The sequence below is a fragment of the Flavobacterium sp. DSR3-2 genome, assembly GCF_049896525.1.
Taxonomy (GTDB): Bacteria; Bacteroidota; Bacteroidia; order Flavobacteriales; family Flavobacteriaceae; genus Flavobacterium.
The window spans coordinates 1-57,671 of sequence record NZ_JAFCUM010000010.1 but is presented as its reverse complement, the minus strand read 5'-3'; the positions used below and the strand labels follow the sequence as shown (position 1 = coordinate 57,671).

Genomic DNA, 57,671 nt, shown 5'->3' with positions numbered 1-57,671 from the left:
TTTTTTCGTGAAATCGATTCACCCATTTTACAGGACGCTGATCCAAATGACAAAAATAGGTATCAGAACCGTTCAACCGTATCACAACAAGGCATTTTTTAGGTGAAATAAATGACGTGATTCCGGTCCAGTCCGGTGTTTCTACCAAATCAATTTCTTTATCCTCATGTAAAGTATTAATAATGTTCTCCAGTTTTTTTCGGGTCAAATACCAAGACAATCCCTTAAATTTTACATTTCTGATTTGTTGGATACAAATACCATTGTCATAAAAAACACCTTCTTCTTTTTGAGCATACACTAAAACACGTACCGAACAGCCTTCCGCTAAAAGTCCCATCGCCAGATTTTTGATGCTCGTTCCTAAGCCTCCGGAACTTCCCGTTTTCGGATGTGGATATTCAGGCGTTAAAAAAGCTATTTTCATAAATTATTGCTTAAAAAAATCTTTAATAATTATACTGGTAAACAGTCTGGCTCCGGTATCATTCAGATGGCCGCAGGAAGAAAAATATTGATCTCCCTCCACCGCTTTTTCATAATTATGAATTTCAGGATAGAGTCGTTGCACTTTTTCAAAATAATTCAATCCTTTAGTATTGTTGCACATCGGAGTCATTACGGCAATCAAATTTATATTGTTCGCTTTACAAAGCTGTTTAATTTCTTCATAATATTTATTGTGTACCGGTTTTAGATTCGTCAGGTTATTTTTCATATTACCCTTTTTATTTCCTAAAGGATAATATCCTAAATGGGCTAAATAGGTGGTCGGTTCGTTAACTACTGTTTTGTAGAGTTCCCTAAATCCTATTTTAGAGTCAAATGATACATACCGATAAAAAGGCACATAATACAATTCTTTGTAATCCGTCTCCTGTGAAAAATGATTACGAATAATTTTAGAATCATGGAGAAAAGGAAGAAAATGAGACGAAACGCCGTCATCTCGTTTCTCATTGGACAAATTCAAATCCGTCTCCAGTATCACATTCTTTATAGTATAATTACGTTCCACCATCAATTTTAACAATAATGAAGCTTCAAATAAATGGCCTCCGCTCATCCCATAATTAAATGTTTTCAATCCTTTTTCGGCAAACATAGGAGCTACAAAATGATTATTGGCTCTGGACGACCCTAAAATAACCACATCATAATCACGCGCTGTTGAGTTGTAAACATAATCAATTTTCCCCCTATTCGAATACTGTAAATAAACAGTGGTGTACAAAAAATCCAATACCACCAACAGTAAAAGTAGTAACACGACGGTTTTGACTGTAAAAATTAAAAACTGCTTCATTGTTGTTTTATTCTGTATTATTATTCTAGTATTTTAATGTATGGTATTTGATACCTCGATTTGACAAACCAATCTTTTGTCACGTCGAGTGCAGTCGAGACGCTTTTATGTCTTAATCAATCTCGACTGCGCTCGATTTGACAATTAAACTACTCTCTTTGTCACGTCGAGCGTAGACGAAGGACTCGATTTGATAATTAAACTACTATCTTTGTCACGTCGAGCGCAGTCGAGACGCTTTTATGTCTTAATGAATCTCGACTGCGCTCGATTTGACAATTAAACTACTCACTATGTCACGTCGAGTGCAGTCGAGACGCTTTTATGTCTTAATGAATCTCGACTGCGCTCGATTTGACAATTAAACTATTCTCTTTGTCACGTTGAGCGCAGTCGAGACGCTTTTATGTCTTAATGAATCTCGACTGCGCTCGATTTGATAATTAAACTACTCACTATGTCACGTCGAGTGCAGTCGAGACGCTTTTATGTCTTAATGAATCTCGACTGCGCTCGATTTGACAATTAAACTACTCTCTTTGTCACGTCGAGCGCAGTCGAGACGCTTAGTAAAACTATTCTTCTATATCTTCAAAATCCGATTTGTATTTATGATGCGTTGCATTTCTACATTCTGATAAATCTTGTAATTTGTCAAAATTTTCATCAATTAGCGCTTGTTTTTTCATCCTACTCCATTTTTTTATTTTTTTTTCAAATTCGATAGCCTGATTAGGATCAGTAAAATCCTGATAAAAAACTAATAAAACCGGTCTTCTACTGTACGTATAGGCTTCTGGATATTTACCCATATTATGTTCCATAACTCTTCTCTCAATATCAGAAGTCAAACCTACGTATAGTGAATCGTCAATACAACGAAGAATATATACATAGTAGAATTTCATATACTGTTTTATTTTAAATTAAACGAATCTCGACTATAGCTTGTCCTGAGCGTAGACGAAGGACTCGATTTGACAACTCGACTATAGCTTGTCCTGAGTGTAGACGAAGGACTCGATCTGAAATCGTACTCATTCTTGTCACGTCGAAAGTTTATACTGAGCGAAGTCGAAGTACAGTCGAGACGCTTTATCACTTCGAAAGTTTATACTAAGCAGAAACAAATTACAATCAATTTCCTTATTTATATCAAAACTGAAAATAAATAAATTCTTTATAATCGGAATAGGTTCCCAATGCTACAATCACCGCAAGGCATAATGTTAATTTCAAATAACTGTATTTCCCAGAAATGGGTTCTATTTGCGTACGGCTGTTCCATTCCAGAATAATAAAAGCAAGTATCATTATAATGATTTCGTAATTGTAACGCTCGTTTTCTAAATACTGTGATTCAAAAATTCTATTGGTAAAAATACGACCAATATATTCAAAAGCTTCTGTTATCGATTTTACCCGGAAGAAAATCCAAGCAAAGCAGGTTAATGCAAACGTACTGACAATACTAAAGAAAACTTTAACGGAGTTCAAATCCCAATACAAGGATACTGTTTCCATATTAGACCGATTCCGTTTCAAAAGCAATAGCGGTAAAAAATACAAAGCGTTAATGAAACCCCAAGCAATAAAAGTCCAATTGGCGCCATGCCAAAAACCACTGACCAAAAAAATTATAAACGTATTGCGGATTTTCATCGCCGTACCACCACTGCTACCGCCCAAAGGAATGTATAAATAGTCTCGAAACCAAGACGAAAGCGAAATGTGCCAACGCCGCCAAAACTCGGAAATATCTCTGGAAAAATACGGATAATTAAAATTACGCAATAAATCGATGCCAAACAATTTAGACATACCCAATGCCATATCCGAATAACCTGAAAAATCACCATAAATCTGGAAGGCGAAATAAACGGATCCAAGAATCAGTGACAAAGAGTTCATCGATTCGTAATTATCAAAAATCGCATTGGCATAGGTCGCACAGGTATCCGCGATAACCACTTTTTTGACCAATCCCCAAACAAACTGAAAGATTCCTTCTTTCGCCTTTTGATAGTCAAAACTCCGTTTTACTTTCACTTGAGGCAATAAATGCGTCGCTCTTTCAATAGGCCCCGCCACGAGCAATGGAAAATAACTGACAAATAAAGAGTAATCTACAAAATTATATTCTGCCTTAATTCTTTTTAAATAAATATCAATTACATAAGATAATCCGTGAAACGTATAAAAGGAAATACCTACCGGCAGAATAACGTTTAGTAATAAGGGACTAGTTTGCAGCCCGAATCCATTTAATAATTGGGAGAAAGAATCTGCAAAAAAATTATAATATTTAAATACCCCCAAGAAACCCAGATTTATACTGATGCTCAACCAAAACCAAAATTTTCGTCCAAGTTCCGTCTTGGCTTTTTCTATCCGAATACCAGTATAATAATCTAAAAAAGTGGAGAAAACCAACAAGAACAAAAAACGCCAATCCCAACAGGAATAAAAATAGTAGCTCGCTATAATAAGTACTGCATTTTGAGTGCTTTTGGTTTTATTAAAAACAAACCAGTACAAAACAAATACAATAGGCAGGAAAATGGCAAAGGAAAACGAATTAAAAAACATACTATTTACAGCTATTATGGATGTAGAAAGAGGATAAATCTTTATCGATTGTGCTAGTTTTAGAACTCAGTACCGTATGGTAATCAGGCACATCTTCTGTTACAACTGCATTTGCACTTATTGTCACATGATTGCCGATTGTTACTTCACCGAAAATACAGGCACCGGGTCCAACAAATACATTATTCCCAATGTTCGGAACACCTTTATGATTTCCAGAATTACTAATTCCAAAAGTGATTCCTTGGGAAATATTGCAATTATCTCCTATTATGGTGTCGCCATGAATTACAACATTTCCAAAATGTCCAATATAAAAGCCTTCCCCAATCTGGGTTCTGTAGGAAATATCAAATCCATACTTAACTTTTAAGTTCCGCAACCAAAGAAAGAAAAAGTAAAATAAGGGTCTGTTTCTTTTTCTAAAATACTGAGTCAGCCTAAAAATGGTCAAGAATTTAAGCCCCGGGTTAGGCATAATTATAAAGGTCTTCAGGAGTACCCAAAAACTCACTTTCTCGATTCCACATCGCTTGTAATCCAATGCTATAATTTGTTTTACCATTTTTATTTTTTACAAATCTCGACTATACCGTCCCAAATGCGTTGAGAAGCATCTTCTGCGGGATGCTGATTAATTTTTTTAAACCAATCTTGAGCATTTGCAACTACTCTTTGGGCATCATCGCTCAACATTAATTCAATCTTTGCTGCAATTTCGTCCGGCGCATTTAGCCAAACTACTGCATCAGCGGGCATGGAACGAAAATGAACAAAATCATAAATTTTTTCCACAGACCAATTGTTGTTTTGTATTTCAGGATTGTAATTTATATAAGCACATGGTTTTGTATGAGCTGCATAATCAAAAACCATGGATGATCCCAAATTGACAACAAATTCGGTATGTGCAACAATATTCATTTGCAAAATAGAATCCTCTGGCGTGGGTAAAATTGTATTCCAACCTTCACCAACTTTATCCCATTTTGGAACGATAGCCGTAACTATATCTTTATTCTCTTGTAAAATCACATCGAATCGATCTGAAAAATCTACAGGGCATCTTCTAAAAATAATTCCCAACCGACGCCCTTTTTCATTTAAACCTTTAACCACTTCTATCAAATCTAATAAGTAATTAGGATCATAGGGTGATGTAGTCTGATCATCTCCTGAATAGCAAATATACTTTTTTTCAATGTCCAACCCATTTTGCTTAAAAAACAGCTCTTTGTTTATTACATGCTTTACTTGAAAATGATTTTCAAATTGTGGTGTTCCTGTTATTATGATTTGTTCATCTTTAATATAAGGGTAGTAGTATAAAAGCTCTTTTTTCATGTGATGACTCCAAACAAAATAGTAATCCGTTTCTACTACCATAGTTCCTTTTGGAAGGTTATCCCATGAGAAAATAAACGTTGCAGTAGGAATATTTAAATCCTGAGCTGCCAGTATTGGTGCTATCGCTAAACTGATTCTTTGATTGGTACAAAAAACGAAAGCTGGTTTATGTTTTTTCAAAGTTTCTTTACTCTTATTATAATATAGAGTTTTACGCTCTTCTTCTCTGATCCTATTTCTTATTTTTTTAATTCCACTTTCAGAAGAATGAGTAAAGGAAAGCAATTGAATAGCAATATTTTTTATAACATTATTAATAGTTTTGTATGAAAATGGAAAACGATAAGCATTATATACTTTATCGTTAGTCTTTTTTACATTCAAATTAAGCTCAGTCTGAATTTTTACATTTTTATAAATGTCAGTAAGCATATGCGTTTTAGCATTTTCAATTATTATTTCCTGAAATCCTAAATCCATTAATTGAAAAGGAGTATTATTCCAAAAAATGACATCAAAACCTTGCTTTTTTCCAATTTCATAAAAACTAGAATAAGCAAAATTGCGCAAACCAATTCCATCTGGAAGTAATATAAATATTTTGTTATTGAGCATTAAATCTTTCTTATTTATTTTTTAATCTCTAAATATCGTTTTTTGTAATGAATGTGTAAACAAATATGAATTTTAGTGATCATTAATGGTTTGCGTAATCTCAAACAAACTAATGCACTGCCAAATATGAAAACTAGATTGGATATTACCTCCAACATAACGCTCTAATTCTTTCTTTAATTCTTTTATATCAATCCATTTTGAATATTCTGAATTTTCGAGTGACGTAAAACATTCGGTTACCCAATCTTTCAAATCTTCTGCCAGCCACTCGCGCTGTGGCGTCTGCAACGGTCTCTTAGGTGCAAAAACTAAATCATTGTCCAAATATTCTGAGGCGATTTCTCGCAACATAAATTTGGTTATTCCGTTCTTTATTTTAAAATCCAAAGGTAACGAAAAAGCAAATTCAACCAAGCGATAATCTAAGAAAGGCTCCCGCAATTCAGTGGTAAACATCATAGAAATTCGGTCATTAAACCGCAAGGCTCTGGGAATTTTGGTATAAAACAAATCCCGGTATTGTTTATTTAAAATCCCATCAGCAAAAGGTTTGGGATAGTTTGGTTTTTCGGCTTTTGCTAAAAAAGTTTTCGAAAGTATATTTCTTTTGAATGGTGAATCCATAACTCCTTGAATGGTAGTATCATTTTCATGGGTGTAATAATCATAACCGGCCCACTGCTCGTCCATACCTTGACCATCGAGCAATACCAATACGTTGTCTTTTCGGGCTTTTTGAAAGATTTTGGCGTATGCTAAGGTGGGAACCCCACCAAAAGGCTCGTCTTGTTGAAATGCTATATTTTTAGAAAAATCAGGAACATCATAGGCTTGAAGCAGAACTTTAGTTAGTGGATTACCGGTTTTGGCTACCATTTGTTCTACCCAAGGCAATTCATCATAATCTATATTATCCGTATAAAAAGTATAAGCGTTGATTTTAGAATTATGCTCTTGCAGATTGACTAAAGCCAATAATACGGAACTATCCAATCCACCACTAATATTAAATCCAACGGGAACATCAGCCCTGAAACGCAAATCAATGCTGTCTTTTAAAAGAGCAACATAATGTTGTTTTGCTTGCTCAAAAGTCAAATTCTTAGGTTGTTTGGCTACTTCCTCTTCAAAAAAATACCATTTTTCCAGCACCAATTGCTGGTTTTGAAATTCTAAAAAATAACCGCCTGGCAATTGAAGTATATCTTCCCAAAAAGTTTGATCGGGGTTACCATAAGAACCATAAGCAAAATAAGAAGCCCATACTTTCTCATTTAAAATTCTTGAAATACCCGAAGCGTGAAGTGCTTTTATTTCGGATGAAAAATAAAAGGAGTTGTTTTTTATACTGTAAAAAAAGGGTTTGACTCCAAAGCGGTCTCTAGCTGCAAATAACTTTTTGTCTTGATTATCCCAAATAGCAAAGGAAAACATGCCGTTCAATTTTTGCAGACATTGTTTTCCATAAATTATAAATGCCGCCAATAAAACTTCAGTATCCGAATCCGTTTTGAAAGTATAGTGCCCATCCAATTCGGCTTTTAGCTCAATATAATTATAGATTTCACCATTAAAAACCAGAATATACCGACCAGAAGAATCCAAGAAAGGTTGATTGGCTTCTGAGGATAAATCAATAATAGCAAGACGATTATGTCCTAAAGCAGCAAAATCCCCATCACTATATTTTCCTGTGGCATCCGGACCCCTATGGTGCTGAATCAACAGCATGACATCCAACTGATGGGTATCAAAATCCCCAATTATTCCCGCAATACCACACATTATTTTTCTCTATTTTTAATCATTTGTTCCGCCTTTTCCCAATCGGCTACAGTGTCTATATTTAAATAAAATTCAGGAGGAGATTCGATGAATGAAATACTTTTTCCATACAAAGAATGCTGTTGCAAAAGTACTTCCGTTTTCATGATATAAATACTTCCATCTCTATGGTAGGTATCTGGCAGTTCTTGTCTTCTACTAATGATTTTTTCTTCACCAGTAACAATTTTTAAATTCTCTTCGGGATTAACCTCAAACGTCCAATGTGGATTATATTCGTGAGGTACTTTTTGTACCGAAACCAAAGAATCACAACCACTTGCAATAAATTTTTCGATTGCTTTATCTAAAAATTCAACCGTTCTAAAAGGGCTGGTTACCTGCAATAAACAAACGGCATCAAAGAAAATAGCGTGATTTCTGAACCATTCCAAAGCATGAATAATTACATCAATTGTTGGTGTTTGGTCTTGGGCGAATTCCTCTGGCCGCAAAAATGGTACTTGAATTCCCAAGCTTTTGGCAACTGTAATTATTTGGTTATCATCACTGGACAAAATCACAGTTGTTAAATACTGTGATTTCAAAGCAATTTCAGAAGTATATTGCAACAACGGTTTCCCGTTCAACAATTTAATGTTTTTCCCAGGAACACCTTTCGATCCGCCGCGAGCCGGTATGATGCCAAAAATTCGCATCTTAGTACATAATGGTTTTATGAAACTGCAAAGGCAATTGCAGTAACAGTTCGGCTATTTGCGTACCCGCATTTCCCTCTCCATAAATAGAGGAAGAGACTGATTTTCCTCTTTGTACAGAGTCTAAAATGGCATCTTCGATTTGATCCTGACAATAATCAACATCAATACTATTCCCACCTCTTTCTCTCCTGTTTTGACGAGAACCTATGTTAACAACAGGAACTCCTAAGAAAGCACATTCCCGAATCCCCGCGCTTGAATTTCCAATTAAACAATTACTGTGCTGAAGCAATTGCAAAAAATCTTTTCCTTCCATGTTCTTAAAAAAATGAACATTGGGTAGCTGGTGCTGCTCTCTAAAAGCACGAATTCCTGTTGAAGTTCCGTCCGCTCCGGCATCCACGTTGGGCCAAAACCAAAGGGTGGGTTTATTTAATTTATGAATCGCTTCAAGAGTAGCTTCAATATGTTTTCTGGAATCTTGATATTCTGTGGTTACCGGATGTTGCATAACGACTAAATAGCCTTCAGACAAATTGGGTTTTGCTCCTACTCCACCATATCTCTCATAGGGATCAAAAGGAAGTGTCTTACTCAGTAATACTTCGTCTGCCAAATCAATGGAAGGGCATCCGGTGTTAAAAACCATCTCAGGGTCTTCTCCCAATTTGATTACCCTTTCTTTAGCATTTTCAGAAGCTACAAAATGATAATCTGCCAATTTTGTGATGGCATGACGTACTTTTTCATCAATATTTCCCGTTACTTCTCCACCTTGAATGTGCGCTAAAGGAATATTCATATAAGAAGCCGCAATGGCAGTAGCCATAGTTTCAAATCGATCGGCAACGGTTACGACGATATCCGGTTTTAAATTATCAAAAACGGTAGATAATTCTAAAATTCCAATTCCAGTTGTTTTTGCTGCTGCGGTTAAATTCTCCCCTTCCAATACATTAAATACTTTTGCGGCAATGGTAAAACCATCTTTTTCAATATAATTCACAGCAGAACCATAGCGATCTAACAAGGCAGATGCGGCAACAACTATTTGTAATTCCAAATCAGGATGATTTTCAATCGCCGATAAAACCGTTTTTACGCGACTATAAGAAGGACGCGCCGTTATTACTACAACTATTTTTCTTTTTGGCATTTTAAATTTATTATTCTTGGGTTTAAAAGTAGGCAAAAAAGCGGACAGGTAAAAACGTTATTTTGACACCACATCAGTTACAGTGATTTTTAAAGCCAAAGAAAATTTTATATTTTTAAAACTAAGGGATTTACTTTAAAAATAATATCGAGAACCGTTGAGTAACCAATACTTCTCTATATAGACAAGCTGCGTACCTCCTTTCTTCTCGACTCTTAGGGACAGTAAGACCTTTGTGAAGTATCGAGAACCGTTCTCTAACCGAAACTTCTCGATACAATACTTCACGTCAGTTCGAGTGATTTTTTAAGCTATGAATAGTCTACTTTTTTAAAGCTAAGCATCCCAGCTTTAAAAATCGTATCGACAACCGTTGTGCTATCAAAACTTCTCGATACATTTTTTAGCCTACAAATTTCCCTGAAATATAACAATTTAGAATGGCTAAAAAACACTCGAAGTGACGAACCCACCTTTACTCATCGAATTTCTTTTTTGTTAAATTAACTAATGCATCAAAATCTTCATTTATTAACGCTTCCTTTTTTGCTCTAGACCATTTTTTGATTTGTTTCTCTTTCTCGATGGCAAAATTTATATCTGTAAACTCACAGTAAAAAACCAATGACAATGGTCTTCGTTTGAAAGTATAACAATCTGGATAAAAAACCACATTGTGCTTATATATTCTACTTTCTAAATTACTGGATACTCCAGTATAATAGGTATTATCAGAGCATTTTACTATATAAACAGAAGACTTTTTCATATTATTTCATTTTAGGCTTCTCAACATGACATGATACGTCAGTTCGAGTTGAATAAGGGTTTGCGGTAGGAAACCTTCATGAAGTATCGAGAACCGCTGAGTAACCAATACTTCTCTTCACACCGACTCCTTACTTCAGTTCGAGCGATTTTTTAAAGCTAAACAAAGATTTATTCTTTTAAAACTAAAGAATTTGCTTTAAAATCGTAACGAGAACCCTTATATAATTGAAACTTCTCGATAACACTTAACGTCAGTTCGAGTGATTTTAAAGGTGAACAAATATTGATTTTAAAAGTAAGGGATTTGCTTTAAAATAGTATCGAGAACCCTTATTTCAACAAATCCCCCTCAATTAAAAAATCCCATTGATTCAAATCTCTATTCAAAACCTTCCCGATTACTTCTTGAAATCGCATGGCGTCGACCCCAAACCCTTTTGGTTTTTTAGCCTCTAAGTCATCAAAAGTAATAACATGATTTTTAGGCAATTTTTTATTAACTGCCAATGATTTTTCGAAAATTTGTTTGATTTCCGAAAAATTACTGTTGTTATTTTTATCAATAGGATTGGACAAGGCGGTTGCTACATTTTTGACAGCTAAAACTAAATCTTTTGTTTCTCGGATGGTTAAAGAAGCTTTAGCGTCCGGACCAAAAAGCTGTCGGTCAAAAACAACATGAAATTCCAGAATACTGGCTCCCAAAGCCGTCGCTGCTATGCAGGTTTCCATTCGGGCAGAATGATCCGAAAACCCAACAGGCACTTTATATCTATCCTTTAATTCTTGAATGACATTCAAACCATAGTGTTCTGGCATTGTTGGATAGGCAGTCGTACATTGCAAAATAGAAAAATCAACCTTTCGTTCATTTAGGAAATCGACTGTTTGATCTAATTCAGCATACGAACTCATACCCGAAGATAAAATCACTGGTTTACCAGTTTGTGCAATTTTCTCTAAAATCAGGAAATTGGTAACCTCACCGGAGCCTATTTTATATTGTTTAACTCCTATTTCTTCCAACCAATCCACAGCTAAATTACTAAAAGTAGAACATATAAAGTCAAGTCCTAAAGTATCACAATGTAATTTTATCCCTTTCCACTGCGCTAAAGAAAAACTCATTCGTTTCCAATAGTTAAAACGAGTTTCATCCTCCAAAGAAAATTTCACACGAAAAGGCTCGTATTGACTACTTTCCGCTTCAGCGATGTGCATTTGAAACTTTACAGCATCAACTCCTGTTAGTGCTATTGCGTCGATGTAGGAATATAAAATTCCCAAACTACCTTCATGAGCCTGACCAATTTCAGCTATAATATAAGGCAATGATTTTTTTATTCCCATAATTTAAATGTAATGCTTTACACAAGAACACTTGCTTTTTTTGTAAGCAATAGTTTCGAGTCAATTAAAATTTTTCTAATACTAAGGCCAGTTGTAAGTAATAGGTGCGATTGGTTCTCTTTGGCTTTTCCCTTCCTCCCATAAAAATCTCTCCAATGCATATTGAGTAATTTCAATTGTAGCTTTAGCTATATTTTCTTCAGATATTTTTGTCATCACTTCTCGTCTTTTTTCGCAAAAATCAGAACGCCATATTCCACTTTCTAAATTAGTGACAACATTTATAAATTTGTCTGAAATATCATTTTCAATGTTTTGATAGGATGAAATTCCTCCATACTCTTTTACAACATTATCCATCACGGAATTTGGATACGTTATTGCTAAAATTGGTAATCCTTGTGATATAGCCTCGATTAACTTTCCTTTCAAAAGATCTTGATGGATAATTGAATCTATTACAAGCATACAATCAGCGTCGGCCGTTATTTTCAAAACAGTATCTCTATCTAATTTTGTATGAATTATTGCGTTTGGTATCTTTTTCTTAATCCAATTTAATGAAAAATTATCATACTGAGAAAGTATAAAAATAAATTCTACCCTATTGATTTCCTCTGACAATGAAAATTTTACTAACTCAATTCCAAAAGAATCAGTAAATGCGCTTTTATAAAATGTTCCGCTATAGACAAATTTTAGTTTCCCCTTAACAACTTTTTCACTATCATATATTTTATATTGATTACGCATAGCATGCGGAATAACAAAGCATCTATTCACCTCCAAATTGTATTTTTTAGCCATAAAAATAGCTAACCTCTTAGAGGGGAATGTCCAACACTGGGCTTTATCTACAGTTTCTAAAAATACTTTCTCATCATAAGAATAACCATTTTTTAAATTATTTTGAAATGGATCATTAATATTTATTATAAAAGGTATTCGTTTGCGATTCCAAGCGTTTATAACAGGCAAAATAGAAAAAGTCGGCAAAATTCTGGACCAAAAGACTGTATTCTCTAGATTACTATTACTTATTCTAAAAACATAATCCGTTTGTATTTTAACCCATAGTATTTGATACAATGAACTTTCTTTTGATAAAGCAAAAAGCTTTACACTAATTCTATTAAATATTCGATATAAAAACCCTAAGAAAGTATTTTTAGGCAATTTTGACCAATAATAAAGTGCTTTCAACACATTATTATCTAAAATAATTAAACGGTTATTATCTATTATCTTAATACTTTTGTCAGATGACAAAAGTCCTAAATTGTTATGTTTTTCACTTAAAACATCAAACCAATTTCTATTAACAATCCCTTCACTTGATCGAATATGTGGATAAACATCATGTGAACAAACAATAATAGATTGGTTATTTTTCGTTACATACATTAATTAAATTATATAAATTTAAATTTTATTTTGCTGATTTGCATAACTTTTCTTAATCATCAATTATCCACGCAAAACAATTTATGTTTTCTAAATAAATATTTTTTTTCCAGCATATGACTGAACAAAAACGCAAAAACCTTATTCAAGAAGATTTTGAATTACTACTATTTAGCTTTAAAATTGCTACTATCTTTAACATTAATGAAATTCATTAATACAAGAATTTTCATATTAATCATGATTTAATAAATAATCTGCAATTTGTCGAGATGCATCACCATTCCCATAAGGGTTATCCGAGTTTTCAAAACCAATGAAATTATCCAACATATCTTGAATGGTAGTTATAATTTTATTTTTATCAGTTCCCACCAACATCGAAAAACCTGCTATAAGTCCTTCCGGCCTTTCTGAAATGCTTCGTGTGACCAAAACCGGTTTTCCAAGTGAAGGTGCTTCTTCTTGAATGCCACCAGAATCAGAAACAATTAAAAATGATTGTTTCATTAACCAAACAAAAGCTGGATAAGAGACAGGAGCAATTAAATAAATATTTTTTTTATTTGACAACAATTCAAATACAACATCTTTTACATTCGGATTAAGATGAACGGGAAAAACTACCACTGCATCCTTTCTTGCAGAAATTGCCAAAAGAGCTTCGCAAAGATTTTGGAAGCCTTCCCCAAAGTTTTCCCTGCGATGTCCCGTCGCTAATATTATTTTTTTATCGAAGGGAATCGAATTTCTTAATTCATCAATTTCATTATTTTCATAATTCCCTTTTTCTATTTTATTTAGGGTCCACAACAAGGCATCTATACCTGTGTTACCTGTTTCAACAATACTATCGCTGGTAACTCTCTCTTTCAATAAATTTTGAGTGGCTTGTGGAGTCGGAGAAAAATGGATGTCTGCAATTCTACTGGTAATTTGTCGATTAATTTCCTCAGGAAATGGAGCGTGCTTGTCATAGGTTCTCAATCCCGCCTCTATGTGTCCAACTTTTATTCCTCTATGAAAAGCGGCCAAAGCCACTATAGAAGAAGTAGTGGTATCACCATGCACTAAAACTAAATCGGGCTCCACTTCAAAAAGTACACCATCAATTTTAGACAAAATCATCGCACTTAAGCCGTTCAGGGTTTGATTAGGCTGCATTAAATCTAGATCATAATCGGGTTTAATTTCAAAAAAATCCAGTACTTGATCCAGCATTTCGCGATGCTGTGCCGTAACACATACTTTCACAATAAAACATTTTTTTTTGAGTTCATGATAGAGAGGTGCCATTTTTATGGCTTCGGGGCGCGTTCCAAAAACAATTAGAATTTTCATTGCTTATACTTTACTAATGCTTTTTTAGTTTTATAATTGATAATGTTAAACAATATATAATATATAAAAGCTTACATTTAATTTTTTCAAATATCGACAATTGCATACTTTTATTTTATAGACACAAAAAGACAAAAATGACTTTTTTTTATTATTGGTTATAAAAACCACAAAAAATTAATTCTTAATAATTTTCAATCATTTCTTTAGGCAACTTTTTCCACCGTATAAACAACTTAACCAACCAATTTATAGAAATAAATTTGATGAAAAATCTGTTTTTTACAAAATAGCTGATACTACTTATCCTTTTACTTTTACTAAAATTAGAAATTGGATATTGATAAGCATTCTCTTGTAGTTGCTCTATTTTCATCCAATCTTCAAATGTATTACCCATATGATAAGCATAATTATCATAGGTAGTAACACGCCAATATCCTTTTTTAAGTGGTGCCCTATCTAAATACCCCTCACTATTACCTCCTAATTTATAACCGATATTTGTTGTAATTTCCTGAAACATATCTTTTTTATAGGTAGCTACAAAATGTCCAGCACCAATCAGAACTTTTAAATCAGCATTTATTTCCAATCCCAAACCATATTTTAAATAGTCCTGATTGTAACTTCTATCCCAGCCTATACCTTCATAAAAATGAATTAATGCTTCTTTATTTTTTATTGGTATAAATTTCAAATTTTTATTAAAAAAATTATCAAAAATAACAGTCCCGCAATTTACTTCATAAGTTTTAAATTGGGGAACAATACCAACGACTCCCGCTTTTGGTAATTGCTCGAATACTTTTGCTGTTTCATTTTGCCAATTAGGAAGAAACAATACATCCGCATCAGTAATTGTTACCAATTCAATATTATTTCCAGCTAAACCCTTTAGAATAGCATTAAGCTTCCCAATATTTTGGGTATGAATTACTTCATGTATACTATTTTGCGCTAATAACTTGTTCAAATAATCCCTCACAAAACTACCACTTCCATTATTTACGATTGTGATAAATGTTTTGTTATGAATAGTTGCAAATAATGAAGTTAAGCAAATTTGAAAAATGGCAAAACTATCCTTAAAATAATCTTCTTTCTTTGGAATATAAACAGGAATGATAATTTGATGTAAATATTCAGGTTCCTCTTGTGGTTGGTCTTTATGTGGATTGTAGCCTATTCGCATTTAGTATTTAAAAATATTTTTTAATCTTAAATTAACTCTCCTTTTTAATTTATTCAGTTTGTACAAAAAATTATCTCTCTTTTTTTGATTATAAAAAAACAATTTGTTTTGTTCAATTAATATTGGATAAGTTCTTTTCAATTCATTATAAACCGCCCATTTTTTTTTATCCAAATATTTAGAATTTAATTTATTGTATTTTGTATTGTACAATATTTCAATAATTTTCCAACTATTCAAGAGACTAGTAGCTTTTTGAAATGAATTAAGCGTACTTAAATTATTACCAGTTTTTTGTCTGTGACGAACAAAAGTATCCTTAGTAAAAATAATTTTATTAGAGTTATAAATAATCCTGAAAAAAAATTCTCCATCATCATTTAAAGTCAAATTTTCATTCCAATGTCCTGAAAAATTAATTAATTCTTTACTTATCAAAAAACTTTCCGGTGCATAATATCCTCCTATTTCTCCTATTAACTCAAAATATTCTTTGGCGTTGCTAAAATTACAATAATCTTTCCTTTGATTATCTAAAATAACAGCATCATTTATTTTGTTAAAATTACTAGTTATACAAACAGAAATTACTTTTTCATCCTCGTTTTTTAAAGCCTCTATTTGTTTTTCTAATTTATTCTCTGCCAAAATATCATCCGAATCTAAAAACTGAATGTATTCCCCTCTTGCCAGTTGAAGTCCTAAATTTTTTGAAACACTAGCCCCCTGCTTTAATTCTAAAGGTTTAGTAATTACTATAAATTGATTATGTCTATTTGAATATTCTTTGAGAATGGCATCTGTGCCATCAGTCGATCTATCATCAATAACAATACACTCCCAGTTGGTATAGGTTTGCTCAATTATACTATCTAATGTTTCCCTCATTAGATTTTCACGATTGTATGATGGAATGATTATAGAAATTAATGGATTCATAATTTACGTTTCTAATATAAATTTACCGTTCGCAATTTTCAATATTAAAATTTAGTCTATTATTAATTTATAAGGTTATTTATTTTTGAATAGATTTCTTCTATTTTTACTTGATTAACACTACATTTAAGTCTTTCTTTCGCTATTTCATTGTTTAGGATCATAGCCTGTTCTAATAATTTTAAATTAGTTAAAGCAAAAATAATTTTCTCTTTAATTTCATTTACATCACTAGAATCATTAATGAGCAATCCATTTTTTTTGTTCTCAATTATTTCCGCTGTGGCATTTCCTGGATTAGATTGTATTGGAAATGCTTGCATAATTATCGCTTCCAATAAGGTGTTTGGCATTCCATCCGATATACTATTCCCAATGTATAAAATAGATTTACCCATCAATTTAATCAATTCCATTTGAGACAAATCATTTCTTCCAAAAGTCCTATATGGTAATTTATTAAAATTAATAAAATCGATAACTTCTTGGTGGGCTCCAAAAACAACAACTTCATAATTTAGAAAAACATTATTCGCAAGTTGTAATGCTTTTACAACATTCAATCCTCTGCCGAATAAATGTTCATAGCCCTTTATCAAAACAATTTTTCTTTCTTCAAAAGGGAGTCTAAAATTTTCATAATAGCCCAAATCATAACCCCCACCGGTAGGAATTACTCCAAAAAAATTCCCACTGAATCCTAAAGATTTTGCAATTTCAAAATCCCTTTGACAGTCTGTATGCAAAAAATCAATTCTTGCCAGCATCCTTTTGATTGTTTTTAGATCTTTTGGAATTTGTCTATTATAATACAAATCATTACCCCAGCAAGAATACAACCATTTAATATGCTGGAATTTAATCATAGTTTTTAAAATTGGATAACTACAGGTGTGCATCTCAAAACTATGAATTAAATCAGGTTGAATATCATGAATTATTTTTTCTAAATATTCATTTGCTGCAACTTCCAAAAAAGGATTTAATAAATTATATAAAGACGAATAATTTTTTCTTAATAAATATTCCCCTTTTAAATATGGAATTTTTCTCTTTTTCCAATTAGTAAATTGATGTACTTTAGCAATAGTATCTAATTTGCCATTACTTGTCACATCAAACCAATATAATTCGTGGGGACTATCTTTAAGATTCTCTATCCAACGAATGGCATGGATGGAATGCATCGACACAAAGAGAATTTTCATAAACTAGATTTAGTAATAATGCCCGATAGACCAACTATCATCGTTGATTTATCAAAATTTAGTGGTGCTTTGTCTTTCAAATATAAATACTTGATAATTGGCTTTACTATAACTCTCATGATTTTCTTTTTATTACCCCACAAATATTTATTCACCCACAAGCCCATCATTTGCGCCATGGATGCATTATATCCTCCCATTGGTTTTATTTTGACATCGGTAAAACCAACTTTTTTAAAAATTTCTTCTAAAGCATAGGGAGTATATCTGTAATAATCAAATGGAACCTCATGTAATGACATCAAAAACGGCACAGTAAAAAAGAAAATGCCCCCTGGCTTCAAAACCCTTTTTACCTCAAGTAAGTATACATCAGGATTGAGAACGTGTTCCAGGACCTCTGTAGATAATACAACATCAAAAGTATCACTTTCAAAAGGCATTGTTATTCCATCCCAATAAAAATCTGGTTGAATATTGTCGTAACTTAGTGCTGTTTCAATATCTAAGCCCACATAACTAGTTATTTCTTTATTTTCAAGAATTATTTTTTTATATGGCATAACGCCACAACCAGAATCCAATACTTTACCTCTGAATGACGGAATTACAATAGAAATTGCTTTTAAAATTTCATTCCTAATAATAAAACTTTCAAGGTTATGTATCGATAAACTCAAGTTGGTAAATTGATTTTGTATCAAGATTTTATTTTTAAATTCATAATCTAGTGCTTAATATTTAAGAAAATTGCACAATAAACATCTATAAATTAACTCAACATAAATCTCCTAAACATCAAGAAATTTCAAATTAATTGTATAAATAGACTTGTTATCGGAAAACTCTAACCAAGCCGCATCGTCACTATGCCAAGCCAACGGAAAATCACGAACCCCTTATTTTTATAGCCAAAGTTTAATTGTAAATATTGTCACCCTAAAAACCCTAGCTTTTAGGCAACGTTAATCTGGCTTGCTAGATCTTTCAACCATGCATCCAATGTTATCATTTCTTTTTCGCAAACTATATTCTCATTCAACAATGATTTATAAGCATTATAAAGATTAGTTTCTATACTCTCGGATATTGAAATGGAATTTGAGACCAATTCAATTATTCTTTCACAATGTTGGTACATGGGAATTTCTGATATAAAATCTTTCATGTAATCATGTGGGTTTCTTTTTTGAATAACGGTTGCATCAATAAACCCAAGTTGATAACCATACAACCACATTATTGGTTGAGCAACTAATCCTCTTAAAATATCAGTAAATCTAAATGTCACATAGGTTGGAAGGTATAATAATGGGAATAACTCCTTTCTAATTATTGTGTTTTGTGTATTGAAAGGGCTAATAGTACCTTTACTTAAAACAACTGGTTCTCGTTTATCAAAATAGCATGGAGTATCAATTGTTAACCGATATATAGCATCTACATCAGGATCTTCATCTGCTAAACCTTGCCATATACCAATATTACAGTCCTTAAATGAAATTAATTCGCTGAAGTTATTCTTGGTGTTTATTAAGTCTAATGGCAAGCCTCTTGGCCAAATTTTCTGCTTAGTAAACAGTTGATAAATATTTACGAACCCATTATTTTCACTAATACAATCAAAAGCTTTGTTAAATTGAGGGAAGTCCCAATTTTCTTTAGGGATATTATCATCATCAGTGTCTATTATATAATCTGCTTGTCTCTGAATAGCCAATAGATAACCAATCATTTTGCGTGAATAATGATTATAGGGCAAAATTTTTATTATCTGAAAGTCAAGTTTTAACTGTTCATTAATTGATAGATAGGTGGTGTTTTCACAATGCCAATTCTCAGGTGATTTTTTATCTCCAATAACAATTAAATTATGTCCATTTAAATGTGAAAATAATTTAACAGCTTCAGTAGGTTCAAAAATGCTTGTAATAATAATAGATTTATTCATTATAAATTCTTTAAAATTTCAATTTGTGATGTTGTGTAATAATTATTTAAATATTCAGCGTTTTTCTTTGTCGGTGGATCTGAGATTAATGCAATATTTAATTGATTTTCAAAATCAGCATAAGAAGTTACTGAAAGACAAATTGTTTCTAATTTATAATAATCAGTTTCTATATTTTTAGGATATCTGGAAATAATATGACAACCAGCACTTAATAACTCAAAAAATCTTGGGGTAACTGGATTAAATCCATTTGTTCTTTTTTCTCCACCATCCATACCAGGTGTCGAATAAAATGCAACCTTTGCTGATTTGATCAAATTCATGTATTCTGAACGTGTGTGAAAATTTCCAACAATCCCCGTTTTGTTGCTTACATAATATAATTCTCCTTCATGTTTAATTTGATAAAGATATTCAACTTCAGGGTGTATTATCTCATATTGTATAAGATAATCCAATAAAACAACATTTATTCTTCCCCCCAACACAATATCATATCTTTTTTTGAAAATTTGATTAGGCATTAATTTATAGATTGAAGGCAAACTCATTGGGAAATGTATCAATTTATTTTTTATGTGATTTTCTTTGAGAAAGTTCAAGACTTCAAGACTGGTAATTAAAAGGAACGGGCAATCAGCATATATTCTCTTAAAAAGTTCAATATTGGATTTCTCCCAAAAATCAACAATTACTGGAATTACTTTTCTGCTACTAGAGAACCTTTTATGGTTCTGCAAGAACATTTCAAAATAAAGCGAGTATTGACATTTAGAAACTAAAATACTATTCAAAAAAAAATCTAATTTTCCTTTAAATAATTTATTGTCAATGCGTTTTAAATTTCTATATATAAAATGGTTTTTTATTAACGGACTATTTTTCAAAGGTAGATTTAAGGAATTTGACAGTTCATTTTCCCATTCATACACAATATGCCAACTTGGCCAATTTTGAAAGTGTCTATCAGTAAGAATTCTTTTAAGTTTCATAATATTTACTTTAATGTTTTATTGTTGTGGCACATTTATTTTTAACATTTGGTGTAACTCGTTTATAGAGAATACTGAGTAATTATAAAACACCTAATTTTGGTCTGATTTTAGTGATAAATTTTATTTTTTTGTCATTTTTTCAAATGTAAAAATTATAAGTCGCCAAAATGACTTATAATTTTTAGTTAATTTTTCGTAGAGATCAATGTTGTTCACTTACTTTTAATGGTCCTAAAAACTAAATCCAAAATCTAAAAAGCATTTTTCAACAATATCTAAGTGATAAGAATAAACCTGATAATCAATGTTGATATTTTTTTGGTAATCGAAAACATCGGTAGGACTTGATATAAAACAAAAAAAAAAATTAAACCATCTAATATTCAAACCGCATTATTCTAAAATATAGTGGAGGTAGGTTATTGTTTTAAAAATAAAATTATAGCATTTGCTGGGGTTAAGATCGTTTTATTGTCTGATTATTATGTTTGTCGATTTATCGTGTTATTATTTATAATATAGAATTAACATAATATAAACCTTCTTACACATTTAGCAAATTCGTGGAATTCAAAATTGATTGTATAAACATATAACAATTTAAACCACTCACTATTTTTCAATTTTCTATTTTTCTTTATTGCAATTTCATAATACAATGCCAATTCTATTTGTTGATTTTTCTTAAACAAATAGAGCTTATTTAAAATACTTTTCTTTATAAAATCAACAGATGCAAGGTCTTTTAAATTTTGATCCTCATTATTTCCAGAAATACTTCTCTCAGAAAACCTTACAAACACATTACTCTCATTAATGGTATAAATAGGCTTATTGCTCGAAAAATCTAACCAAGCAGCATCGTCACTATGCCAAGCCAAGGGAAAATCACGAAATCCATAATTCAAAAAAGATTCTTTCGAAAACACATACTCTGACAATGTACTCCTTGTCAACCCCTTAAATCTTCTATAATAGGAATCAGTTGCTTTTTCCCACAAAGGATGAGTAAAGGAATCGCTAATAATCCCATTTAACTTCATATTCACAGATTTTGAAGCAAACCTAATAACATTCGATTTTTTATAAAACTCATCATAATGTTTATACCAGGACGCTACAACATTTGTTTCTAAATAATCATCATCTCCTAATATCATTATCCATTTTTCACTTTCTATTCTAGCAATACACCGTTCCCATTGTTTTACTAAAGATGTGCTTCCAAAATTACTGTCAAATCGATGATAAACGAAATCAAATTGTCCTTTATACTTTTCGATTAAATCGACAATATCTTCTGGACTTGCATCATCACCAATATAAACTTTAAAACGCTTATCTGTTTGATTAGCTAATGACTGCAAAGTTTCTTCAAAAAAAAAGAGTTTGTAGTAAGGGATTACTATGGCTAGCATTTCTATTTTTTTATTTTGTACAATCCAAATATAGAAAAACCAAAAAAAGTAGCACAAAAGGCATCTATTACAAATTTCTCACTTTTTAAATTTTCAGAACATTTTTTATTAAAATCTATAACTGCATTAAGTTCATTAAAAGAACCTAATTGTTTGACAAAGAAATCTACATGCTTAATGCTCATATATTCATTCATAATTTTTGTCTTTTCGCCGTCTAATCGTTTTTGTCTGGACACCTCTTTAATTCTATAATAAAATTCCACAGTTTCCAAACAGAAAACTTTCCCTCCATCTTTTAAAATTGCTATCCAAAATTCCCAGTCCTCTATACCATAAGTCATATTTATATCATAACCTCCTGCCAACTCCCAATCCTTTTTTCTATATATTGCAGAACAAAAAATCATATTTAACCTTGCTAAATCCTGAATTGAAAAAGGTTGTAAGTTCCAAGGACCACTCTTTTCGCCAAAATATTCAGCTTTACAGTAAACAAGTTTTAAAGCACGATCACGTTCAAATACCTTTATCGCCAAATTAATATAATTACTCCCAATCCTATCATCCGCGTCTATAGGCAAAATAAACTCCCCAATTGCAAAACTTATCCCCAAATTCCTAGCACTGCTGACTCCTCCATTTTCTTTACAAAAATATTGGAATCTCGGATCTTTTTCTGCCCATTTTTGAGCAACTTCTTCTGTATTGTCTGGACTTCCATCGTTTACAATAATACATTCCCAATTTTGATAGGTTTGATCTATTACGGATTGTAAAGCTTCATCCAAGTATTGGGCTTGATTGTAACATGGAACAATTATAGAAACTATATCATTCATTTTAAAACTTATTTAAAATTCCAAGTTTTACCAATATTTTTAGTTTTCTTGATTTTCTGAGATTTGATAATGTATCTTTTAATTCAACTAATTCACTAATATCATTAATAAAAGCTTGGAAGCCCGATTTTAGAACTTGTTGACTTTCCTCAAAAATTAAAACTTTGTTTTTAGGATCTGAACTTAACCCATCCAAATAAAAAGTAGTTAAAATTTCATCAACTCTAATATATGAGCAATTGAATTTACATATACTTTCCAAAAAAAATTTCCAATCAGAAACAATTTTTAAACTCTCATCATACATTCCTAATTTACTAAATAAAGAGGCTCTAATAAAAGTAGCAGGATGAGGTAAAGTATCTTTCGTAAAATAAGAGAACGACAATTGATCCGGATATTTTTTTAGGAATGTATTGTTTTCGTCAATCACATTAAGATTAAAATAAATTAAATCATGAGTTGAGATTCGATTTTGGTTTTCTTGTAGTGAAGAATCACTGCAAAAATGATCTCCGCTGTTTAAAAACAATAAATACTCACCCGAGGCTTTAAGAATACCCTTGTTCATGGCATTATAAATACCCTTATCGGGCTCACTTACCCAATAATTTATATGCGCACTTTGACTCTCAATATAAGCTTCACTACCATCTATAGAACCGCCATCAATAACAATATATTCAAACTCTTTCCAAGTTTGATTCACTACACTCTCAACGGTTTTTTTTAAACCTGAAAGGTTGTTGTAGTTTATGGTTATGATTGAAATTTTCTTATTCATTATCAAGACAATCCTTAATTATTATAGATGATCTGTTTTAATTTCAGGGCAAAGTTTTTAATGTTCTCTGTATAATCTAAATCATATTTGAGTTTAGCAATAGGATTATTCATAACTTCAACCATTTTCTCTGCCAAAGCATTATAATCATGAGGCGCAAAATAATAGCCTTTATCTTCAAGTTGCTCTTGATGAACAGCTATATTAGAAACAATAACAGTCTGATTTAAGGCTTTAGCGTCCTCCACAACAGTACTCCAACCTTCAAATAAAGAGGGTTGTATTATGGCTTGTGCGTTTTTCATCAATAAGAGCTGATCAATACGATCTATAAAACCAAGAAAAACAATTTCACTTTCTAATTGATAATCAGCTACTTTTTGTTTCAAATTTTTAGTGTAATCAGGATTTCTGTAATCGTATTCTTTGCCTGTAAAAACAACTTTTACAGCAATTCCTTTTTTCTTCAAAATTTTAACAGCTGCAATTATCGCAATTTGATTTTTATGTTGCCAAAATTGGTTTGGAGAAAAAAAGTAATCTCCTTCAATACCATATTTCGCTTTAACCTCACACATATTTTCCTGATTCAAAATAGGATGTACAACTGCAAATTGCAATACTTTTTTATCATTTTTTGAATTTGGATAAAAAATGTTAAAATCATTAAGAGCTGCTTGACTGCTAAAAACAATGCGATGATTTAAAACTACCATCTTTTCATTACAGTCAAAACGTTGTTTCACTTCTTCTGGAGAAAAAAATTTCGGCAAGAATTTTTCCTGTAAATCAGGTATCCAAAAAATCAAATTCTTGATGTGCTTTAAATTTTCAGGGATATGATAAAGCGGGAAAACCCAATCTAATTGAATCTTCCTTTTAATAATTTTTTTTTTAATGACTCTCAATGAAAATTTATTTACAATCCTCTCAAGTACATTATAACTTGATGGATACTCTAAAAATTTTAAATGTGCATAACCTGTACTTTGTTTTAATTCTTGAAAAAAAGCTTTACTGCCCGAAAGAATATACAATTGAATTTGCTCTTTTTCAGGAAGAAAATTCAGAGAACGAATTAAATTTTGAATGTAATACGCTCCGCCTATCCAGTTTTCATTATAGTTGTAGATAATCCCTACTCGCTTTCCTTTAGCCATTCAGCATATTTTTTAAGTCCCAAATTTAAATTAAAAAGAGGTTCAAAACCGTAATTTTTAAGGATTCCCATGTCAGCAACCCAGTTATTTGGATCACCTATTTTGACTTCTCCATTAAAAACCACTTTTTTTTCGGGCGAAAATGCATTAATAAAAACTTGTGCAGCCTCAGTAATTTTAGTTTCAGTATTGCTGGCAACATTATAAATGGAACCTTGAAAAGTGGAATACTTAATTACTAAATCTATAATTTGCACTAAATCATCAATATAAATAAAATCCCGGATTTCATTTCCTGTCCCAAAAAGTGAAATCACATCACTTTTCAGTGATTTTTGATACAAGTCCCAAAATAGCTGTTTCTTTAATCGCGGTCCATAAGCCGAAAAAACTCGTAAACTACAGGTATTTAAGCCAAAAAATTTGTGATACTCTGTCAATAATAGCTCACTTTGAAGTTTATGAAAACCATAAGGAGACAAAGGTTTACAGATACTATTTTCTATAATGGGCAAAGTTTGTGGATTGCCATATACTGCAGCACTTGAAAAATTAATAAACTTGCAATTGCTGTTATTATTTCTAATAGCAACCAATATTTTTTGAACATTGGCTACATTCAATTCAAAATCTTTGGAAGGATTCTCAAACGAAAAACCCACATGTGCAGAACCCGAAGCATTAATACAAACATCAAATTGATGTTCTTTAAAGACTAGTGAAAAATCAGAATTTTGCCGTTCTATTTTATAAAAGTTTTTATCTGCAGACTCATTCACATCAGCTTGCCAAACTACATAGCCTTTAGACCGAAAAAAATCAACACAATGACTACCTATAAATCCCTTGGAACCAATGACAAGTATTTTCATTTTGAAAACTATTTAATTATATGCAAAGTTATTTCTCAGATTTTAAAATCAAACACTTAAATTTTCTACTAGTTCACTTAAAACCATACAACTGGCTAAAACATTTCAAATCATTCAACATTATGATTTTATTTATTGATAAAATCATATGCCATATACACAAACTTATAATTAAAATACTTTTTTACTAGATACTTTAAATTTATAAATCGATTTTTCTTTAGCTTTTTATAATTCTTATACAAACTAAAATAGAGTTCTGATTGCTTTTTTACATCAAATTCTTGACTAATTTTTGCTGAGCAAGAAATACTTCTTTTTTTTAATTCATTTCTGTCTTTAGACAAAAATTCAATTTGATCAGCCATCGCGATGACATCACCTTTTTCTACTACAAAACCAATATCATCAGTTATTACTTTTTTTATTCCTTCGCTAAAACTATAAACAACAGGGACACATCCCACACTCATTGATTCTAGTAACGAAACAGGTAATCCGTCAAGAGAAGATGGTAGAACATAAACATCTGTAGTTTTTAGAACTTCTATAAGATCTTCTGTATTTTTCGGCACTAAGAAGCTAAAATTATCTTTTGATTTAACTTCATTAATAAAATTTTCTTTTTCCTCTCCATCACCTAAAATAAACCATTCAACATCTATATTACGTTTTCTCAGTTCATCATCAATTTTGGGTAAATCATAAATACCTTTAAGTTTTACATGACGAGCCAAAAAAAGTAATCTTAGTTTATTCTCTGAATTATGCTTCCTTTCAAAATTCTGGACAGTAACACCATGCTGAATAAAATGTATATCCTTTTTTCGATTTGGCAATAATTTACAGATTTCTTCATATACAGCTATATTGTGAGTAATTATAACATCTATTATATGATTGTACTTTTTAGCCAAATAAATATAGGCATCATCCTGACAAATAAAAAAAACGGCCTTTTTTCTTCTCTTATAAGTATTTAAAGTTGCTAATTCTGTATCAAAATTAGTAATAACAACGCCTGCTCTTTCAGATATTAACTTTTCAAGTCTTGATGAAACATCGTCAATTGGCTCCTCTGAAAAATCAAAAACAATATTATTTATATCCAATACAACATCATCACTCCTCTTTGCAGTCCAATGTAATGGGTTAAGAAAGATACATTTTATATCAAAAAAATCATCTGGGCGATTGCTAATCATATTTCTATGAAAACTTGCGCCCCCGCCCATTAAATAGATACTAAATACGAGTAGTTCAGGTTTAGATTGCATTTTATATTTTTAAATTAAAAAACTTATTCTATTTAAAGATACGATACAGTATAAATTTCTTTTTAAGTTCTATTAATTTTACGTTTAATTATTATGGTAGAGCATTTTTTATAAATTTAGCAGGATTACCCGCTACAACTGTATAAGGTTCTACGTTTTTAGTTACAACACTCCCTGCACCGACAATTGCTCCTTCCCCAACAGTCACTCCTTTTAATATAATAACTTTAGCCCCTATCCATGAACCAGCGCAAATTTTTATTGGTTTTTTATTTACTAAATCCCATTCTTGAGTTTTTTTCGTCTTGGCATCATTAGTATCTTTTCTCCTAACAGCTCTACTAATATTATGATTATCAGTATCCTGTATTAAGCAATCTGACGAGATCAATACATCATCCTCAATAATTATCTCTAAAGTTGCAAAAATGGTTGAGCGTCCAATATATACATTATTCCCAATTATAATTTTTGCGGTTTCAGTTTCAGTTGAAATATTGCCATAAATTAAACAATCATTTCCAATGTTTATTTTAGATTTTTCAGGATACTTAACGGTAATTATTGCATTATTATCTGTATTTTTACCTATTGACAATCCAATTGTTGTTTGCTCCTTTTTTTGCTCATCAATAAAAAAGTATTGATATACAAGTTTTAATATTTTTTTTATTAAATCCTTCATTAGTAAGTGATATTATATTTTAAATTATAATACCCATAATTGACACCTTCAAATCTTGCCATATCAGAACCTATATCATTAATTTTAAATGGACAGATCATTTCTTGTAAATCGTAAACATGAACAGTACTTGTGTCAAAAATTGCAAGTCGTAAGAAATAGTTATTTGCCGCTAGGATATTACATTCAATATCTATTGTAAATTTATTGTTATTCTTTCCAACTAATAATTGATCAATAGTTTTTACAAAAGTTGACAAATAATCCCCTGTATTTGACTGAATGGTAAATGAAAAAGAAACATTATTAACAACCTTATTTTTGCAGATTTCAATTTCTACAGACATTATATCATTTGATAAAAAATCATTTATATGACTAATACTGTTTTTATTTAATGCACAACTATTGATAAAAATATCTTTTGTTTTATCTAATGAAACATACGAAAGCTCTTTACTATTTGACGATTCAGTATAAGTTGTTAAAACTTTTGAAATATTGCCATAATCAATAATCCCACCTTTATCCAACAGCATTCCTTTAGTGCATAATGTTGCCACAGCCCCTAACTGATGACTTACAAATAAAATAGTTCTCCCTTCACTTTTACTAATGTCGCCCATTTTTCCAATGGCTTTTTTTTGAAACTCGGCGTCACCTACTGCAAGGACCTCATCAATAACTAAGATTTCGGGCTCGAGGAAAGCAGCAACAGCAAAGGCCAAACGCACCGTCATTCCACTGCTATAGCGCTTTACAGGAGTGTCGATGTAGCGCTCACAGCCCGAGAAATCAACAATTTCGTCTAGTTTTGAGGCAATTTCTTTTTTGGTCATCCCCAAAATAGCGCCATTCAGGAAAATATTTTCGCGTCCAGTCATTTCTCCATTAAAACCAGTACCAACTTCTAGCAAAGAAGCGATCCGTCCTCTGGATTTGATACTGCCTGTAGTAGGTGCAGTAACCTTAGACAATATTTTCAGCAGGGTCGATTTTCCCGCTCCGTTTTTACCTATTATACCCAACACTTCACCCCGTTCTACCTCAAAATTAATATCCTGCAGAGCCCAAACATAATCGCTTTCGCCTTTGGTGCTGCGGTCATTGGTATCACCAATTTTTAAATACGGATTTTCTTTACCACGAACTTGATGCCACCAACGATTCAAGTCGTGCGTTAAAGTTCCCGTACCTACCTGTCCCAAGCGATATTGCTTCGAGATATTTTCGGCTTTTAATATAATGTCTTTTTTCAAAGTTGAAATAGTTTAATCGTGTAATTGTTTTTTCGGTTAATAGTGTAACCGACAATTTCCAATAATAATAAATATTAATCTAAAACTTAATTTTGATCACTAAAAACGCAACACTGATCACTTTTTTTAGAACTAAACACTGATCACTGATCACTAAAAACTGAACACTGCTCTCTAAACCGTATCTATAAAACTCTTCTCTGTCTTGTTAAAAATCAATACTCCAACAAAAAAGACCATTACGGTAACCAAAAAAGTATAACCCAATCCCCAAACGGAAATTTGTCCTACATCCAATAGCATATAACGCGCAGTTTCTATTATATAGGCTAAAGGATTGTATTGAACGATCCAGCCATAAGTTGGTAATTTTTCTTGTATTAATGCCATAGGATACATCACGGCAGACAAATACATCAGCAATTGCACGCCAAAACCAATCAAATTACTAAAATCTCGGTATTTTGTAACCAAGGAAGAGATGAACATTCCCAATCCCAATCCCAAAACGCCCATAAGTACAATTAAAAAAGGAAAGAATACAACGGAACCATTCAGCCCGACAACAGCTCCTTTTAGATAATAGAAAATATAAAAGGCTATAAATATTAGAAACTGAATTCCAAATTTAATCAAATTAGAAATCACGATGGAGATAGGCACAATCAGTCTTGGAAAATATACTTTACCAAAAATACCGGCATTAGCACCAAAGGTATTTGAAGTTCCGGTAAGACACGCCGTGAAATAATTCCAAACCGTGATTCCGGCTAAATTGAACAAAAACGGAGGCACCGTCCCGGTATCAATTCCCGCTAAATTATTAAAAATAATAGTAAAGGTAATGGACGTAAACAAAGGCTGGATCAAATACCAAAGCGGTCCTAAAACTGTTTGCTTATATACAGTAACAACATCTCTCTTTACAAAAAGCATAAGTAAATCTCTATATTGCCAGACCTCTTTAAGGTTCAGCGAAAAGAATTTATTTTTAGGTGTTATTTCAAACAACCAAGTGGTATTCGTATGCTCGTTGTGGTTCATTTTCTTATGCTAAAATCCTGGTATGTGTTTTCTTATCATGGTTGTAATATCGCGCGTTACTGTGAGACGATCCCTGAGAGACCTTTTATTGTATATTTTAAAACGGTAACATCATGAAGCAAATATAAATAATTTGCACTTGCTATTATCATAAAAAAGCTTCGTAACGTATTTAGTTTTCTGTGTCATTTAAATATTTAATTGCTTTGCAAAATCAAATCCATTACAAAAAAACGAACCTTTTGGGCACGCTTCGCGACTCTAACTTACAATGATAGGGCGAAGGCCATTTGTTAATAAGAGTTGTTTTCGGCGAATATACTACTCCTCTATTAATATTGGTAATAATTATCAATATATCGACAACTTTAAAACCTTGAAGGCTTACTCATATTTTTTATATAGTATTAATATCACATCTTTAACAAAACAGTAGCTCCAGATTTTCGGCTCCCTTTAGTGCTGCGGCAAAACGAAAATTTACACTCTTCTTACCGCCCTTATAGTTGCCATCCAAAAAAATCACGGTAAGAATTTCAGCGCTGACCGTTGGGAGTGACAACCGAGTCGAGCGTGAAACACGAGCGGCTGGGGTTGCGATAGGAAAATTTGTTCGATGATTTTTTTTGGTGTAAAAATATTGAGGCTTGATTTTTTGTTTCTTTTGAAATCATAGATTCACAAACTCAAATAAACTAGTAGCCGTGAGTAATCAAGACAAAAGTAAAATGATCTTCAGTAAACAAAGTAATAATAGCATCACTAAACGTGCATTTTCATACTTTTCTCATCGCCCTTAAATAAAAGCATAAAAAAATATAAATTTATTTGGAAATCTATTCAAAATCTACGTGACTAAAAAAGGAAACTTAGATTACACCCAATAAGTTATTATTATTAACCCGCTGGCTGTAATTATTCAAAATACCAGTTCGGCCCGAAGCATTAGGATTTTGCGAAGCAAAGTAGAACAAAAATTTACTGGGAACTGTTTTTAATAATAAATTTCTAATTCTAGATCCTATTTTATTCACGAGTCTTCGGGAGAAAAATACTCGAATTGACGAAAATTATCATCAAAAACTAATAATAGCTACTGAATTATATGAATCAAGGGTTGGAAGAGCAGTTATTAATTTTTAGCTAATATTCCCACCTGCGGGTTTTATTTAGTTCTTCTTGTTCTTTTATAATTTCAGCGGGTATTACTTTCAGGTACGAGCAATGTTGCTCAATAGCATACTCAACTTTTTCAACAATTTCTTCAATGGTGTCATTATCGTAATCGATATTGAGTGGTTCTTTGACAATGAAAGATTGCAGAATTCCTTTTTTCTTTATGCGCAATCCTTTTTTATCAAATGAACGACGAAAACCATCTATAACGATAGGTACAACAATAGGTCTGTGTTGTTTTATGATGTGAGCAGTTCCTTTTCGAACGGGTTTAAAGGACTTTGTTGTTCCTTGTGGGAATGTAATTACCCAACCGTCTTTTAAAGCTATTTTTATATTTTCAGTGTCATCCGGATTAAAATCTTTTTTCTCCTGTACATCTACTCCTTTAGCACGCCAAGTGCGTTCCACTGAAATTGCTCCTGCATAAGCCATAATTCTTGGCAATAATCCCGCCTGCATGGTTTCTTTAGCTGCCACATAATAGATATTCATTTTTGGTTGCCACAGATAACAAACATTCTTGATGGTATCATCGCGTCCGCTCAAACTTGCATTAAATACGTGAAACATTGCAACGACATCAGCAAAATAGGTTTGGTGATTGGAAATAAAAAGCACATTGGTATCCGGTAAATTCCTGATAATTTCTGAACCTTCGATTTGAAGTTCATTAAACCCTCTATATCTTCTATGTGTGATGGCACCGAAAATTCGAATTAACCATTTCTTTATAAATAGTATGTGACCAAAAGGATTTCTCTTAAACAATCCCATAAAATTATGTGTTTTTAATGTTGAATCAGCAAACTTACGAAATTAATATTTGATGTTATTTACAATTTTGACACCTTAATTTAGCATCAAATTGAAGTGGTAAAGACTTCTTTCAAGACTTCTTTCAGTTCGCTTAACATCATCGCTGTTGCGCCCCATACGATATGGTTTTCAATTTTGAAAGCCGGAATACTGATGTTGTCCGCGTAGGAAGTAGACAAATTAGTATCAATTACAATAGCATCACTCAGAAAAATAGATAACGGCAATTCTATTATCTCCGCAACTTCAGAGGGTTCCGGTACAAATACAAGCTCTTCTTTACTGATACCCAAAAAAGGGTGCACCATAAAATTACTTGGTGGAATATATAATTCTGTAAATGGTTTAAGAATTTCAATTTTATCCGGATGAATCCCCACTTCCTCATGGGTTTCACGAAGGGCAGTGTAGGCGAAATCATCATCATCGTGTTCATATTTTCCTCCTGGAAAAGCAATTTGTGCCGAATGAACGCCTTCATACGAATTACGGACAATCAATACCAAGTGCGTGATAGCATTTTTAGGATAAAAAAGCATCAATACAGCTGCTATTCTTGGATTGTTATCTCCAAAATCTATTTTTTTCAAACTTTCCAACCGTTCTAAAGGTGCCATTTTGATGTGCGCCTCAAAAGCTGGAAGCTTGGCATCAATTAATTTGGGAACAAATTGTAAAAATTCTTGAAAATCCATAATCAAAGTCTATTTTTGCACATTGAAATTAAATATAAATATAGTTTAGAAAATAGAGTTGAACAAATTTTCTAGTCCCTAAAGTCGCAACAATTATGTACAGCAAAGTAGAAACACAAAAATTGAAGCGCGAATTCTGGATTGCTTTTGCAGAAAAATATCCTCGAAAATGGTTGTTGTATGATACTAAAATTAAAGATTTCTCTTTTAAATTTTACGTAGATAATAAAAAAGCCCAAGTTTTAATAGACATAGAACATCGAAGCGATGAAAAAAGAATTGCTTATTTTGAAAAACTCGAAGCTTTAAAAAACATTCTCGAAGAGGAATTTGTCAAAGATTTGATTTTTGAAAAAGAGTACACCCTAGAAAGTGGTAAAACAATAAGCCGTATTTGGATTGAAAAATTAAATGTCGGCGTTAGCAACCAAAAATACTGGGACGAAATTTTTGCTTTTTACAATGAAAAAATGACTGCTTTGGAAGTATTTTATTCAGAGTATGATGATTTCATCAAGGATATTGAAATACTATAAATGAACAAAACCCAAAAAAGATAAAACGTCCTTATTTACATATTGAAAATATTATAAACAATAATTCGGTTGTCATAATTGATATAAAGCTGTTTCCTGTTTTCTTGTTTTTTTCTGGTGATTATAGAAACCGTACAATCAACACCTTCATTGTCTTTGCACGTAAATGAATACACGATGTCAGTATCATTTTCCTCAGTGGTTTGATACTCGATGATTTCAAAAAGCTGAATAATTTGAGAATAAACTACTATTCTACTTTTGTTAGTATCTAATGTTACCAACACATTCACCAGATTTAAATCAGACCATTTGCCCCATTTTCCTTTTTCATTTTTTTCTAAAACACTAAATCCCGATGTTTTAAACTTATAGCTTTGGCCATGAGAACTGTGCAATCCTAATATCAAAAACAGCAGTATGCTATATGTTTTTATCTTAACCATAGTTTAAAAATTGATATTTAGCACTTCTTTTTTCGCCAATTCAAAATCGGTCATCATTTCCTCAACAATTTCTCCCGCTGGCTTTATGACGTGGATTATTCCTGCTACTTGTCCTATTTCTAGTTCTCCTTCAATTAAATCACCTTCAAACATACCTCGTTTTGCTCTTGCTCTTCCTAGTAACGCAACTATTTCCTCTTTTGTTGGACTGGTTTGATATAAATCCTGCACATCTTGATAAAATTTATTTTTAATCAACCGAACAGGTGCAAGTTCTTTCAAAGTCAATTGCGTATCCCCTTCCTTCACATTGATTACGGTTTCCTTGAAATTATCATGAGCCGATGATTCTAATGAAGCAACAAATCTGCTTCCAACCTGAACACCATCTGCACCAAGAACCATTACGGCCAACATTCCCCGTCCAGTGGCAATCCCTCCCGCAGCAATCAATGGAATTTTTATTTTCTCTTTCACTATGGGAATCAGCGTAAGCGTGGTGGTTTCCTCTCGTCCATTATGTCCTCCGGCTTCAAAACCTTCAGCAACTACAGCATCAACGCCTGCATCTTGTGCTTTCAACGCAAAAACAGAACTACTGACCACATGTACAACAGTGACGCCATTTTCTTTTAGATATGAGGTCCACGTTTTAGGGTTTCCTGCTGAAGTGAAAACGATTTTCACACCTTCTTCAACAATAATCTTCATGATTTCTTCAATATTGGGATACAACATGGGAACATTCACTCCAAAAGGTTTTGAAGTCGCTTGTTTACATTTTTGAATGTGCTCACGCAAAACTTCAGGATACATGGAGCCAGCTCCTATTAATCCTAAACCTCCTGCATTACTGACAGCACTTGCTAATTTATACCCGCTGTTCCAAATCATTCCGCCTTGAATGATTGGATATTTTATTTTAAAAAGTGCTGTGATTGTATTCATGTAAACATAATAGTATTATTGTTTCAAAATTTTTCCCGTTTTAATTAAACCAACGGATTCCATTTTATAAAAGTACATTCCTTTTTCCAGTGTTTTCAATGAAATGATCGAAGATTGAGGAGTAACTTTTTGTTCTAACATTTTCTGTCCCAGCATAGTGTACAAAACAACAGTTCCCAGTTCAAATTTTGAAGGTAAAGAAACCGTAACAAAATCACTTGCAGGATTGGGATAAATGATAAAATCATCTTTCGAAAAAGAATTTACATCTAAGGGATTGTTTACCGCCAAATTAAAATCAGGAATTCCATATCCGTATTGATTATTTGGCAATGAAAATCTATCAGATGATTGCAGAATTATATCTCTAATTTCCCGATTGGGTTTTTCAGGAAATGCCTGCCACAAACAAGCCACCATTCCTGCCATAATTGGGCCAGAAAAAGAAGTCCCGTTTGCCGTTACAATATTCCCTGCGGCATCAGAAACTACTGCTGCTTGCCCTTGCGCCATTACTTCTGGTTTTATTCTTCCGTCAAAAGATGGACCTATTGAACTAAAAGAAGTTTTTGTTTCAGATGAATTTACGGCACCTACGGCAATTACTGAAACGGCATCAGCTGGAACGGCAATATGAGGATTTGAGGAACTTCCTGAATTACCTGCAGAATTAACCAAAATCATTCCTCTGCTGAATGCAATTTCAGCTCCGCGGGACATAAATGCAGTGGTGCCATTCATTTCACTATACGTATGATTGTAAGCCTGATTATCAAAATCGAAATAACCCAAAGACGTATTTATAATATCGACACCTAAACTATCCGCTTTTTCTGCAGCTTCAACCCAAAGGGACTCTTCTACAGGATTTTCAGAAGTATCGTCTTCCGTGATGAACAAATAATAAGAGGCGTCGGGAGCCGTTCCCACTAACGAATTTTCTTTATAACCTCCCATTGAAGAAAGCACAGATGTTCCGTGTGACACTCCAGTATAAAATTCCGGGTTTCTCGACACGTAATTGTAACCGCCCAAAATTTGTTTATTATCTCTTAATCTTTGAAACGGCTGTGTCGTATTAACACCCGGAAAACCGGCATCCATTACGGCAATTATTTTTCCGGAACCTGTGTAATTACGCTGGTGCAAAACATGCCCATTAAGCATTTGGATTTGATTTGAAGACGATCCATAAGCATAATCAATTTTAGTTTTCTTAGTCTTATCTGCTTTTTTTACTGTAGCAGATTTTGCTATTTTACCCGTTTGATTCATCGATTTGTCAGCAAAATCAACTTTATTGACAAAAGATAATAGCGATAAAGAATTTACTGCCGCTTGCTGTCCTCGAACATGAATCGCGTTCATCCATTTGGATTTTGCCAATACCATAATTCCCGGAGTTGCTTTTATTTGATTAATATAAGTTTGCTCTACCGGGATATCTTTAAAATCTAAGGCAATATTTTGATTGGTCCTTCTGTCCAATGCCCTTTGAGAAAGCATTTTCAATGGTGAATCGGAATAGAATTGAGAATTGGGTTTCGCATTGAAATACACCCACGCATCTTGCTGTGAAAAACCGGCGGTACTGATGATTAAAAAAAGGAATAAATAGAATTTTCTCATAGGTAACTTTATTGGTAAAGCTTTAAAGATTCTAATTACCAATGGGATTGAATCACGCTTACAGCTGTTTTAAAATTCTTAATTTGTATTTAAAGCAAACGCTTTTCTTATAATTTTAGTAAACAAAGTACTAAACTAAGAAATTACTCCCGAACCAACTAATTCATCCCCTAAATACCAAGCTGCAAATTGCCCTTCAGTAATTGCGGACTGCGGTTCGTCAAAGTAAAGATACATTTCGTTTTCAAACTGATGCAAAGTGGCTGTCTGTAATGGCTGTCTGTAACGAATTCTTGCCATTACCTCCATCGTTTCTCCATTGGCTAAAACCAAATCCTCGCGAATCCAATGCACTTCCTCTTTTTCGATACGCAAAGCTTTCTTGAATAATCCAGGATGTTGACTGGTTAATCCTGTATAAATAGTATTGGTATCGACATTTGTAGCGATAATAAACAGAGGGTCCGTTGTACCTCCTACATTTAATCCTTTTCGTTGTCCGGTAGTAAAATAATGGGCACCTTGGTGTTTTCCCACAACTTTTCCCATTTCCGGTGTGTACGAAATTTTCTTCGCTGCTGCTTTCAACTTTTCCTCCACGCTTATCCCTTGTTGTAATTCAGAATTGTATACAGCATCGTCTTTATCAATTTGGATAATAATTCCGTCTTTGGGTTGTAATTTTTGTTGTAAAAATTCAGGCAAACGTACTTTTCCAATAAAACATAAACCTTGTGAATCTTTTTTCTCGGCAGTGATCAACTCCATTTGAGCGGCAATTTTACGAACTTCCGGTTTTGTTAATTCGCCAATTGGAAACAATGATTTTGATAATTGTTCTTGGGATAATTGACACAAGAAATAGGATTGATCTTTATTGGTATCGGTACCCGATTTCAGTTGATAAACCGTTTCTCCATTTACTTCAATTTCGCTTTTGCGGCAATAATGTCCGGTTGCAACATAATCAGCACCAAGACTTAAAGCGATTTTCATGAAAACATCAAATTTTATCTCGCGGTTGCAAAGCACATCCGGGTTTGGAGTGCGTCCTTTTTCATATTCGCTGAACATGTAGTCCACGATTTTTTCTTGGTATTCGTTGCTTAAATCTACCGTTTGAAATGGAATTCCTAATTTTTCAGCAACTAACAAAGCGTCATTACTGTCCTCCAGCCATGGACATTCATTTGAAATGGTAACCGAATCATCGTGCCAATTCTTCATAAAAAGGCCAATAACTTCATACCCCTGTTCTTGCAACAAGTAAGCAGCAACACTTGAATCTACACCTCCGGAAAGTCCTACAACAACACGCTTCATCTTCAAAAAATTATAATTTTACAAGGCTGCAAAGCTACAAAAGATTTGCAACAGTAGCTGTTAAGGATACCGTTAATTATTCTTGGATTTTGTTGCATTTTCCGGAAAGCTCATATTCATTTCTTTAATTAATTTTCCTTTTTCAAAAAACTGCCAAATACCTGATTTTTTTCCATTTACAAATTGTCCCTTCGAAACCGTACTTCCATAAGAATCTCTAAAAATGGCTAAACCGCTGTACAAATCACCTTTAAAAAAAGACTCTTCCAATAGAATTCCTTTCTCCGTGTATTTTTTATAAAAACCATTTTTCAGGTTATTTTTATAATTAATTTCTTCTGCGATTTTGCCGCTGAGATAAAAAACGCTACGCAATCCCTCTAGCTTTCCTTTGATGTAGTTCTCAGTTGTCATTATATTTTTCGAGGCTTGATGGTAATATTTCCATTGTCCTTCAAATAATTTATTGACTACTTTTCCTTCACTTACTTTATTGCTTTTTTGGTCATAAAAAATAGTGTAGGTCGCGTTATTTTTAGGATTAAATTCTCTCGTGGCAATAACAGACTTGGCTTTGGTATCATCATAAAAATTAAAAATTCCTATTTCTTTTCCATGCTCAAAAGTTCCTTCGTATCTGGGTCTTTTTGATTCTTCATAAAACCCTTTCCACACTCCATGCTTTTTCCCTTTTGCATCTGATTTATTAAAATCGGTTTGTGCATAAAGACAAAACACATTCAAAAACATCAAAACCAATATTCCTTTTTTATAAAATATTTTCATAATTACTTTTTTATAGTAACGAGTTCAGGTCACTTAAATTACATGTAAATAAAAAAAGCTCTCAATATTTGAGAGCCTTTTTATGCATTATTTTTTCTTCTGCTGTGCTTTTTGAGCTTCAGCTTGTTCCATAACTTCTTGCAGTTTTTTCTGGAATTTACCTTGTTTCTTCGGCTCTTTCAATTTGTTCTCTTGAATTTGAGTATGAATTTTATCACTATCAATAAAGTATTTTTTGATGACAATCATAATTCCAATAGTAATTAGATTCGAAATAAAGTTATACAAACTCAGTCCCGCGCCATAACTATTAAAGAAAAACAACATCATTATTGGCGAAACATAAATCATGATTTTCATCATCTTAGCCATATCCGGCATCCCTTCTTGTTGCGGAGCAGCCATTTGCTGGTCACCAGAAGTCATTTTCATATAGAAGAAAATAGCGATCGAGGCAAGTACAGGAAACAAACTAATGTGATTTCCATAAAAGGGAATGTAAAAAGGTAATCTTATAACTTCGTCAAAAGAAGATAAATCATCTGCCCAGAGGAAGCTTTTTTGTCTCAACTCAAAAGCCGAAGGGAAAAACTGAAACGATGCATACATAAATGGCAATTGAATCAAAGCCGGAATACAACCTGCCATCGGATTCACGCCCGCTTTATTGTACAACTTCATTGTTTCCTGTTGCTTTTTCATTGGGTCTTTTTTGAATTTTTCTCCCAATTCTGTGATTTCAGGACGCAATACTTTCATCTTGGCCTGTGACAAGAACGATTTAAAGGTAATAGGCGACATCGCTATTTTTATAATTATTGTGAAAACAATAATCGCAATTCCATAAGCAATGTAAGAACTTAAAAATCCGAATAATGGAATAAAAATAAACTTATTGATCCATCCGAAAATTCCCCAACCTAAAGGAATAATCTTTTCTAAATTTTTATCATAAGATTTTAATGTTTTATAATCGGATGGTCCAAAATACCAACTCATTTTATAGTCAACTTCACCATTATTAAATGCTAATGGAATATTTGCTTTAAATTGCTTTGTAAATGTGGTATCGATTTTTTCGTCTTTAACTAAATTATTAGAAAATAATTTAGCTTTAGTTATTGGTGTATTGGTTAGCAGAATAGAAGTGAAAAAATGTTGTTTGAAAGCAACAAATGTTACCATTTCAGGATTTTCTTCACTATTTTCCCCTAAACCTACATTATTATCTTTTCCTTCTTCATACTCATAACGAATATCTGTATACTGATTTTCGTATTTGACACTTTTTTCATTTCGAATTGTTTTCAAATTCCATTCTAAATCCAATGGTTTTGCCGTATTCAATACTTTATTTAACCCTTGGGAACGGATATCAAAACCAATCATATAATCGTTTGGCTTCAAAATGTATTTGTATTCCAAGAATTCATTGGCTCCCGCTTTCAATTTCATCGACAATACTTGATCTGCTCCTATTTTTGTTAAGGTAGGTTCAAAATATAAATCTTTGGAATTTAAAGTACGGTTATCGCTCGTTAGCAATTGCACGTTTAAATTGGCATTGTTGTCTTTTATCAATTGAACTAATTGTCCGGAACCTTTCTTGAACTTTTCAAATTGTTTCAAAGTGGCCTCCACAATATAGCCTCCTTTATTGGCAATTGTAAGTTTCACCAAATCGTTTTCGATAGTAGTTACACCTGCTTTCGCAGAAGGAAGTGTTGCTGAATACGCAAAATTCCCCAACGTTTTTTGCAATTGTGCCAATTGTGTGGAATCTCCAGTTGCCGCAACCGCGACAGTAGCTTTGGCTACAGTTTTCGCCTCTAACTCCTTGGTTTTTGCTTCTCTAATCAACAATTCTTTTTGTGCTTTTTCAGCTGCAACGACTTTCGGGTCGGGTTGATTTTGGTACATGATAAAAACCAAAATACCAAAAATTAATGCAAAACCGATAATCGAATTGAGGTCAAATTTTTTTTGTTCCATTATTATATTTAAAAAAGTTTAATCTATTAGTATGAAGTTTAATGAATTGTTTCAAAAAACAACAACTATTTTTTCTTTGCCTGAACGGCTGCTGCCACAAAATTCACAAAAATAGGATGCGGATTTGCTACCGTACTTTTGTATTCCGGATGGTATTGTACCCCAATAAAAAACGGATGATTTTCTATTTCTATAATCTCCACCAATCCGGTATCAGGATTTACTCCCGAAGCTATTAATCCTGCATTTTGTAATTGCGCAACGTAATTGCTATTGTACTCATATCGGTGACGGTGACGCTCCGAAATAGTTTCTTTTCCGTATATTTTATAAGCCAATGAATCTTTTTTGATATCACATTTCCATGCACCAAGACGCATTGTCCCACCTTTATCAGTAACTGTTTTTTGCTCTTCCATAAGATTTACCACTGGATGCGCAGTGTGTTCATTCATTTCGGTAGAATTAGCATCCGCATAACCCAGAATATTTCTTGAATATTCTATGATTGCCATTTGCATTCCCAAACAAATTCCAAAAAACGGCACTTTATTTTCACGGGCATATTGCACTGCTGCAATTTTCCCCTCAATTCCTCTTTCTCCAAAACCTGGAGCAACCAGAATTCCGTCTAAACCAGCAAATTTCTCGCTAATATTGTTGGCATCGATGTGTTCTGAATGAATCGAAATCACATTTACTTTCGTTTCATTTGCAGCTCCTGCATGAATAAACGCTTCCAAAATAGATTTGTAGCAATCCTGCATTTCTACATATTTTCCAACTAAACCGATATTCACGGTATGTTTCGGATTCTTTAACCTTCGCAAAAAGGTATTCCAGTTTTTTAAATCCGGAGCCGCTTTTTTAGGCAAATCTAATTTTTTCAATGCAACAACATCAAGTCCTTCTTCCAACATTAAATTAGGAACTTCATAAATCGTGGAAGCATCGATGGACTGAATAACAGCTTCTCTTTTTACATTACAAAACAAAGCCAGTTTATTGCGCAATTCCTCAGAAATTTCGTGTTCTGTTCTGCACACTAAAATATCAGCTTTTATTCCGCTTTCCATTAAGGTTTTTACGGAATGCTGTGTCGGTTTTGTCTTCAACTCGCCTGCGGCAGCCAGATAAGGCACCAAAGTAAGATGAATTACAATTCCGTTGTGTTCTCCTAATTCCCAAACCAGTTGGCGAACCGATTCTATATAAGGTAAGGATTCAATATCTCCTACCGTTCCACCAATTTCAGTGATAACAATATCATAATCGCCGGAATTTCCCAACAATTGCATTCTTTCCTTGATTTCATTGGTAATATGCGGTACAACTTGTACCGTTTTGCCAAGAAATTCTCCTCTTCTTTCTTTTTCAATAACCGAAAGATATATTCTTCCAGTGGTCACATTATTTGCTTGAGAAGTAGGAACATTTAAGAAACGTTCGTAATGTCCTAAATCCAAATCCGTTTCGGCACCATCATCGGTCACATAACATTCCCCATGTTCATAGGGATTTAATGTCCCCGGATCTACATTTATGTACGGGTCAAACTTTTGGATGGTTGTACGGTATCCTCTTGCTTGTAACAATTTTGCCAACGAAGCTGCAATAATTCCCTTCCCTAAAGAAGAAGTCACACCGCCGGTAACAAAAATATATTTCGTTTGATTCATTCTGTTGTTATTTGTGTTGTAGTTGTGTAAAAAAACGTCGCAAAAGTACAAATTTAATTGGACTATTAGAATATTAGACTGTTAGATTTTCAGACTCTTTTTAGACTAAAAAAAAGTAAAATCTAAGTCTTAAAAAATAAAAGAAGTTCAAGAAAGTCTAGCTTATGGTTTTGGGTATCGTTTTTTTATATTCCGAATTAACTCTTCCAGGCCGTTCAGTTTTAATTCGTAAATTAATTTTAATTGCTCGCCTAATTCTCCTTTTGGAAATCCTTTATTGCTATACCAAACAACATAATATTCCGGAATATCAATAAGAAACCAACCTTCGTATTTACCAAAAGGCATTTTAGTATGGGCAAGCTTGATAAGTTGTTTTTGGTTTTGATCCATTTTATTATAAAAATGAAGTAAGAGACAAGAATTATAAATCGATTATGTTTCTTGTCTCTTGCTTCCACAGACTAATTATTTCCAATTAAAAACTATGCGTTTGTCGATTTCAGGATGTAAACTCAGAAAAACGGGACAGGTCATCGCTGCTCTTTCCAGTATCGTCCTGTTTTTTATATTATCCGTTCCATACATCTCAAAAGCAATTTCTATTGCTCCGATACGTCTGGGTTCTGCATTCATAATTTTGATAACTTCTGCAGTAGAACCTTTTAAATCAAGTTCCATATCTCGGGCTTTAATCCCCATTATGGTCATCATGCAAGTTGCCAAAGCATTTGCTAAAATATCTGTTGGAGAAAAAGCCTCTCCCTTCCCATTATTATCCACCGGAGCATCCGAAAGGATTTCGGTGCCAGATTGCAAATGAATCGAAGAGGTTCTTAAATCACCTAAATACGTCACTATTGATGTCATTACTCTGCTACTTTTATGGTTAAATCCGTATCATAATACAAAATATAGATTCCTTTATTGGTGTAACCACCGTCCTCCTTTTTATAAAACTCGAATTTGTTGTCTATTTGTTCCGTTGCTGTTGCATCAATTGTTTCTTGATATTTTTTATCTTGTGCTAATCGCAACATCGTATCAAAAGTAATATCAAATCCGCGAGTGGCAAATATACTTGGGCAAATTTTATTTTTCTTTTTAAATTCTTTTTCGAAAATCAAAGCTTCCTGAGAAATATTTTCACGAGTAACGGAAGGATACATTAATTTCAATTTTGTTAAATTTAGAAAATTAATTTCATCGGTATCCAATGTTGCATTAGGTTCAAGAATAACCAGCTGCACTTTGTAAGTCGCCATAGCACTCAACATGGCAGTAATTGTTGATTTGATCATTCCAGTATTTTCTGTTTCCATCACGACATAGTTTATCTTGTCTTTTACGAATAAACTTTTCAAATTTTCAGCAGAAACACCACCGTTTGCAGTAAGTGTTGAAAATTGCACATCCTTATGATTTTCTTTGATAAACTGAATAACGGAACCTTTTTTCTTATCAACGACCGCTACAATATTACCGCCCTTTGAACGCATGTAGTCAAACATCGCATTTTTGACTGCTTCAGGAGCGGGAATGGATTGGAAAATATTAGCGTATGAAACTCCTAAATCTTTTGACAAAGGTGAAATTACTGGCACTCGATTTGGCAACAATAATTCAGCTGCTTTTTCAACATTGCTCTGATAGAAAGGTCCGATAATCGCATCTGAATCTGCCAAATCATTGTTTTTTATTAAGGAAGCAACATTCGAACTGCTTTTTGTTTCCTGCGAATCGAATATATTCACATCAATATTAAGTCCTAAAGTTTTAGCAGAATCAATGGCCATCAAGGCTCCGGCATAAAAATCTAAAGTCATGTTCAGGAATTTATCCTTTTTCAGGCGCATTGCCATCGAATTAACGGTATCGCCTTCAATTTTTGAAACATTGAAAGGCAACAAAAACGTTAATTTTTTCCTGGAATTACCATAAGTGTTTTTCGATAATTCCTGATATTCTTTTTTAGCTTCCTGAGAAAATACAATTGTTGCAGGAACTTTTAAAACCATACCTTCAATAACACCCTCGGACAAAAGAGGGTTCAGAGCAATTAATTCCTCTTGCGTTAAACCCACCATTTTAGATAAGCTGTATAACGTTTCTTTTGGTTTTACCACATAATTCAAATAATTCGTGGCAACCGTATTCTTAATTGGTGCTGTAACTACAATTTCTTTTTTAGGTTCATTAACTACTACATTTTTATCTGCTTTTGGAGCTACACCTTTGATCAATAATTTGAACCCTTCCGGTAAATTTGACACCACTTCCGGATTCTTACGTTCTAATTCTTCAATGGTAATTCTGTATTGCTTCGCGATGGAATACTTGGTTTCTTTAGGAAGTACATAATGATAAACTACTTTTTCTGTAATTGGAATATTATTTTTTAAAACAGCATTGGACGAAATCGTAAGTATTTGTCCTATTTGCAAGCCGTCTTTTTCAAGAAAAGGATTGGCTTGCTTCAAAGCTTGATCCGAAACTCCGTATTTTTTTTCAATACCATACAAAGTTTCTTTCGGTGCCACTTGATGGGTTACGGTTGTAGTTCCTCTTTTTGACTGAACGTTGATTGCTTTTTTAGCGGAGCTATTCGGTATTAATAGAATACTATTTGGTTTCAGACCACTTTGTGCATCTGGATTCAATTGGTAAATATCAAATGGAGTAACCTTGTATTTCTGTGCAATCTGAGTGATTGTTTCCCCTTTTTCTACCTTGTGTGTTGCTGTTTTTCCTTGTGAAAAAACACTGTAATTGAACCACAAAGTACTCATACAAATTGCAAAAAAATATTTCATCGCTTTAATTTATAAATTATTTAAATCTTTAATAAAGTAACGGTATCAAATTTTATTCCAAAAATCTGATACCGTTTATGTAAAGAACATTCTAAAATAATGTTTAAAAAATATAAAATCTACCGTATTATTCCCACTCAATTGTTGCAGGCGGTTTTGAACTGATATCATATACTACTCTATTGACTCCTTTTACTTTATTAATAATATCATTAGAAACCTTCATCAAGAATTCATAAGGCAAATGTACCCAGTCAGCGGTCATGCCATCCGTAGATTCTACTGCGCGTAATGCAATCACTTTTTCGTACGTACGTTCATCACCCATAACCCCTACACTATTTACAGGAAGTAAAATAGCGCCGGCTTGCCATACTTTATCATACAATCCCCAAGATTTCAATCCGTCAATAAAAACAGCATCTACATCTTGTAAAATTTGCACTTTTTCCGGTGTAATATCCCCTAAAATACGAATCGATAATCCAGGTCCCGGGAAAGGATGTCTTCCTAATAATTCAGGATCAATTCCTAATGAAGCTCCAACTCTGCGCACTTCATCTTTAAAAAGCATCCGAAGCGGTTCTACAATTTTCAATTTCATATAATCTGGCAAGCCGCCAACATTATGGTGCGATTTGATTGTTGCAGAAGGACCTTTTACAGAAACAGATTCAATAACGTCCGGATAAATAGTTCCTTGTGCCAGCCATTTTACATCTTCGATAAGGTGAGATTCATCATCAAAAACTTCGATAAATACACGTCCGATAATTTTACGTTTGGTTTCCGGGTCACTGACACCCGCTAATTCAGATAAGAAACGATCACCCGCATCAACTCCTTTTACGTTCAAACCCATTCCTTTGTATTGATTTAATACATTTTGGAATTCGTTTTTACGAAGCAAACCGTTATTTACAAAAATACAGTATAGATTTTTTCCAATAGCTTGATCTAATAAAACTGCCGCCACGGTCGAATCTACTCCTCCAGAAAGTCCGAGAACCACTTTATCGTCTTGTAATTTTTCTTTCAGTTCGGCTACCATTTCTTCGACAAAAGCATTTGGTGTAAAGTTTTGAGGAACTTCCGCTATTTTCACTAAAAAGTTTTCCAGCATTTTTGATCCATCAGTAGAATGGAAAACTTCAGGATGGTATTGAATCGCGTAGGTTGTTTCACCTTCAATTTTGTAAGCGGCAAATTCCACATCGTGTGTGCTTGCCAGTTTTACTCCATTGGTAGGCAATACTTTGATACTATCGCTATGGCTCATCCAAACTTGGCTGTTTTCAGAAACACCTTCAAAGAAAATTTCATTCTCTTTTATGTAAGATAGGTTAGCTCTACCGTATTCTCTTGTATTTGAAGCCGCTACTTCACCTCCACTAAAATGGGATAAATATTGCGCACCATAACACACGGCCAGCATAGGAAGCTTTCCTCTAATTTGAGACAAGTCGGGATGTGGCGCATCTTCTCCTCTAACAGAAAAAGGGCTTCCACCAAGAATTACTGCTTTATAAGATGATAAATCACTCGGAAAATGGTTGTAAGGAAAGATTTCGCAGAATATATTTAATTCGCGAACTCTACGCGCAATAAGCTGTGTGTATTGCGATCCGAAATCTAAAATAAGTACGTTGTGTTGCATGCGCAAAAATACTTTTTATATTTTGAATTGGAAAATTGAATTTTGAAAAATATTTATTTTCTTTTAAGCTGTTGAAATAATTTCTCTTTTGTATTTAAAAGACCCGTAGTCTCGCAGGTCAAATTTGGATTTATCCTGAAATTAGCTTTAAAATTTAAAAGAGTACATTTGCAAACCTAATTATCTACTAAAAAACAAAAAGATGAAAACAAAAAATTATATAGCCGTTGCAATTTTTGCACTAGTAGCTGTTTCATGCAGTGTAATTGATGATTTATTGACTTTTTCAATAGACAATCAAACCACTGTAACCATTCCATCAGGATTTCCTGTGAATACTGCTTTAGATTTAGTGACACCCGATATTTCATCTAATTCCAGTACGGCATTTGAAAATAACAATACCAATGCAGAATTAGTTAAAGATGTAAAATTGAAAGAAATGAAATTGACGGTAACAAATCCAGCCAATAAATCATTTTCCTTTTTGAAATCAATACACATCTACATTTCTACAAATAGCACTGATGAAATTGAATTGGCATTTTTAGATGATATTAATTCTACTTCAAATACTTTAAATCTGACCTGTACAACTGCGAAATTAGATAAATACGTTAAAGCTTCAAGTTTTAAATTAAGAACAAGAGCAGTTACCAAAGAAACAATAACCCAAGATGTATCTGTAAAAGCAGATATTAAATTTCAAGTTACCGCAGATCCTTTTTAGGAAACACCGAATCCTATTAAAAAAACCGTTGAATGTAAGTGTTACATTCAACGGTTTTTTTTATTCTCTGTAAGTGTATATTTATTCTTTTACCAAGATTATAGTAGCTTTGAAACCAGTTCCAAGATTCCACTGACTGGCTGATATCAAAACGCCCTTGTCATCATACACTTTAAATTCAGCTGTATTAGGTCCCGAACTTCCTTGGTTTAATGCTTCAAAATCAATTTTGTTAAACCCTTTTTCTAATACGATTTCAAAACCTTTAAAATCATTATCTAAGTTTACTTGATATTGAATAACCTTATCATTCAAATATACCCTGATTTGGTCACCATCTACATAAGCCGCATCACGATACATTACTTTAGCAGTAACAGAACCTGTTGAGAAATTACCTAAATTTTGATTCTTTCTGTATACATAACCATCCTTATTTTCTTCTTTTTTGTTCCACTTATCTTTATAAACATCTCCAGGATTAATAAACTCGTTTTTCGGAGTCATGGAGAAATTATTTGCCGGAGTGGTGGGAAGAGAAAGACTTGGATTCGGGTTGAATATTTCCGGGTTTTTAAAGACGTTTGGTGTATTTATTGGAGGAATATCAACTTTAGGCTGAATTGTTTTTTTTATTTTCGGTGCGTTATTTTTAGGGGGAATCGCTTTAAATTTTGAACTAAATTCGTTTTGCGCATATCCACTCAAAGACATACTGATGGTAATCATTAAAAATAAAATCCTTTTCATAACTTTCTAAATTAGTTTATTCGGTACTTGTAAAAATTTTAAAAATAAAAAACCAATTGTATTTATTCAAAAATCAGGCAACAATTTAACTTTCATTTATAACTCCAAAATCTGCATTTTATTGCATTTTTAAAGATAAAACAGCTAAAATTTCCTTGATTAAGTTTAAACTTTTTTAATCCAAAATCAGTATTTATATTTCACGTTTTTTTTCTAACTTGCAAATAGTATGCCACACTAAAAATTGCATTTTTATCGCACAACACTATTAAAAAACTATTAAAATGAAAAGAGAGAACATATTGACCGGTTCGCCTTGGGAAGACAAAATGGGATACTGCAGAGCGGTACGCATCGGAAATATTATTGAAGTATCCGGTACGGTTGCGATTGTTGATGGAGAAAAAGTAAAAGCAAATGATGCGTATTCGCAAACAATAAACATACTGGAACGCGTGCAGGTGGTTCTCGAAGACTTAAAAGTAAGTATGGAAGACGTCATCAGAACCCGAATATTTACGACTGACATTACCACATTTGAAGACGTAGCCAAAGCTCATGCTCAATTTTTTAAGGACATAAAACCTACTACCGGTTTTTATGAAATTAGTAAACTGGTAGCTCCTGAATATTTAGTCGAAATTGAATTTACCGCAATTGCCCCGGAAAAACCATTGATTCAGGAACGATTATAATACTTTTGCAAAAATACTTTGCCCATTTCAGTAATGAATTCAGAGAAAACTAAAAAAACTCCATCGCCTCAATTCAAATGGTTTTTCATCTGCATTTTAATAGGTGTTTTTTCCGGATCGGCATCTGCTTTTTTCCTCGTAGCTTTAGAGTGGGCTACCCAAATCAGGGAAAATAACAATTGGATCATTTGGCTTTTGCCAATCGGCGGCTTACTGATAGGATTGGGCTATCATTATTGGGGGAAATCAGTTGTCAAAGGAAATAATTTATTGCTGGAAGAATACGAAAATCCACAAAAGATAATTCCGATAAAAATGGCTCCTTTGATTCTTTTCGGAACTTTAATCACCCATCTTTTTGGTGGCTCAGCCGGTCGTGAAGGAACCGCAGTACAAATGGGTGGCGCCATTGCAGACCAGTTTACAAAACTATTTCAACTTGACGCATCCGAAAGAAAAACAATACTCATTCTGGGCATCAGCGCCGGATTTGCTTCTGTTTTCGGAACTCCTTTAGCAGGAGCATTATTCGCTTTAGAAGTTGTTTATTTTAGTAAAATCAATTTTAAAAGTATTCTATTATCCTTTTTTGTTGCCTACATCGCTTTTTTCACAGTGGAACTTTGGCACGTAAAACACACGCATTATAATATTCTTTTTGTTCCAGAAATTAGTTTCATGACTTTATTTTGGGTAATTATCGTTAGTATTTTATTTGGCTTAGCCGCCATGTTTTTTTCCAGAAGCACTCATTTTTGGGGTCATTTATTTTCAAAAACCATATCGTTTTCTCCGCTTCGCCCTTTTGTAGGAGGATGCATCATTGCCTTGGCGGTATATCTTATTGGAACCACAAAATACATTGGTCTTGGAATTCCTATGATTGTTGATGCGTTTTCGAACCCAAATACTTCCTATGATTTCTTATTAAAAATACTTTTTACGGGATTTACAATCGGTGCGGGATTTAAAGGTGGTGAAGTCACGCCATTATTCTTTGTTGGAGCCACTTTGGGAAGTACTTTATCACTTATCGTTCCCTTACCAATAGCACTTTTGGCAGGAATGGGATTTGTGGCTGTTTTTTCGGGAGCCACCCATACGCCTATTGCCTGTACGGTTATGGGAATGGAACTTTTCGGGATCGAAAGCGGTATTTTTATTGGTTTAGCGTGCAGCATTGCTTACCTTTCTTCGGGATCCGTAGGAATTTATAATGTCCAAATTGTAAAAGGCGCAAAATACCATTTGTATCAGAAATTAAAAAGAAAAAATACCGACTTTTTATAACATTCTAAAACTTTGTTAATTGTTTAAATGTTTTCAACATTACACTAAAAAAATGTAATTTCGCAGACTATGAAAATACAAGACATACAAGCGATACAGTTGTTATTAGCAACTCCAAAAAAGATTGCCATAATCCCACACAGAGGTCCCGATGGAGACGCCATGGGTTCTACACTGGGTTTGTATCATTTTTTATTAAAAAATAAGCATCATCCTGTCGTAGTTTCTCCAAATGAATTTCCGGATTTTCTGGCTTGGATGCCAGGCGCAGAAACCGTTAAAATATTTGAAAAAGACAAACAAAACTGCACAAAAATTCTTGAAGAGGCAGAACTTATTTTTACGTTAGACTTTAATGCCTTACATCGCACGGGCGAGATGGAACACGTTCTAGCGAAGCTCAAAGCTCCGTTTGTAATGATAGACCATCATCAAAAACCAGATGATTATGCTGTGGTCACTTACTCTGACACTTCATTTGGATCGACCTGCGAAATGCTTTATAATTTCATTTCATTTCTTGGAAAAAAAGAAGATATCGATAAAACCATCGGAACTTGCATTTATACCGGAATTCTGACTGATTCCGGGTCGTTTCGTTTCCCAAAAACTACGGGAACAACCCATAGAATTGTGGCTGAACTAATTGATTTAGGTGTTGAAAACACGGCAATCCCAAGTTTATTATTTGACAATAGTTCTTTTGGACGATTACAAATATTGGGACGAGCGCTTCAGAACATGATTGTAATAACGGAACATAAAACGGCTTACACCACGCTGACTCAGGATGAACTGAATTCATTTGACTATGTAAAAGGAGATACCGAAGGAATTGTAAACTACGGATTAAGTATCAAAGGAATTGTTTTTACTGCTATATTTATAGAAAATAAAGAAGAAAAAATTATTAAGATTTCATTCCGTTCCCAAGGCGATTTTGATGTCAATCAATTTGCAAGAGATCATTTTAATGGTGGTGGACATCGCAATGCTGCCGGAGGAAAATCAGAGGCTTCGATGGAAGAAACAAAAAAGAAATTTGAAGATTTAGTAACCAATTTAAACATCTAATTTTATGGAAAATAGCAAGCAAATCGCCATTGTATTTTTTATGTTGCTCTTAATTTCCAGCTGCAAACAGCAACAGGATGCCAGAAGACCTATATCTCAAGCGTCCGGGAGTTTCATGAAGAAATCCATTGCCCGCAATAAAAAATTAGTTGCCACTGAGGAAACGAAAATTCAGACTTTGATCAAAAGCAATCCTAATGTCGTTTATCTGGCATCGAAAAAAGGATATTGGTATTCGTATGAAACAAGAAATGAAATCGATACGCTTACGCCAAAAAAAGGAGATGTCGCTTTTTTTGATTACGAAATCAAAGATCTAAAAGGAACCATTATCTATTCTGAATTAGAATTAAGACCGCAAATTTATTACGTGGACAAACAAAACATAATGATGGGCTTGCGTGACGGGATCAAATTGATGCGTAAAAACGAGAAGGTCAACTTCCTTTTCCCATCGAATATGGGATACGGATACCATGGCGATGACAAAAAAATTGGGACTAACCAACCTTTAATCTGCACCGTAACGCTTCGCGATTTCAAATCGGAGGCGCAGTATAAAAAAGAAAGTCAATTGAAAGTAAAAACACCTGCTGTTGCTCCACCCGTTAAATTAGAAACTCCTCCCGTAATTGAAACTACGGACACTATAACTCAATAAAATAACTTAGAAATGAAAAAAAAGATTCTATTCGCATTCCTGGTAATCGCCTCATTTTACTCTTGTAAAGAAGAATACAACAATCTTCCCGACGGATTATACGCTAAAATCGAAACCAATAAAGGCGACATTATAGTACAATTAGATTTTGAAAAAGCGCCAATTACAGTAGCAAATTATGTTGCCTTGGCCGAAGGAAAAAATGAATTTGTGACTAATGAAAATCTTAAAAATAAACCCTTTTTTGACGGCTTAAAATTCCACAGAGTCATCAAAGATTTCATGATACAAACTGGGGACCCGCTTGGAACAGGTTCTGGAGATACCGGATATAAGTTTAAAGATGAATTCTCAGATTTGAGATTTGACAAAGGTGGTGTTTTGGCTATGGCCAACAACGGACCAACAACCAATAGCAGTCAATTTTTCATCACACACCTTGCAACGCCTTGGCTGGACGGAAAACACACGATTTTTGGTCATGTAGTCGAAAAAGGAATGGATGTAGTCAACAAAATTGAACAAAACGATTACATCAATAAAGTAATCATTATCAGAAATGGTGAAGCTGCTAAAAAATTCAATGCCTTTAAAATATTCAATGATTATTTTGCTGTGGAGTCTGAAAATCAAAAGAAAAAAGCTGCCGTTGATGCTGAAAACAAAAGAGTATACAACGAAAAGTACAAAGATGTTCGCGAACAAAAAGTTGCTTATTTCGCTAATTTGAAAACGAAATCGACAAAAACTCCTACCGGATTACAATACGTAATTACCCAAAAAAGCGGTGGTAAAAAACCCGCTAATGGCGCCAATGTTTTCATTCACTACGCTGGTTTTCTGGAAGACGGAGAATTATTTGATGCCAGTATTGAAAATGTAGCTAAAACGTTTGGTAAATATGATGAAAACAGAGCTGCGCAAAACGGGTACCAACCCATCCCTTTTCAAGCCGGCAAAAAAGATGGCATGATTCCTGGTTTTATCGAAGGACTGGAGCAATTATCTTTTGGCGACAAAGCCGTGATTTTCATTCCATCCCGTTTAGGATATGGAGCAGCGGGCGCTGGAGGCGCAATTCCACCCAATGCGAATATCATCTTTGAAATCGAATTATTAGAAAAAATGCCCCAATAATATTTAAAAAAATAAGCCTTTAAATTAGTACAACATGAAATTTAAAATTCTGTTTTTATTATTTCTGGGAATGGTCAACGTACATTCTCAAACGATCAAGAAATCTACTCCTGCTAAAAAACCGGCAACAAGTGTCAAAGCTACTGTAAAAACACCTGTGAAACCTACCGTAAAAACTCCCGTAGTAATCGAGGGGATTTTTGCAACAATTGCAACAAACAAAGGAGACATTGTTCTGGAATTAGAATACAAAAAAACACCGGTAACAGTTGCTAACTTCATTGCATTAGCCGAAGGAAAAAATACCTTTGTAACTGATGACAAGCTAAAAGGAAAACCTTTTTTTGATGGTTTAAAATTTCACCGTGTCATCAAAGACTTCATGATTCAAGGAGGAGATCCTTCGGGAAATGGCTCTGGCGGTCCAGGATACGCGTTCAAAGATGAATTCACCGATTTGAAACACAACAAACCCGGAATTCTTTCTATGGCTAATTCCGGACCCACTACCAATGGAAGCCAGTTTTTCATTACCCATAAAGAAACGCCTTGGTTAGACGGCAAACACACCATTTTTGGTCACGTTATAGCGGGAATGAATATCGTAAACGCCATTGCACAAAACGATGTAATCACTAAGATTACCATCGTAAGAAAAGGCGCTTTAGCCAAAAAATTTGATGCTCCAAAAGTGTTCGCTGATTATTTCAACAATAAATCCGAAGACCAAAAGAAAATATCCTCAATTATCGCAGCAAAAAAAGCGTATTTAGCCGCAACTAAAGCCACTGCAACCACCACTCCATCCGGATTAGCGTACAAAATAATTGAAAAAGGAACTGGAGTAAAACCCGCGAAAGGAGCGACATTTTATTTTCATTATGCCGGTTATTTTGAGGACGGAACGCTATTTGACAGCAGCTATGAAGAAGTGAATAAAGTTTACGGAAAATTTGATGCTAACCGTGCCGCTCAAAACGGATACCAAGCATTCCCTTTTGAAGCCGGGAAAAAAGAAGGTATGATTCCCGGATTTATTGAAGGACTGGACAATATGGCTTTTGGCGACAAAGCCGTGGTTTTCATTCCATCAAATCTAGCGTATGGAGAAAGAGGCGCCGGTGGTGTTATTCCTCCGAACGCAACACTTATTTTCGAATTGGAAATGCTAGAAAAACAGCCCGCTCCAAAACAATAAAATTTAAAAAGAATGCAATAAAAAAACCCGACAGACTTCAAAATCTGTCGGGTTTCTTTTTACAATTTATTCGCTAAGAACATTGACTGCGGTACTGGAAACCGGAAAGTATCCGCTTCATCAGCATTCCATTTTCAATTATTTTTTTCCAAATTTCCAGTCAAATTCGTCTTTTTGATTGATAATTGCCCCAATCTCAAATTTCACCACTTCCTCAAATTCGGTTTGAAAAATAATCCAGTTTTCTTCGTTGAAATAATTTTCGAACGTGTCAAACTCTTCCTGAGTAAATTTAATAATTCCTTTAGTGGTTAAATCTTTTTTGACCTCACTGATTTTTCTATTAATTATTTTATACCCAAACAACTCTAGTTCCTGGCTAGATGCTACAATATATCCTAATTTAAAATCTTCCTCCACATAGAAGGTCAAACGCATTTTTAATTTATTATAAGCAAAAATCACATTGTCATCCTCGTCCTTGTAATTTCGGTCCGGTTTCCCGTAAATTGCGGTAACATCATTTTGTTTCATTCCGAAAATGAGCTTGTCAATTCCGTTTTTTGGATTTATTTTCATATTCATTTATTTGACTGCAAAGTTCGCAAAGTTTTTCGCAAAGTCCACTACCTTTTATCTGTAAAAATTAACGGATAACAAAAACCACTACTGATTCTACTATTCACAATTTGGGCGTGACCCGCTGAAAAAGCGGGTCGGGCTATCCGTTATAATCTTTTATTCCGCTGTGCTTCATAAAAGGATTTTCACTACAAACGAAGTTCACTGAACTCCTATGAAAAATATCAAAAAAGTGAAGTAATCCCTCACGCAAAACAGCGGTTATACAACACAAAACCTTGCTGTAACAAAAACCATTTATAAAATAATTAGTATCTTTCAATCTCAAAATCAACACAATATGACTTGGGAAGCAAAACTGATAAAACACAATAGCGAAAATAGAATTGCCGTTTATTTTGAAAAAAATCAAGACCTGATTGCCAGGATCAAACAAATAGAAGGCGCACGATGGAGCCAGCAAAAAACGGTTTGGCACCTCCCAGATACAGAGGAAAACAGGGTGCGTTTTAACATAGCGCCCCCTGCAAATTCGCTCCCTACAAGCGAAGGAATAACACAAATCGAAAAATTCAAACAATGGATGTGTTCTAAACGGTATAGTGAAAGTACCATTACTACCTATAGCGATGCCTTGAAATCCTTTTTGATTTTCTACCGAGAAAAACCAGTTGCGGCTATTACTAATGAGGATGTAATTATCTACAACAATGAGTATATTTTAAAAAATAAGCTTTCCTCCTCATACCAGAATCAAATTGTTCACCTCGTTGGATAAAAAAATTGAACTTATGTATTATTATGTTTATGTTTTGCTTAGTGAGAAAGACAATCAATTTTACACTGGCTATACTTCTGATTTAAAATATAGGCTTAATGAATATCAATCAGGTAAAGTTCAGTCTACAAAATATAGATTGCCTATAAAATTAATTTATTTTGAAGAATGTTTAAATCAACAAGATGCTACGTGAAGAGAGAAATATTTAAAATCCGGGAATGGGAAAATATACCTTAAAAATCGAATCCAACTATTTTTTTATCTTACGGGGTCAATGCTATAAAACTTTTTTTTATGACAATTAGAGATGCCAAAATGGACATCGATTCAATTCATCTGTTTAAAAGAGTCAAGTTATTACCAAACGTATTGAGTAAAGCGGAAGTGAAATCTATCTTGGATGCCCACAGCAATATCAAACATAAAATGATGCTTTCATTGATTTATAGTTGTGGCCTGCGTTGTGGCGAATTATTGGCACTTCAGCCCGTTCACATAGATTCGATGCGGAATATTGTATTGCTTAAAAATTCAAAAGGCAAAAAAGACAGGATAGTCCCATTAAGCTCAAAAATTTTAGAAATGCTACGGGAGTATTATAAAGTATTTAAACCCACAACGTATTTATTTGAAGGACAAATCAAAGGAAAGCCCTATGATGATAGAAGCTTACAACAAGTTTTAAAACAAGCCATACAAAAATCAGGAATTAGAAAACCCGTTACTTTGCACTGGTTACGCCACAGTTATGCTACGCATTTACTTGAAAGCGGAACCGATTTGAGATACATTCAAGAATTATTGGGACACAATAGCAGCAAAACGACCGAAATATATACCCACGTAAGTATAAAAAGTATCCAACAAATAAAAAGTTCTTTTGATGTAGAATATTTTAAATACAACAAAACTGCCGATTCCTATACCTGCCCTGCTCAGGAAACCCTGACCACCAACGGAAATTGGTACGCCAAAAAGAACGGCAAATCAATCACCAAAATGAAGCATTACAAAACCAATGCTTGTTTGAATTGCAAACTCTTTACAAAATGCACTAAAAATGCCAAAGGCAGACTTATTGAACGCTCCCAATGCGCAGATTTGATTTATCAAAATAAAGTACGAATCGAAAGCAATTATGAAACCTACCGCAGAAGGCAAGCCATAGTGGAACATCCCTACGGTGTTATAAAACGCCAATGGGATTTTTATTATATCATCACCAAAAAAACCATCAAACGAGCCTCAGCCGATGTAGGATTGATTTTCTGTGCCTACAATCTGCGCCGAATTTTTAATTTAATAGACCAAAATCTACTAAAACAATATCTAAAAGTATTGGCTTTATATTTTGGGACTCTAAGAGCAATTTTTAAAGCTTTTTACTGATTGTTTTGTTTTAAGAATGAAGAATGCTTTTTTCCAAAAAGAGTTTCAATTGTAGTTTAAATCATATATATTTACTTACTGATTAACTAAAATGAGTTCGTTTAAAGGTTTTTAGACGAACTGACGTTACTGGCAAGCTTACCAAAACTCAATAAATGACAATATCTGAATTTTCAAAAAATGCTAAACGCAAATTATCCGACAAGATAGGCAACATTGTTTGGTGTGTTTTCATAATATTATTTTCACTTTTTTTTCAAATTAAGTTTTTTAAACTTTTCAGTCTGGCATTACCAAAGACAAATTGGCTTCCAGTAGTCTACGTACTTACTTCATTTCTATTATTAATGTTGATGGGGTTTTATGGGTTGTTTGTTTTAATAAATTCTTTAAAAGTAACTCGTTTGGAAAATAAATTAACAAAAGACAACAATCTTGAACTCATAGAAAAAGTATTTGCCATTTTAAAAGGAAAAGATTTTCAATCCAACGATAACTTAGTCCAGTTTGTATACAAGAAGAGTTTTTGGAGTTACAAGCAAAAGATTAATTTTCTTGTAGAAGATAATCTAATTGCGATTTATGTTAAAAATATTGATTCTAATCCAAAAGGAGGTTTCTTCGATTTTGGAGCAAACTCAAGATTACAAAAGAAAATATTAAACATAATTGAAGATAAAGCCAGCCGGTAACAGTTAGGGTTTCGTTGCGTGCGCAGCACCAACAATGAAACCCGTTTTTACGGGAGAACCGATTACCTGCTGTGAACACTATGGAGTTATCGTAAAGATTGTAGCGGTATTTTTAATAGGATTTTGTTCCTCTTTTTTTGCGGAGTGGTTTCAGCTAGTTCTTTCGTGTTTTCCGTCACTTTTGAGCATACGT

Annotated in this window: 55 protein-coding genes (1 of these 55 running past the window's edge); 12 read left to right on the top strand and 43 right to left on the bottom strand. The window is 33.4% G+C overall.

Annotated elements, in window-relative coordinates; genetic code table 11:
- The 30 genes from ACP7AV_RS12225 to ACP7AV_RS12080 all read right to left on the bottom strand — a co-directional run.
- On the bottom strand, positions 1-427 hold the beginning of the coding sequence (locus tag ACP7AV_RS12225) for a glycosyltransferase family 4 protein (RefSeq protein ID WP_426092190.1). 746 nt of this gene lie to the left of the window's left edge; the window shows 427 of its 1,173 coding nt (coding positions 1-427); it begins with the start codon at positions 425-427; the stop codon falls past the left edge of the window.
- Positions 428-430: 3 nt separating this feature from the next.
- Entirely contained in the window at positions 431-1,306 is an 876-nt protein-coding gene (locus ACP7AV_RS12220; protein ID WP_426092189.1) for a hypothetical protein, read from the bottom strand.
- 575 nt (positions 1,307-1,881) lie between these two features.
- Positions 1,882-2,214, bottom strand: coding sequence for a GIY-YIG nuclease family protein (locus ACP7AV_RS12215; RefSeq protein WP_426092188.1), 333 nt, complete (start codon positions 2,212-2,214; stop codon positions 1,882-1,884).
- Positions 2,215-2,461: 247 nt separating this feature from the next.
- Positions 2,462-3,895: an MBOAT family O-acyltransferase gene (locus tag ACP7AV_RS12210; RefSeq protein ID WP_426092187.1), complete on the bottom strand. Its 1,434-nt coding sequence runs from the start codon at positions 3,893-3,895 to the stop codon at positions 2,462-2,464.
- Between the two features lies 1 nt (position 3,896).
- Complete coding sequence (locus tag ACP7AV_RS12205; RefSeq protein WP_426092186.1) at positions 3,897-4,460, bottom strand: serine O-acetyltransferase; 564 nt, start codon at positions 4,458-4,460, stop codon at positions 3,897-3,899.
- A 2-nt stretch (positions 4,461-4,462) separates the two neighbouring features.
- The gene (locus ACP7AV_RS12200; RefSeq protein WP_426092185.1) at positions 4,463-5,722 is read right to left on the bottom strand and encodes a UDP-glycosyltransferase; all 1,260 of its coding nucleotides are present in this window, start codon (positions 5,720-5,722) and stop codon (positions 4,463-4,465) included.
- Between the two features lie 207 nt (positions 5,723-5,929).
- Complete coding sequence (gene asnB, locus ACP7AV_RS12195; protein WP_426092184.1) at positions 5,930-7,645, bottom strand: asparagine synthase (glutamine-hydrolyzing); 1,716 nt, start codon at positions 7,643-7,645, stop codon at positions 5,930-5,932.
- Positions 7,645-8,343 (bottom strand): cytidylyltransferase domain-containing protein, encoded by a 699-nt coding sequence (locus tag ACP7AV_RS12190; RefSeq protein WP_426092183.1) that lies wholly within the window; start codon positions 8,341-8,343, stop codon positions 7,645-7,647. The genes asnB and ACP7AV_RS12190 overlap by 1 nt, the downstream gene beginning before the upstream one ends.
- A 1-nt stretch (position 8,344) precedes the next feature.
- On the bottom strand, positions 8,345-9,502 hold the full coding sequence (neuC, locus tag ACP7AV_RS12185; protein ID WP_426092182.1) for a UDP-N-acetylglucosamine 2-epimerase: 1,158 nt from the start codon (positions 9,500-9,502) through the stop codon (positions 8,345-8,347).
- A 475-nt stretch (positions 9,503-9,977) separates the two neighbouring features.
- Complete coding sequence (locus ACP7AV_RS12180; protein WP_426092181.1) at positions 9,978-10,271, bottom strand: GIY-YIG nuclease family protein; 294 nt, start codon at positions 10,269-10,271, stop codon at positions 9,978-9,980.
- A gap of 332 nt (positions 10,272-10,603) precedes the next feature.
- On the bottom strand, positions 10,604-11,623 hold the full coding sequence (locus tag ACP7AV_RS12175; RefSeq protein WP_426092180.1) for an N-acetylneuraminate synthase family protein: 1,020 nt from the start codon (positions 11,621-11,623) through the stop codon (positions 10,604-10,606).
- An 81-nt stretch (positions 11,624-11,704) separates the two neighbouring features.
- The gene (locus ACP7AV_RS12170; protein ID WP_426092179.1) at positions 11,705-13,027 is read right to left on the bottom strand and encodes a hypothetical protein; all 1,323 of its coding nucleotides are present in this window, start codon (positions 13,025-13,027) and stop codon (positions 11,705-11,707) included.
- 234 nt (positions 13,028-13,261) lie between these two features.
- Positions 13,262-14,368, bottom strand: coding sequence for a non-hydrolyzing UDP-N-acetylglucosamine 2-epimerase (gene wecB, locus ACP7AV_RS12165; protein WP_426092178.1), 1,107 nt, complete (start codon positions 14,366-14,368; stop codon positions 13,262-13,264).
- A gap of 184 nt (positions 14,369-14,552) precedes the next feature.
- Positions 14,553-15,563 carry a glycosyltransferase family A protein gene (locus ACP7AV_RS12160; RefSeq protein WP_426092177.1) on the bottom strand — a complete coding sequence of 337 codons (1,011 nt, stop codon included), beginning with the start codon at positions 15,561-15,563 and terminating at the stop codon, positions 14,553-14,555.
- Complete coding sequence (locus tag ACP7AV_RS12155; RefSeq protein ID WP_426092176.1) at positions 15,564-16,502, bottom strand: glycosyltransferase family 2 protein; 939 nt, start codon at positions 16,500-16,502, stop codon at positions 15,564-15,566.
- 62 nt (positions 16,503-16,564) lie between these two features.
- Complete coding sequence (locus ACP7AV_RS12150) at positions 16,565-17,710, bottom strand: glycosyltransferase (protein ID WP_426092175.1); 1,146 nt, start codon at positions 17,708-17,710, stop codon at positions 16,565-16,567.
- Positions 17,707-18,414 carry a class I SAM-dependent methyltransferase gene (locus ACP7AV_RS12145; protein ID WP_426092174.1) on the bottom strand — a complete coding sequence of 236 codons (708 nt, stop codon included), beginning with the start codon at positions 18,412-18,414 and terminating at the stop codon, positions 17,707-17,709. The genes ACP7AV_RS12150 and ACP7AV_RS12145 overlap by 4 nt, the downstream gene beginning before the upstream one ends.
- A gap of 251 nt (positions 18,415-18,665) precedes the next feature.
- On the bottom strand, positions 18,666-19,661 hold the full coding sequence (locus ACP7AV_RS12140; RefSeq protein WP_426092173.1) for an STELLO glycosyltransferase family protein: 996 nt from the start codon (positions 19,659-19,661) through the stop codon (positions 18,666-18,668).
- Positions 19,661-20,656: a hypothetical protein gene (locus tag ACP7AV_RS12135; RefSeq protein WP_426092172.1), complete on the bottom strand. Its 996-nt coding sequence runs from the start codon at positions 20,654-20,656 to the stop codon at positions 19,661-19,663. The genes ACP7AV_RS12140 and ACP7AV_RS12135 overlap by 1 nt, the downstream gene beginning before the upstream one ends.
- 527 nt (positions 20,657-21,183) lie before the next feature.
- On the bottom strand, positions 21,184-22,077 hold the full coding sequence (locus ACP7AV_RS12130) for a glycosyltransferase family 2 protein (protein WP_426092171.1): 894 nt from the start codon (positions 22,075-22,077) through the stop codon (positions 21,184-21,186).
- A gap of 2 nt (positions 22,078-22,079) precedes the next feature.
- Positions 22,080-22,919 carry a glycosyltransferase family 2 protein gene (locus tag ACP7AV_RS12125; RefSeq protein ID WP_426092170.1) on the bottom strand — a complete coding sequence of 280 codons (840 nt, stop codon included), beginning with the start codon at positions 22,917-22,919 and terminating at the stop codon, positions 22,080-22,082.
- Between the two features lies 1 nt (position 22,920).
- A complete protein-coding gene (locus ACP7AV_RS12120) occupies positions 22,921-23,703 on the bottom strand; it encodes a glycosyltransferase family 2 protein (RefSeq protein ID WP_426092169.1) in 783 nt (260 codons plus the stop codon).
- A gap of 14 nt (positions 23,704-23,717) precedes the next feature.
- Positions 23,718-24,863: a glycosyltransferase family 4 protein gene (locus ACP7AV_RS12115; protein WP_426092168.1), complete on the bottom strand. Its 1,146-nt coding sequence runs from the start codon at positions 24,861-24,863 to the stop codon at positions 23,718-23,720.
- Positions 24,842-25,735 carry an NAD-dependent epimerase/dehydratase family protein gene (locus ACP7AV_RS12110; protein ID WP_426092167.1) on the bottom strand — a complete coding sequence of 298 codons (894 nt, stop codon included), beginning with the start codon at positions 25,733-25,735 and terminating at the stop codon, positions 24,842-24,844. The genes ACP7AV_RS12115 and ACP7AV_RS12110 overlap by 22 nt, the downstream gene beginning before the upstream one ends.
- A gap of 128 nt (positions 25,736-25,863) precedes the next feature.
- Positions 25,864-27,012 carry a glycosyltransferase family 4 protein gene (locus ACP7AV_RS12105; protein WP_426092166.1) on the bottom strand — a complete coding sequence of 383 codons (1,149 nt, stop codon included), beginning with the start codon at positions 27,010-27,012 and terminating at the stop codon, positions 25,864-25,866.
- A 91-nt stretch (positions 27,013-27,103) separates the two neighbouring features.
- The gene (locus ACP7AV_RS12100; protein ID WP_426092165.1) at positions 27,104-27,697 is read right to left on the bottom strand and encodes an acyltransferase; all 594 of its coding nucleotides are present in this window, start codon (positions 27,695-27,697) and stop codon (positions 27,104-27,106) included.
- Positions 27,697-28,956, bottom strand: a complete 1,260-nt coding sequence (locus ACP7AV_RS12095; RefSeq protein ID WP_426092164.1) for a polysaccharide ABC transporter ATP-binding protein — start codon at positions 28,954-28,956, stop codon at positions 27,697-27,699. Before ACP7AV_RS12095 ends, ACP7AV_RS12100 begins: the two co-directional genes overlap by 1 nt.
- A gap of 174 nt (positions 28,957-29,130) precedes the next feature.
- Positions 29,131-30,000, bottom strand: coding sequence for an ABC transporter permease (locus tag ACP7AV_RS12090; RefSeq protein WP_426092163.1), 870 nt, complete (start codon positions 29,998-30,000; stop codon positions 29,131-29,133).
- A 1,143-nt stretch (positions 30,001-31,143) separates the two neighbouring features.
- Positions 31,144-31,953 (bottom strand): lysophospholipid acyltransferase family protein, encoded by an 810-nt coding sequence (locus ACP7AV_RS12085; RefSeq protein ID WP_091205722.1) that lies wholly within the window; start codon positions 31,951-31,953, stop codon positions 31,144-31,146.
- Positions 31,954-32,039: 86 nt separating this feature from the next.
- Entirely contained in the window at positions 32,040-32,690 is a 651-nt protein-coding gene (locus ACP7AV_RS12080) for an NUDIX hydrolase (RefSeq protein ID WP_426092162.1), read from the bottom strand.
- 95 nt (positions 32,691-32,785) lie between these two features.
- On the opposite strand from ACP7AV_RS12080, the gene ACP7AV_RS12075 reads away from it, so the two are divergent.
- Positions 32,786-33,226 carry a DUF4268 domain-containing protein gene (locus ACP7AV_RS12075; protein WP_426092161.1) on the top strand — a complete coding sequence of 147 codons (441 nt, stop codon included), beginning with the start codon at positions 32,786-32,788 and terminating at the stop codon, positions 33,224-33,226.
- A gap of 35 nt (positions 33,227-33,261) precedes the next feature.
- Here ACP7AV_RS12075 and ACP7AV_RS12070 read toward each other — a convergent pair whose 3' ends face one another.
- The 11 genes from ACP7AV_RS12070 to guaA form a co-directional block, all read right to left on the bottom strand.
- Complete coding sequence (locus tag ACP7AV_RS12070; protein ID WP_426092160.1) at positions 33,262-33,672, bottom strand: hypothetical protein; 411 nt, start codon at positions 33,670-33,672, stop codon at positions 33,262-33,264.
- 3 nt (positions 33,673-33,675) lie between these two features.
- The gene (locus tag ACP7AV_RS12065; protein WP_426092159.1) at positions 33,676-34,620 is read right to left on the bottom strand and encodes an NAD(P)H-dependent flavin oxidoreductase; all 945 of its coding nucleotides are present in this window, start codon (positions 34,618-34,620) and stop codon (positions 33,676-33,678) included.
- Between the two features lie 15 nt (positions 34,621-34,635).
- Entirely contained in the window at positions 34,636-36,249 is a 1,614-nt protein-coding gene (locus tag ACP7AV_RS12060) for a S8 family serine peptidase (RefSeq protein WP_426092158.1), read from the bottom strand.
- A gap of 135 nt (positions 36,250-36,384) precedes the next feature.
- Positions 36,385-37,572 (bottom strand): tRNA 2-thiouridine(34) synthase MnmA, encoded by a 1,188-nt coding sequence (mnmA, locus tag ACP7AV_RS12055; protein ID WP_426092157.1) that lies wholly within the window; start codon positions 37,570-37,572, stop codon positions 36,385-36,387.
- 72 nt (positions 37,573-37,644) lie between these two features.
- Entirely contained in the window at positions 37,645-38,358 is a 714-nt protein-coding gene (locus ACP7AV_RS12050) for a toxin-antitoxin system YwqK family antitoxin (RefSeq protein ID WP_426092156.1), read from the bottom strand.
- A gap of 87 nt (positions 38,359-38,445) precedes the next feature.
- Positions 38,446-40,350: a membrane protein insertase YidC gene (gene yidC / locus ACP7AV_RS12045; protein WP_426092155.1), complete on the bottom strand. Its 1,905-nt coding sequence runs from the start codon at positions 40,348-40,350 to the stop codon at positions 38,446-38,448.
- 65 nt (positions 40,351-40,415) lie between these two features.
- Positions 40,416-42,029 (bottom strand): CTP synthase, encoded by a 1,614-nt coding sequence (locus ACP7AV_RS12040; protein ID WP_426065018.1) that lies wholly within the window; start codon positions 42,027-42,029, stop codon positions 40,416-40,418.
- Between the two features lie 162 nt (positions 42,030-42,191).
- Positions 42,192-42,422 (bottom strand): DUF3820 family protein, encoded by a 231-nt coding sequence (locus ACP7AV_RS12035; RefSeq protein WP_426092154.1) that lies wholly within the window; start codon positions 42,420-42,422, stop codon positions 42,192-42,194.
- A 75-nt stretch (positions 42,423-42,497) separates the two neighbouring features.
- The gene (locus tag ACP7AV_RS12030; RefSeq protein ID WP_426092153.1) at positions 42,498-42,899 is read right to left on the bottom strand and encodes an OsmC family protein; all 402 of its coding nucleotides are present in this window, start codon (positions 42,897-42,899) and stop codon (positions 42,498-42,500) included.
- Positions 42,899-44,842: a PBP1 and LysM peptidoglycan-binding domain-containing protein gene (locus ACP7AV_RS12025; RefSeq protein WP_426092152.1), complete on the bottom strand. Its 1,944-nt coding sequence runs from the start codon at positions 44,840-44,842 to the stop codon at positions 42,899-42,901. Before ACP7AV_RS12025 ends, ACP7AV_RS12030 begins: the two co-directional genes overlap by 1 nt.
- A gap of 127 nt (positions 44,843-44,969) precedes the next feature.
- A complete protein-coding gene (gene guaA, locus ACP7AV_RS12020) occupies positions 44,970-46,499 on the bottom strand; it encodes a glutamine-hydrolyzing GMP synthase (protein WP_426092151.1) in 1,530 nt (509 codons plus the stop codon).
- 202 nt (positions 46,500-46,701) lie between these two features.
- On the opposite strand from guaA, the gene ACP7AV_RS12015 reads away from it, so the two are divergent.
- Positions 46,702-47,229 (top strand): hypothetical protein, encoded by a 528-nt coding sequence (locus tag ACP7AV_RS12015; RefSeq protein WP_426092150.1) that lies wholly within the window; start codon positions 46,702-46,704, stop codon positions 47,227-47,229.
- 81 nt (positions 47,230-47,310) lie between these two features.
- On the opposite strand, the gene ACP7AV_RS12010 is transcribed toward ACP7AV_RS12015, so the two are convergent.
- Positions 47,311-47,979: a hypothetical protein gene (locus tag ACP7AV_RS12010; RefSeq protein WP_426092149.1), complete on the bottom strand. Its 669-nt coding sequence runs from the start codon at positions 47,977-47,979 to the stop codon at positions 47,311-47,313.
- 284 nt (positions 47,980-48,263) lie between these two features.
- On the opposite strand from ACP7AV_RS12010, the gene ACP7AV_RS12005 reads away from it, so the two are divergent.
- The 6 genes from ACP7AV_RS12005 (at position 48,264) to ACP7AV_RS11980 (ending at position 54,034) form a co-directional block, all read left to right on the top strand.
- Positions 48,264-48,674, top strand: coding sequence for a RidA family protein (locus ACP7AV_RS12005; protein ID WP_426092148.1), 411 nt, complete (start codon positions 48,264-48,266; stop codon positions 48,672-48,674).
- Between the two features lie 33 nt (positions 48,675-48,707).
- Entirely contained in the window at positions 48,708-49,964 is a 1,257-nt protein-coding gene (locus tag ACP7AV_RS12000) for a voltage-gated chloride channel family protein (protein WP_426092147.1), read from the top strand.
- Between the two features lie 69 nt (positions 49,965-50,033).
- Positions 50,034-51,038: a DHH family phosphoesterase gene (locus ACP7AV_RS11995; protein WP_426092146.1), complete on the top strand. Its 1,005-nt coding sequence runs from the start codon at positions 50,034-50,036 to the stop codon at positions 51,036-51,038.
- 4 nt (positions 51,039-51,042) lie between these two features.
- The gene (gene gldI, locus ACP7AV_RS11990; RefSeq protein WP_426092145.1) at positions 51,043-51,699 is read left to right on the top strand and encodes a gliding motility-associated peptidyl-prolyl isomerase GldI; all 657 of its coding nucleotides are present in this window, start codon (positions 51,043-51,045) and stop codon (positions 51,697-51,699) included.
- Between the two features lie 12 nt (positions 51,700-51,711).
- A complete protein-coding gene (locus ACP7AV_RS11985) occupies positions 51,712-52,836 on the top strand; it encodes a peptidylprolyl isomerase (protein WP_426092144.1) in 1,125 nt (374 codons plus the stop codon).
- Positions 52,837-52,870: 34 nt separating this feature from the next.
- Positions 52,871-54,034: a peptidylprolyl isomerase gene (locus ACP7AV_RS11980; RefSeq protein ID WP_426092143.1), complete on the top strand. Its 1,164-nt coding sequence runs from the start codon at positions 52,871-52,873 to the stop codon at positions 54,032-54,034.
- Between the two features lie 138 nt (positions 54,035-54,172).
- On the opposite strand, the gene ACP7AV_RS11975 is transcribed toward ACP7AV_RS11980, so the two are convergent.
- Entirely contained in the window at positions 54,173-54,613 is a 441-nt protein-coding gene (locus ACP7AV_RS11975; RefSeq protein WP_426065032.1) for a hypothetical protein, read from the bottom strand.
- A 343-nt stretch (positions 54,614-54,956) separates the two neighbouring features.
- Here ACP7AV_RS11975 and ACP7AV_RS11970 point away from each other — a divergent pair, with 343 nt between their 5' ends.
- The 4 genes from ACP7AV_RS11970 to ACP7AV_RS11955 all read left to right on the top strand — a co-directional run bounded on the left by ACP7AV_RS11970 (position 54,957) and on the right by ACP7AV_RS11955 (position 57,478).
- Positions 54,957-55,394, top strand: a complete 438-nt coding sequence (locus ACP7AV_RS11970) for a phage integrase N-terminal SAM-like domain-containing protein (RefSeq protein WP_426092142.1) — start codon at positions 54,957-54,959, stop codon at positions 55,392-55,394.
- A gap of 13 nt (positions 55,395-55,407) precedes the next feature.
- Complete coding sequence (locus ACP7AV_RS11965; protein ID WP_426065044.1) at positions 55,408-55,590, top strand: GIY-YIG nuclease family protein; 183 nt, start codon at positions 55,408-55,410, stop codon at positions 55,588-55,590.
- A 101-nt stretch (positions 55,591-55,691) separates the two neighbouring features.
- Positions 55,692-56,786, top strand: a complete 1,095-nt coding sequence (locus ACP7AV_RS11960; protein ID WP_426092141.1) for a tyrosine-type recombinase/integrase — start codon at positions 55,692-55,694, stop codon at positions 56,784-56,786.
- A gap of 404 nt (positions 56,787-57,190) precedes the next feature.
- Complete coding sequence (locus ACP7AV_RS11955) at positions 57,191-57,478, top strand: hypothetical protein (RefSeq protein WP_426092140.1); 288 nt, start codon at positions 57,191-57,193, stop codon at positions 57,476-57,478.
- The last annotated feature ends 193 nt before the right edge of the window (positions 57,479-57,671 follow it).

Excerpts from the sequence above, each read along its gene's own strand:
- ACP7AV_RS12025 (WP_426092152.1), bottom strand. The coding sequence starts at position 44,842 with ATGAAATATTTTTTTGCAATTTGTATGAGTACTTTGTGGTTCAATTAC.
- asnB (WP_426092184.1), bottom strand. The coding sequence starts at position 7,645 with ATGTGTGGTATTGCGGGAATAATTGGGGATTTTGATACCCATCAGTTG.
- ACP7AV_RS12060 (WP_426092158.1), bottom strand. The coding sequence starts at position 36,249 with ATGAGAAAATTCTATTTATTCCTTTTTTTAATCATCAGTACCGCCGGT.
- ACP7AV_RS12040 (WP_426065018.1), bottom strand. The coding sequence starts at position 42,029 with ATGAATCAAACGAAATATATTTTTGTTACCGGCGGTGTGACTTCTTCT.
- ACP7AV_RS12030 (WP_426092153.1), bottom strand. The coding sequence starts at position 42,899 with ATGACATCAATAGTGACGTATTTAGGTGATTTAAGAACCTCTTCGATT.
- ACP7AV_RS11995 (WP_426092146.1), top strand. The coding sequence starts at position 50,034 with ATGAAAATACAAGACATACAAGCGATACAGTTGTTATTAGCAACTCCA.
- ACP7AV_RS12050 (WP_426092156.1), bottom strand. The coding sequence starts at position 38,358 with ATGAAAATATTTTATAAAAAAGGAATATTGGTTTTGATGTTTTTGAAT.
- ACP7AV_RS12190 (WP_426092183.1), bottom strand. The coding sequence starts at position 8,343 with ATGCGAATTTTTGGCATCATACCGGCTCGCGGCGGATCGAAAGGTGTT.
- ACP7AV_RS12115 (WP_426092168.1), bottom strand. The coding sequence starts at position 24,863 with ATGGCTAAAGGAAAGCGAGTAGGGATTATCTACAACTATAATGAAAAC.
- ACP7AV_RS12010 (WP_426092149.1), bottom strand. The coding sequence starts at position 47,979 with ATGAAAAGGATTTTATTTTTAATGATTACCATCAGTATGTCTTTGAGT.
- ACP7AV_RS12150 (WP_426092175.1), bottom strand. The coding sequence starts at position 17,710 with ATGAAAATTCTCTTTGTGTCGATGCATTCCATCCATGCCATTCGTTGG.
- ACP7AV_RS12215 (WP_426092188.1), bottom strand. The coding sequence starts at position 2,214 with ATGAAATTCTACTATGTATATATTCTTCGTTGTATTGACGATTCACTA.
- ACP7AV_RS12205 (WP_426092186.1), bottom strand. The coding sequence starts at position 4,460 with ATGGTAAAACAAATTATAGCATTGGATTACAAGCGATGTGGAATCGAG.
- ACP7AV_RS12210 (WP_426092187.1), bottom strand. The coding sequence starts at position 3,895 with ATGTTTTTTAATTCGTTTTCCTTTGCCATTTTCCTGCCTATTGTATTT.
- ACP7AV_RS12075 (WP_426092161.1), top strand. The coding sequence starts at position 32,786 with ATGTACAGCAAAGTAGAAACACAAAAATTGAAGCGCGAATTCTGGATT.
- ACP7AV_RS12035 (WP_426092154.1), bottom strand. The coding sequence starts at position 42,422 with ATGGATCAAAACCAAAAACAACTTATCAAGCTTGCCCATACTAAAATG.
- ACP7AV_RS12070 (WP_426092160.1), bottom strand. The coding sequence starts at position 33,672 with ATGGTTAAGATAAAAACATATAGCATACTGCTGTTTTTGATATTAGGA.
- ACP7AV_RS11985 (WP_426092144.1), top strand. The coding sequence starts at position 51,712 with ATGAAAAAAAAGATTCTATTCGCATTCCTGGTAATCGCCTCATTTTAC.
- ACP7AV_RS12105 (WP_426092166.1), bottom strand. The coding sequence starts at position 27,012 with ATGCAATCTAAACCTGAACTACTCGTATTTAGTATCTATTTAATGGGC.
- ACP7AV_RS12130 (WP_426092171.1), bottom strand. The coding sequence starts at position 22,077 with ATGCTAGCCATAGTAATCCCTTACTACAAACTCTTTTTTTTTGAAGAA.
- neuC (WP_426092182.1), bottom strand. The coding sequence starts at position 9,502 with ATGCCAAAAAGAAAAATAGTTGTAGTAATAACGGCGCGTCCTTCTTAT.
- ACP7AV_RS12080 (WP_426092162.1), bottom strand. The coding sequence starts at position 32,690 with ATGGATTTTCAAGAATTTTTACAATTTGTTCCCAAATTAATTGATGCC.
- ACP7AV_RS12000 (WP_426092147.1), top strand. The coding sequence starts at position 48,708 with ATGAATTCAGAGAAAACTAAAAAAACTCCATCGCCTCAATTCAAATGG.
- mnmA (WP_426092157.1), bottom strand. The coding sequence starts at position 37,572 with ATGAAGCGTGTTGTTGTAGGACTTTCCGGAGGTGTAGATTCAAGTGTT.
- guaA (WP_426092151.1), bottom strand. The coding sequence starts at position 46,499 with ATGCAACACAACGTACTTATTTTAGATTTCGGATCGCAATACACACAG.
- ACP7AV_RS12015 (WP_426092150.1), top strand. The coding sequence starts at position 46,702 with ATGAAAACAAAAAATTATATAGCCGTTGCAATTTTTGCACTAGTAGCT.
- ACP7AV_RS12125 (WP_426092170.1), bottom strand. The coding sequence starts at position 22,919 with ATGAATGATATAGTTTCTATAATTGTTCCATGTTACAATCAAGCCCAA.
- wecB (WP_426092178.1), bottom strand. The coding sequence starts at position 14,368 with ATGAAAATTCTAATTGTTTTTGGAACGCGCCCCGAAGCCATAAAAATG.
- yidC (WP_426092155.1), bottom strand. The coding sequence starts at position 40,350 with ATGGAACAAAAAAAATTTGACCTCAATTCGATTATCGGTTTTGCATTA.
- ACP7AV_RS12065 (WP_426092159.1), bottom strand. The coding sequence starts at position 34,620 with ATGAATACAATCACAGCACTTTTTAAAATAAAATATCCAATCATTCAA.
- ACP7AV_RS12135 (WP_426092172.1), bottom strand. The coding sequence starts at position 20,656 with ATGAAACTTAAAAGAATTCTTACTGATAGACACTTTCAAAATTGGCCA.
- ACP7AV_RS12200 (WP_426092185.1), bottom strand. The coding sequence starts at position 5,722 with ATGGATTTAGGATTTCAGGAAATAATAATTGAAAATGCTAAAACGCAT.
- ACP7AV_RS12090 (WP_426092163.1), bottom strand. The coding sequence starts at position 30,000 with ATGAACCACAACGAGCATACGAATACCACTTGGTTGTTTGAAATAACA.
- ACP7AV_RS12170 (WP_426092179.1), bottom strand. The coding sequence starts at position 13,027 with ATGTATGTAACGAAAAATAACCAATCTATTATTGTTTGTTCACATGAT.
- ACP7AV_RS11970 (WP_426092142.1), top strand. The coding sequence starts at position 54,957 with ATGACTTGGGAAGCAAAACTGATAAAACACAATAGCGAAAATAGAATT.
- ACP7AV_RS12005 (WP_426092148.1), top strand. The coding sequence starts at position 48,264 with ATGAAAAGAGAGAACATATTGACCGGTTCGCCTTGGGAAGACAAAATG.
- ACP7AV_RS11960 (WP_426092141.1), top strand. The coding sequence starts at position 55,692 with ATGACAATTAGAGATGCCAAAATGGACATCGATTCAATTCATCTGTTT.
- ACP7AV_RS11975 (WP_426065032.1), bottom strand. The coding sequence starts at position 54,613 with ATGAAAATAAATCCAAAAAACGGAATTGACAAGCTCATTTTCGGAATG.
- ACP7AV_RS12175 (WP_426092180.1), bottom strand. The coding sequence starts at position 11,623 with ATGGGAATAAAAAAATCATTGCCTTATATTATAGCTGAAATTGGTCAG.
- gldI (WP_426092145.1), top strand. The coding sequence starts at position 51,043 with ATGGAAAATAGCAAGCAAATCGCCATTGTATTTTTTATGTTGCTCTTA.
- ACP7AV_RS11965 (WP_426065044.1), top strand. The coding sequence starts at position 55,408 with ATGTATTATTATGTTTATGTTTTGCTTAGTGAGAAAGACAATCAATTT.
- ACP7AV_RS12120 (WP_426092169.1), bottom strand. The coding sequence starts at position 23,703 with ATGAATAAGAAAATTTCAATCATAACCATAAACTACAACAACCTTTCA.
- ACP7AV_RS12220 (WP_426092189.1), bottom strand. The coding sequence starts at position 1,306 with ATGAAGCAGTTTTTAATTTTTACAGTCAAAACCGTCGTGTTACTACTT.
- ACP7AV_RS12100 (WP_426092165.1), bottom strand. The coding sequence starts at position 27,697 with ATGAAGGATTTAATAAAAAAAATATTAAAACTTGTATATCAATACTTT.
- ACP7AV_RS11980 (WP_426092143.1), top strand. The coding sequence starts at position 52,871 with ATGAAATTTAAAATTCTGTTTTTATTATTTCTGGGAATGGTCAACGTA.
- ACP7AV_RS12180 (WP_426092181.1), bottom strand. The coding sequence starts at position 10,271 with ATGAAAAAGTCTTCTGTTTATATAGTAAAATGCTCTGATAATACCTAT.
- ACP7AV_RS12085 (WP_091205722.1), bottom strand. The coding sequence starts at position 31,953 with ATGGGATTGTTTAAGAGAAATCCTTTTGGTCACATACTATTTATAAAG.
- ACP7AV_RS12155 (WP_426092176.1), bottom strand. The coding sequence starts at position 16,502 with ATGAATCCATTAATTTCTATAATCATTCCATCATACAATCGTGAAAAT.
- ACP7AV_RS12140 (WP_426092173.1), bottom strand. The coding sequence starts at position 19,661 with ATGAATAAATCTATTATTATTACAAGCATTTTTGAACCTACTGAAGCT.
- ACP7AV_RS12160 (WP_426092177.1), bottom strand. The coding sequence starts at position 15,563 with ATGCGAATAGGCTACAATCCACATAAAGACCAACCACAAGAGGAACCT.
- ACP7AV_RS12110 (WP_426092167.1), bottom strand. The coding sequence starts at position 25,735 with ATGAAAATACTTGTCATTGGTTCCAAGGGATTTATAGGTAGTCATTGT.